The organism is Shewanella marinintestina (assembly GCF_023283845.1).
Lineage (GTDB): Bacteria > Pseudomonadota > Gammaproteobacteria > Enterobacterales > Shewanellaceae > Shewanella > Shewanella marinintestina.
Map to the genome: position 1 here is coordinate 1 of NZ_JAKILC010000026.1, position 43,598 is coordinate 43,598.

A 43,598-nucleotide genomic window follows, 5' to 3' on the forward strand; every position below is an offset into this window, starting at 1 on the left:
GGAACACCAAGTCCGGTAAGTAAAAAAGTTTTATGCGACATTAGCTCAGTTGGTAGAGCGATACCTTGCCAAGGTATAGGTCATCGGTTCGAACCCGATATGTCGCTCCAAATTTAAAAGATTGTGCGACATTAGCTCAGTTGACTCTTAATTTAGAGCAAAAGGGCGATACCTTACCAAGGTATAAGTCATCGGTTATTTGTTTCGAACCCGATATGTCGCTCCAATTTAACGCTTATGGGAACACCAAGTCCGGTAAGTAAAAAAGTTTTATGCGACATTAGCTCAGTTGGTAGAGCGATACCTTGCCAAGGTATAGGTCATCGGTTCGAACCCGATATGTCGCTCCAATTTAAAGATTCATGCGACATTAGCTCAGTTGACTCTTTATGAGACAAAAGGGCGATACCTTACCAAGGTATAAGTCATCGGTTGTTTGTTTCGAACCCGATGTGTCGTTTCAATCAAAAAGGTTATGCGACATTAGCTCAGTTGGTAGAGCGATACCTTGCCAAGGTATAGGTCATCGGTTCGAACCCGATATGTCGCTCCAATCTTCCTCCTTGTTATTTCAAACTAAATCTCTGCTATAACTCCTAATAAAGCCCCTAAATGTTTATGCGGCATTAGCTCAGTTGCGCTCGCAGAAATGTCGATACCTTTTTTTGCCAAGGTATAGACCTGCTTGTATAAACGGTCGGTTTCAACTCACGCTCTCGATAAAATTAACCGCTCTTTGCAATCTGCGCTCACTATGTAAATCTCTAAAAAAATCTAAATGAATTAAATCAAAGCTTATATTTCTATTTAGTAATTAGCTGCAGCTGCAGAAAATGTTGAAATCACTTCTTAGCCAAGCCTATACAACTTTAATTACAGAGCTTTTGTGGATGGACTCTGTATGGCTAAAAGCGGAAGTTAATTTCAACTTAACTCTTTATAAAATATATGGGGTTCTATCCTAAGGTTATACCTTTTGTACCGCAGTCGATAAAACAACGTGATCGAGCGCGTGTTTCTTTAATAATATCTAAACTAATCCGTTTTATGCAGTCTAAACTTTGACTGCGCTCAAGTATTCAGTCCAGTTTTCATCACATAATTATTACAGACTTAAATTTAGGTGCAGCAGATTGATGTAGCTGACTTAGGAGAATGGATAAATGCGTATTCAACAACTTAGTGAACTTTTAGATTATGTTGCAACATGCCGCATAGAAATGGCCCAACTCTATAGCCGTTTACACACTCAGGCTGACTCTTCACGCGTGAAGTTGATGTTAGAGTATTTTCAACAGCATGAGCGTCATACTACTGAAAAGTTAGAAAATTATATCGATGAAGCACCAAAAAAAGTGCTTGATACTTGGTATAAAGATGTGGTTTTTGAAGACTTTATTGCTATTTGTCAAAAGACCTCAATGCCTGCCAACATGAGTGAAGACGATGTATTAGAACTTCACCTAAATCTTGATAATCGTTTAATTGGATTATTAGAGAAAACTGCAAGCTCTTCGGCGACGACAGAGACTAAAGGCGCACTTGAAGATCTTGTTCGAGTTGAGAAGATCCAACAGCAGCGACTAGTTCACAGTAGTATTCGCATGGACGATATCTAATCGCTACAGCGTTATTTTTTGTAAGGCACCTATTGGTGCCTTTTTTATCACCTATAACACTGAACATATTAACTATAATGTTGGAAGATCGTACCTAGATCACCTTTTGATTGCGTGGCTTCATTTGCACTTAAGTCAGTAGTTATAAGCTGTCAAATTAAGCCTTACTATTTTCGGACCTAAATTATGAGTGATCCAAACTTACTGTCGACACCACTATTTTCAGTTCAGCAAATAAAGGCTGCTGAGGTAAATGCAGTGAAAAGTGGCTGTGTAAGCTTATACGAATTAGTTGAGCGAGCAGGGCATGCTGCCTTTGAATTGTTATCTGAGCGACAAGCCAATACAAGTAAAGTGTTAGTGCTAGCAGGGCATGGGAATAATGCCGCAGATGCATATATTACTGCTTCTCTATTATTAAAGTCAGGTTTTGATGTAGAGCTGCAAGCAAGCTTAGCAAGTCACCCAAGTGATGAACTCACTCAAGCTATAAATTGCTTCCAAGTGTCAGGTGGTGAAACTAAACCCTTCGATGTTACCAAGATTGCCATTGCAACGATTATTGTCGACGGATTATTAGGCACAGGTATAAAAGGTGAGCTTAGTTCTGAACTCACAAAAGTCATAAACACAGTTAATGGTAGCAATGCTTGGATCTTAAGTTTAGATGTCCCCTCAGGGATTAATCCAAACACTGGTAGCTATCAACAAACTGCAATTGAAGCGAATATGACCCTAGTTTTTGGTGGGTTTAAAAAAGGTTTACTCACTGGTAAAGCACGTCATTGTTGTGGTGAGATTAAGCTTGCCAATATAGGGCTAAATGAGTTTCTTCCTGAATCGAGTACGGCGCAGATAAATAGTTTTACACTTGAAAATACATTTTTGCCTCGTCGAAGAGATGCTCATAAAGGCAATAACGGTAAGGTGTCAATTATTGGTGGTGATTACGGTATGGCAGGAGCGGTGCGCTTAGCTGCTGAAGGTTGCTTAAGAAGTGGCGCGGGCTTAGTCACTGTGATTTCTAGACCTGAACATCAGTTTATTGTTAGCGCAACACGCCCTGAGTTGATGTTTTGGGGGTGTGAATTAGTCGACATGGAGGTTTACCTTAAATTGGGCTGGGCTTCAGTACTAGTGATTGGACCGGGGCTGGGTAATGATGATTGGGGTTACAATCTTCTTAAGGCGGTCGATTTGACTGACAAACCTTGTGTGATTGACGCCGATGGCTTAACCCAGCTAATTGGTATGCCAATGGCTGATAAAGATTGGGTGCTAACACCACATCCTGGTGAGGCTGCAAAGCTGTTGGGTCTGAGCATTGCCGAGGTTGAAAAAGATAGGTTTGCTGCTGCAAAGCGATTACATCAAAAGTATAAAGGTGTGATTGTGCTAAAAGGTGCAGGAACTATAATTTTTGATGGAAACCAATATTATGTGGCACCAGTTGGTAACCCAGGGCTAGCTAGCGGAGGCTGCGGAGATGTACTTGCAGGGGTTATTGGTGGCTTAATCGCTCAAGGATATAAGTCTATAGAAGCTGCTTGTTTAGGTGTCGTTATACATGGCAGTGCAGCCGACTTAGCTGCTCAAGAAGGAGAGCGCGGTATGCTAGCAAGCGACCTCATGCCTTACATTCGTCAGTTAGTTAATTAAATCTAGTTTAGAAAGCTAGGTGATTAGGTTAAAGTAATGCATTCTACCCGCCCTTTTATTAAGGCGTTTTTTTATTCGGAATGAATACGCAAGAAATGATATTAAATTTAAATGACGAGCAAGATACCGTAAAACTAGGCACTCAGTTGGCAAGTCTTATTAGCCCACCTTTAACTATCTATTTAAGCGGTGATCTTGGTGCTGGTAAAACGACCTTTAGCCGTGGCCTTATTCAAAGCCTGGGTCATCAAGGTGCGGTAAAGAGCCCGACATATACGTTAGTTGAGCCATACGAATTAGATGCATTAGATGTGTATCATTTTGATTTATATCGCCTGTATGATCCTGAAGAGTTAGAGTTTATGGGGATCCGCGATTACTTTACTAAGCGTAGTCTGTGTATCGTCGAGTGGCCTGATCGCGGTCATGGTTTATTACCTGCTGCTGATATACATATCCATATTAAGTATGTTAATACTGGACGAGAAGTTGAGTTAAAAGCGCTTTCGGTTGAGGGTGAAAAGATATTGGCGGCTCTAAACAATAATGATAATAAACAGTAATATATTTAGGCTATTTATACTCCTAATTGGTTTCAGTGTTTCATTTGTTGCGCACAGTGCTAATAAGCTCGATAGCGTAAGGATTTGGGCTGCGCCAGAATCAACGCGTATTGTATTTGATCTAAGCCAATCACCTGATTACAGCTATTTCACCTTATCTAGTCCTGCAAGATTGGTTGTCGATCTAAAAAAGTCGTCTAATAAAGTTGAGCTTAATAAGATCAAAAACAATAGTAAGTTGGTTAAAAAAGTACGTACGAGTAAGCCTCCAGAAAAAGGGACTTTGCGTATTGTTATTGATTTGGTGAAACCAGTTAAAGCCAATTTATTTGCATTGCCAGCTACTGCGCCATACGGCAATCGTTTAGTGGTTGATTTAGATAGTGAAGGCTCGACAGCAAAGAAACCTCCTGTTACTCAACCCAAAACGCAATTAAGAGATGTTGTTATTGCTATTGACGCTGGCCATGGCGGTGAAGATCCGGGTTCTATTGGCCCAAGTGGCATCTATGAAAAGAAACTCGTCTTAGAGATCTCCAAGAAAGTGGCGCAGAAAATTAACGCAACGCCAGGTATGCGTGCAGTGATGACGCGAACAGGGGATTACTTTGTTAATTTAAATAGACGTTCTGATATTGCCCGTAATAGCAAAGCCGATTTATTGATCTCTATTCATGCTGACGCCTTTACCTCGCCTCAGCCACAAGGGGCATCGGTTTGGGTGTTGTCAATGCGACGTGCAAACAGTGAAATTGGTCGTTGGTTAGAGCAAAAAGAAAAGCACTCAGAGTTACTTGGCGGTGCAGGTGAGATTATTCAAAATACTGATAATGAGCAGTATCTTGCCATGACTCTTTTAGACATGTCTATGGACCGTTCTATGGCGATTAGTCATAATATTGCTGGCGATGTGCTTTCTAATTTAGGGAGAGTAACCAAGCTACATAAACATAAGCCTGAGTCGGCTAGTTTTGCTGTGCTAAAGTCGCCTGATATTCCGTCGATTTTGGTCGAGACTGGATTTATCTCAAACCCAAGAGAAGAGCGTTTATTATCACAACGTGACCACCAAAATAATGTTGCTAAGGCTATTCATAAAGGTGTCGTTAAGTACTTTGAAGCTAACCCTCCGGTAAACTCATTACTTGCGAGCAAGAGTAGTGTTGAACATAAAGTTCGCAGTGGTGAATCTTTATCTGTTATTGCGCAGCGCTATCAAATTTCTGTTAGTCGTTTGAAAAAGGCCAATAATCTTAAATCAAACAGTATTCGTATCGGTCAAAAGCTGATTATCCCTAGAGCTTAGGTTGTAGAAGAGTATCCCATGGCCATTGAAAAGTTACCTCCACAATTAGCAAACCAGATCGCTGCCGGTGAAGTGGTAGAGCGTCCTGCATCTGTCATTAAAGAGCTAGTTGAAAACAGTCTTGATGCTGGTGCAACGAGAGTTGATATTGAGATTGAAAAAGGTGGCGCTAAGGTTATTCGTATCCGCGATAATGGCTCGGGGATACCAAAAGAGGATCTTAGCTTAGCCTTGTCTCGACATGCCACTTCTAAGCTTAAGTCCCTTGATGATCTAGAAGCTATTTTAAGTTTTGGCTTTCGCGGTGAGGCTTTAGCTAGTATTAGCTCGGTTTCAAGGTTAACACTCACCTCACGAACTGCTGAGCAAACCGAGGCATGGCAAGCTCAGGCTGAAGGCACTGAGATGGCGGTAAAGGTATTGCCAGCAGCTCATCCGGTCGGGTCAACTGTGGAAGCCGTAGATCTATTTTTTAATACACCAGCTAGAAGACGTTTTCTAAAAAGCGACAAGACAGAGTTTACCCATATTGATGAGTGGCTTAAGCGTATTGCTGTGGCTCGAAGGGATATTCATTTTACTCTTAAGCATAACGATAAAACCGTACGTAATTACCGTCCGGCAAATACTGAAATCCAGTATATTCAACGACTAGGGCAAATTAGTGGTAAGGCATTTGCCGAAACTTGTCTACGTATTGAATGTGAACATAACGACTTAAAGTTAAGTGGTTACTTACAATCACCGAGTGCGGCTAACGGTTACAGTGAAACTCAATATTTTTATGTAAATGGTCGCTTAGTGAAAGATCGGTTGGTTAATCATGCTGTGCGACAGGCTTTTGCGCAATACGCTGAAGGAGTGTCGCCTGGCTATGTGTTAATGCTTGATCTCGATCCACATCAAGTTGACGTGAATGTGCACCCAGCAAAGCATGAAGTGCGTTTTCATCAAAGCCGCTATGTGCACGATTTTATTTTGCAGGCACTGCAATCTGCAATTTCACAGTCACTAGAAGTTGGTGGCGACTTGATAGGCTCGCAAAATGCACAAGTGCAAATTGCGAACACTCGCGGAGCGGTAAATTCAAGCCATTATGGTGATAATCAGCAGCCTGAAGCTAGAGACTCTTCAGTACGTGATAGCCAAGCAGTAGGAAGTTCAAGAGACTATTCCAATGCTAGTCCAAACTTTCGTACACCATTGAAAAGTACAGCTCAACAGGCTGAGACTAACCGACCATCTCAAAGTAGTATTAGGGCTTATGGTGAATTACTTAGTACACATAATGCAGGCTCTAATAGCCAAAGAGGTGTGGGCTATACGCAAAGTTCACCAACCAATCACGCGCCAAGAGTTGAGCTGGTTACAGAGCAAACTGGCTTAGTTGACAATCATCGCCATGTTGGACCAATGCCGGCCGTCATTGGTGGTGAATATTGGTTACTGGCAAAAGAGAATCAAATTTCACTATTGAGTATTGCCTTGGTTGCTAAGGCGGCGCAAAAAGTTGAAATCGCCGCTAAGCTTGCTCAAGGGCTCGTCGGTCAGCCGCTATTGATGCCTGTAGCTATTGCTGTTGATAGTGATTGGGCGACAATTATAGAAGAACGAGAACAGTTACTACGAAAGTTAGGAATTGAGTTATCTATTCGCTTAGGGCAGTTGATAATTAAGAAAGTGCCCCCATATCTAAGAGATAGCCAATTGGCAATGTTAGTACCAGAGCTACTGGAGTGGATTCGATTAGAGTTACCTAGTGATGAAGCTCTAACTAAGTGGCTTACAGACCAAGCTGCTAACCGTTTTACTTCAGCCAATGAAACATGGTTCGCTCTAAATACGCTGCCCGATGATGAGCAACAAGAGCTCTATAATCAATCTCAAGCTTTACCTTGGGAACAATGGATAAAAGAAAATCAGAGTGACCGATAATAAATCACAAAAAGTAATTACCTTAATGGGTCCTACAGCGTCAGGTAAAACCGCATTAGCGATTGAGCTTGTTAAGCAGTATGACTGTGAGATTATCTCTGTAGATTCAGCGTTGATCTATAAAGATATGGATATCGGCACGGCTAAGCCAGATGCTGCAGAACAAGCTGCAGCTCCACATAAACTTATCAATATTATTGATCCTGCACAGAGTTACTCTGCGGCAGATTTTAGACGTGACGCATTAGCCCAGATTGAAGACATATTGAGTCGTGGTAAAACACCATTATTGGTTGGCGGTACTATGATGTACTTCAAGGCATTACTTGAAGGCTTGTCTCCACTGCCTGGTGCTGACGAAGCGATAAGAGAGCAGATTGCCGCAGAAGCTGAAGCACTGGGCTGGCAAGCTTTACATGATCAGTTACGCGAAATTGACCCCGTTTCTGCTGACAGAATTCACCCTAATGATCCCCAGAGACTTGGAAGAGCGCTAGAGGTTTATCGCATAAGTGGGCAGTCTTTAACTGAGCTAACGAAAACTAAGGCAGATGCATTCCCTTACCAAGCAGTGCAATTTGCGATTGCGCCAAGTGATAGAAAGGTGTTACATAAGGCTATAGAAACTCGATTTAAAACCATGCTAACACAAGGGTTTACTGAAGAAGTCGAGCGTTTAAGGTCTCGTGGAGATTTAGATTTAGACCTGCCATCTATGCGTTGCGTAGGATATCGGCAGTGCTGGCAGTATCTCGATGGTGAAATTGACTATGATACTATGGTCGAAAAAGCTATTGTTGCTACTAGGCAATTAGCTAAACGTCAATTAACATGGTTACGCGGTTGGCCAGATCTTATTTGGTTAGAAAGCGGCGCTGATAATAATCTTGCTACAGTAATGCGATATAGTCGCTAGCTTATTGGCTGTAGCTGTATAATACTAAAACCAAAGATAAAGTTTTATTGTATTAGAATAACTATTAATTTTAATTAAAAAGGAAATTAGAAAATGGCAAAGGGGCAATCTTTACAAGACCCGTTTTTGAACGCATTGCGTCGTGAACGCGTTCCAGTATCTATTTATCTTGTTAACGGCATTAAGTTACAAGGGCAAGTTGAGTCTTTCGATCAGTTTGTTATTTTGCTTAAAAACACTGTGAGCCAAATGGTTTACAAGCATGCCATTTCAACAGTGGTGCCTTCACGTCCATTTAACGTGAGCAACCACCAAGCGACAAACGCTCAAGCTGGCTATAACGCTCAGCATGACGATGGCGACGAAAAATAACTTGCTACTAAGGAGATTGCTTTTTGTTTGATCGTTATGAGGCGGGAGAGAAAGCGGTACTTGTCCATATCGACTTTACTGATGAAAACAACCGAGAAGATCTAGACGAATTAAAGCTTCTAGTTGACTCGGCTGGAGCTCAGTCTATCGGAGTGATCTCGGCAAGTCGTCGTTCACCAGACCGCAAGTTTTTTGTCGGTTCAGGCAAGGCAGAAGAATTAGCTGCGATGGTTGCGGCAACTGACGCCAATGTGGTGATTTTTAATCACGCACTAAGTCCAGCTCAAGAGCGAAATCTTGAGCAGTTATGCGAGTGCAGAGTACTCGATAGAACAACTTTGATTTTAGATATTTTCGCTCAGAGAGCGCGAACATTTGAAGGTAAGTTACAGGTGGAGCTAGCGCAATTGCGCCACATGTCAACGCGCCTGATCAGAGGTTGGACACACTTAGAGCGTCAAAAGGGCGGTATTGGTCTGCGTGGACCGGGTGAAACTCAGCTAGAGACCGATAGGCGTCTGCTGAGGGGAAGGATCAGCACCATTAATCGTCGTTTAGCAAAGGTTGATAAGCAACGCGATCAGAGTCGTCGAGCACGTCAGCGCAGTGAGATGTCTACTGTTTCTTTGGTTGGTTATACCAATGCGGGGAAATCTACACTGTTCAACGGCTTAACTACATCTGACGTATATGCGGCGGATCAACTCTTTGCTACATTGGATCCTACGTTACGTAAATTAGATTTACCAGACGGTGATGTGATTCTTGCTGATACAGTTGGGTTTATTCGGCATTTGCCCCACGATTTAGTTGCTGCATTTAAGGCAACACTGCAAGAAACACGACAAGCAGATCTATTACTGCATGTTGTCGATAGTGCAGATGAGAAAATGGCCGATAACTTTGAGCAAGTACAGAAGGTGCTTAAAGAGATTGATGCCGTAGATATTCCACAGTTGATCGTTTGCAATAAAATCGATCTATTGGATGAGGTGAACCCTCGCATCGACTACGATGATGAGGGAACGCCAATTAGAGTCTGGGTTTCTGCTCAGCAGCAAAAAGGCTTGGAACTAGTTGAGGAAGCGATTAACCAAATTGTTGGTAAAGCAATCCAAGAGCTAACCTTGCAAATCCCAGCTTCGGCAGGGCATTATCTCGGCCAGTTTTATAAACTGGATGTAATACAGCAGAAAGCGTATGACGATCTGGGGAACTGTATGATCTCTGTTCGCTTATTGGATGCCGATTGGCGCCGATTAGTAAAACAGAGCCAAGGTGAAATAGAGACTTTTGTGGTCGACCCAGTCGTCGCATAATTAAGTATTTTAGTAATCTCGTTTATTTCATACACTTATGGAGTACTAAATGGCTTGGAACGAGCCCGGTAACAAGGGTCAAGACCCTTGGGGAAATGGCAACAAAGGTGGTAATGATAAAGGACCACCTGATTTAGATGAAGTTTTTCGTAACCTTTCAAAGCGCTTTGGCGGCAAAGGCAATGGTTCAGGTGGCAGCGTCAGCGGTGCTAGCTTAGTCATCGTTTTGGTCATTGCTGTAGTTGTATGGGGTCTTTCTGGATTCTATACAGTTAAAGAAGCAGAGAAAGGTGTAGAGCTTCGCTTTGGTGAATACGTGGGTGAAGTTGATCCTGGTCTTCAGTGGAAAGCGACCTTCATTGATGAAGTTACGCCAGTTAACGTACAGACTGTTCGCTCGATCCCAGCTTCAGGCAGTATGCTAACAGCCGATGAGAACGTGGTTTTAGTTCAGCTTGACGTTCAGTATCGCGTAAGTAACGCAAAGAATTACCTGTATAGCGTTGTGGATGCGGATGCCAGCTTGCGTGAAGCAACTGACAGTGCGCTTCGTTACGTTATTGGTCACAACACTATGGACGATATCTTGACAACTGGTCGAGATAAGATCCGTCGTGACACATGGGATGAAATCGAACGTATTATCAAGCCATACAAGCTTGGTATTACTGTTGTAGATGTTAACTTCTTGCCAGCTCGTCCGCCAGAAGAGGTGAAAGATGCCTTTGATGACGCGATTGCGGCACAAGAGGATGAGCAGCGTTTCATTCGTGAAGCTGAAGCATATTCGCGCCAGTTAGAGCCTAAGGTTCGTGGTACCGTGCAACGTATGGATCAGCAAGCGATAGCTTATAAGCAAAGAGTCACTTTGGAAGCGAAAGGTAAAGTTGCACGTTTTGAGCAGTTATTACCTGAGTATAAAGCTGCACCTGAAGTTACTCGAGAGCGTATGTATTTCGATACAATGCAAGAAGTACTAAGTGGTACTAGCAAAGTGCTTATTGACGCTAAGAATAATGGCAACTTGATGTATCTTCCTTTAGATAAGTTGATGCAGAACAGTCAAGCTAATCATTCAGCTAAGTCTCAGAGTAAACCGGCAACACCTGTTATGTCAGTTAATAGTACAACTCATAATAACAGCAGCATGCCGCTTGATGGTCGTCCATCACGTGGTGAACGCTCGTCGGGGAGGAACTAAGAGATGGGTAGATTTACAGCGATAATCGTAGCAATACTTATTGCAATCTCTTTGTCTTCACTGCTTGTAGTGAATGAAGGTGAGCGCGCTATTGTGTCTCGATTTGGTAAAGTCCTTAAGGATGACGGCGTAACTCGCGTTTATGCTCCAGGTCTCCACTTAAAGATCCCTATGCTTGATAAAATCAAGTTTATGGATTCAAGAGTGCAAACACTTGATGGTGCCGCGGATCGTTTCGTTACCTCTGAGAAAAAAGATTTGATGGTTGATTCATACGTTAAGTGGCGTATTAAAGACTTTGAACGTTACTACCTTTCTACCAATGGCGGTATTAAGGCTAACGCAGAGACTTTGCTACAACGTAAAATTAACAACGATCTTCGTACCGAGTTTGGTCGTCGTACCATTAAAGAGATTGTTTCTGGTAGCCGTGATGAACTGCAATCTGATGCACTTAAAAATGCAGCAGAAAGTGCTCAAGATCTAGGTGTTGAAGTGGTTGATGTGCGAGTTAAGCAAATTAACTTGCCAGCAAACGTTAGTACTAGTATCTACCAGCGTATGCGTGCAGAACGCCAAGCTGTGGCTAAAGAGCACCGCGCTCAAGGTCAAGAGCAAGCAGAAATTATTCGTGCTAAAACAGATGCTAGCGTGACTATTCAAACAGCGGAAGCTGAGCGTAAAGCTTTGACTACTCGTGGTGAAGGTGATGCTGAAGCTGCTAAAATTTATGCGGATGCATATACTAAAGATCCTGAATTCTTTAGTTTTATGCGTAGCTTAGATGCTTACAAAGCAAGTTTCTCTGGCGAAAATGATGTTATGGTACTAGAGCCTAATAGCGAGTTCTTTAGATATATGAACAGCTCAACGGGTAAATAGTCTCCAGAAAAAATTACTAAAAAGGCCTAACATCAGTTAGGCCTTTTTTATGGGTTCTATAAAGCATTTTAAACTTTAGCTCTTTTATTCCAAGCCCATTTTTGATGGTTTATGTAAGTTCGTTGCTTATCTTGGATACCTCCGCAACATTGTTATCTACCTACTCATGTCTGTGCTTAAACATGTTTGTCAAAATCCATAGCATTGTGGATTATTTTATGTAGCTAGACATAATGTTAACTACTAGCGTTAATTCCTACCTATTAAGTCAACTATTCTATTGTAGCCAGTAAAAAAAGGATTAATATCAGCTAAGTTGCTAATTTAGTGGGCAATGAATGAAAGTATTTAGAATGTTGTGCTAATAAAAATTAGCTATATTGTTGGTTCGAATGCGTTATTTTTATGCAGAAACGGCACTAAAAGTAACATAGTTAACTAAGTTGAGTGTTTTAACTATGATCTGGTTCTAATTTTTGGCTATAATGAGCCGCGCTTCAAGTTTAGAATCGGAATTCAGTCCGGTTCAGCTTAGAAGAAGACAGATAAAACAAAAAAATTCCAACACTCTCTGGAGACAAGTGGATGAGCAATGCGCCAGTCGATACCGGACGTCGCAGATTTCTGACCGCAGCCACCGCCGTAGTTGGTGGTGCAGGTGCCGCAGCTGTAGCGGTTCCGTTTATAAAGTCATGGAATCCGAGTGCCAAAGCGAAAGCAGCAGGTGCGCCGGTTGAAGTAAACATAAGTAAAGTAGAGCCAGGTCAACTTATTCGAGTTGAATGGCGTGGTAAGCCTGTATGGGTTGTTCGCCGTACGCAGGAGATCTTAGATGGTCTGCCAGCTATCGATGCTCAACTTCGCGATCCAGACTCTGTAGAACCACAGCAGCCTGCATATGCACAAAATACTGGCCGTTCAATTAAGGCTGAGTATTTTATAGCTGTCGGCTTATGTACTCACTTGGGTTGTTCACCAACTTACCTACCAGACACATTCGGTGAGCAAGTAGAAGGCGTTGCTTCTGGCTTCTTCTGTCCTTGTCACGGTTCTAAGTTTGATATGGCTGGTCGTGTATTCCAAGGTGTACCAGCACCATTAAACCTAGTTATCCCTCCACATCAATATATTGATGATAGCACTGTGCTTATCGGTGTTGATAAAGGAGCTGCGTAATGGTTAAGAACATTATCAATTGGATTGATGAACGCATTCCTATGACTGCGACGTATAATCGTCATGTCGGCCAATATGCGACACCAACCAACTTCAACTTCTGGTACTTTTTTGGCTCACTAGCCATGTTAGTACTGGTTAACCAGCTACTAACAGGTATCTGGTTAACAATGAACTACGTGCCAACCGCAGAAGGTGCGTTTGCTTCAATCGAATATATCATGCGTGATGTAGAGTACGGTTGGTTGCTGAGGTATATGCATTCCACGGGGGCCTCCGCCTTCTTTGTGGTGATCTACCTGCACATGTTCCGTGGTCTAATCTACGGTTCATACCAAAAGCCAAGAGAGCTGTTGTGGCTATTCGGTATGTTGATCTTCCTTGTGTTGATGGCTGAAGCATTCATGGGTTACTTGTTACCTTGGGGACAAATGTCTTACTGGGGCGCACAGGTAATTATCTCATTGTTTGGTGCGATTCCAGTTATTGGTGACGACCTAACATTGTGGATCCGTGGTGACTTCGTTGTTTCTGGTGCAACTCTAAACCGTTTCTTTGCGCTACACGTTATTGCGTTGCCATTAGTGCTTGTTGTGTTGGTGTTTTTACACCTTATCGCGTTGCATGAAGTGGGTTCTAATAACCCAGATGGTATCGAGATTAAGAAGAACAAAGATGAGAATGGCTGGCCAAAAGATGGTATTCCATTCCACCCGTACTACACAGTTAAAGACATCATGGGCGTCGCTGGCTTCCTCATCGTCTTCTGTTATGTATTGTTCTTTATGCCTGAAGGTGGTGGTTACTTCCTTGAAAAGCCGAACTTTGAAGCGGCTAACCCAATGAAGACGCCTGAGCATATCGCACCAGTTTGGTACTTTACGCCGTTCTATGCAATTTTACGTGCAATCCCAGATAAGCTGATGGGTGTTATCGGCATGGGCTTAGCAATTGCAGTACTGTTTGTCTTACCATGGTTAGATCGTTGTAACGTTAAGTCAATTCGCTACCGTAGTATGATTCACAAACTGAACATTGGTCAGTTTGCAGTATCGTTCCTAGTACTTGGTTACTTAGGTGCTGTACCAGCTACCCCTGCTCTGACAATCGCTGCACGTATCTTTACTCTGACTTACTTTGGTTTCTTCTTATTCCTATGGATTTACAGTAAGAATGAAAAGACTAAGCCTGTACCAGAGAGGTTGACACACTAATGAAAAAATTATTAATCGCATTAGTTGCATTGGTCCCAACACTGGCTATCGCAGCCGGTGGTGGCGCACCACTAGATAAAGCCAATATTGATCTAAATGACACTGAATCATTGCAGCGTGGATTGGAATTGTTCCAAGAAAACTGTGCTGGTTGTCATAGTACTCAGTACCAGCGTTATGACCGAGTAGCCACTGACTTAGGCATCCCATTAGATGAGATGCGTGCTAAGTATCTGCCAGAAGGTGCTAAAATTGGTGAGTTAATGGAGAATGCTATTCCAGATGCAGATGCTGCAAAATGGTTTGGTGCCTCTCCTCCAGACTTAACTTTGGTTGCCCGAGTACGTGGAGAAGATTGGATTTATTCATACCTTCACGGTTTTTATAAAGATGAAAGCCGTCCATTTGGTGTGAACAATACTATTTTCCCATTGGTTGGTATGCCGCATGTACTTGAAGGCCTTCAAGGTCTTCCAGTAAAACAGGAAGATGGAACATTGGTTGCGACCGGTGGGGCATTATCAGCTGAAGAGTATGATCAAGTGGTTCGTGATATCACTGGATACTTGGTTTACTCTGGCGACCCAGTCAAACTTGAGCGTGAAAGGTTAGGTTGGTGGGTGTTAGGCTTCCTATTTATTTTCTTTATTGTGGCCTACCTCTTAAAGAAAGAGTACTGGAAAGATGTACACTAACCGTAAATAAAGGTTAGAATGTATTATCCGCAAATTCTAAACGAGGAGCCTTGCTCCTCGTTTGTGTTTGCATTTTTTGCTTTTGATTTGTGAATCCCGGAGGGTATCAATGGCTGTTGCTGCCAACAAACGCTCAATCATGACCCTGTATTCAGGTGCAGACGACCTTTATAGCCATCAAGTACGTATCGTACTGGCTGAAAAAGGTGTAACAGTTGATGTTCTACAGGTTGATCCTAATGAGATCCCTGAAGACTTGATCGAGCTTAACCCGTACAACACAGTGCCAACTTTGGTAGACAGAGAGCTAGTACTTTATAATTCTCGTATCATTATGGAATACTTAGATGAGCGTTTCCCTCATCCTCCATTAATGCCTGTTTATCCGGTTTCACGTGGTCAAACTCGTCTTTGGATGCACCGCATCGAAGAAGACTGGTACGCTCTTGTAGAACGTATTCGCAAAGGTGACCGTGCTGATGCGGCTCGTAAAGAGCTTCAAGAAGGTCTTACTGCTATCGCGCCAATCTTTGGTGAAGTGCCTTACTTCATGAGTGAAGAGTTTGGTCTAGCTGATTGCTACTTAGGTCCATTATTGTGGCGTCTACCTGTTCTAGGTATCGAGCTTGATAGCCGTACAGCGAAAGATATCAAAGCTTATATGACACGTCTTTTTGATCGTGAATCATTTAAAGCTTCTTTGACTGAGACTGAGCGCGAAATGCGCATGGGTATCTAATGAAAGAGCTAACCCCGAACCGTCCATACTTGCTGCGGGCTTATTATGACTGGTTGATGGATAACCAGCTAACGCCCCATGTTGTTGTAGATGCCTATGTGCCAGGCACACAAGTGCCACAACAATATGTTAAAGATGGTCAAATTGTGCTTAATATTACCGAGAGTGCTGTAGGTGGACTACAGATCACAAACGAATTTATTGAGTTCAGCGCGCGTTTTGGCGGAGTTCCTCAGCAAGTACTATTGCCGATGGCTTCTATTGTTGCTATCTATGCCAGAGAGAATGGCGCTGGTACAGTCTTCGAAGTTGAAGAAGCATACCAATTAGATGATGAAGTAGAAGACGAAGCCGGCCTTTCAGTTGTCCAAGAGCCAGCTATCAAAGAATCAGATGTTGAAACTAGCGGGTCAGAGACCGAAGTTGTTGAGGCTAAAGAGCCAAAACGCCGTGGTCATTTAACCTTGGTTAAATAAATCTGCAGAATTTAGTTTTAAACAGTTTAAAAGCCAGTCTAACGACTGGCTTTTTTGTGGGCGCTATTTGTCAAAATAATCAAAGGTGACTTCTTGGTATTAGGTCTTAACTCTGAACGAGTGCTTTTTACATGGTTAATTTAAGTGTAGACAAATTAGACTAGCCAACTTGTCCTTGTGTGACTAATTGTCCTTTTGTGTGTGTAAGTATATGTCGTTACGTCGTAATTGGTTTTTTATTGGGTGATGTCGGTCTAGAGTTCAGGTTTGCGAATAGTTGAAGCAGGTTATAAAGAATAAGATGTGCGCGAATTTACGGTGAGGCAGACTTTTAACGATGTTGAAGATTTGCAAGCCATTATCACGAGCAGATCGGAGTCTTCGGTGATCAAAACTAGAAATACTAAAATCGCTATTGTCATCAGCACCCTACTATCAAGCCAAGCTGTATTGGCTAATGAAGTTAATGACGTTTTTTCACTTGGTGAAATTGTCGTATCAGAACAAACAGGTGTTAAAGATATTGCTATCAATAACACTATGACAGCAGAGCAAATCGAACTAATCGGTGCCAAAACGGCTGCGGATGCCTTGGACTATGTGCCAGGTGTACATGTTGCTCAGTCGAGCAAAGGTGAGAAGTTTTTAACCATTCAGGGCTTTGAGCAAGATAAAGTACTTATCTTGCTCGATGGTGTGCCATATTACGAAACTAATTACGGTCAGTTAGATCTTAACCAAATTCCTGCCAATATCATTGCCAAAATTGATGTAGTGAAAGGTGCCTCTTCAGTGCTTTATGGCCCAAATGGTATGGGTGGTGTGGTTAATATTATTACGAAGAAAGGCCAAGAAGGTGTCAGTGGTGATCTTAATGCATCATTTGGACAAATGGGACAAAACTATCAAACAGGGTCTATCAGCTTAGGTAAAGATGGTTTTAGCTTATTTGCATCAGTAGATCACCGTGGTCGTGACGCTATGCGCATGTCTAATGACTTTGAGCCTGTGTTATCTGATATCAAAGATAAGTTTGGTGATTTACCAAAGCAGATGGTTGTTGAAGACGGCGGTAAGCGCGAAAACTCTGCTTATGAATCGACTAACATCTGGGTTCGTGGTGGTTACGCCAATGAAAGCACTGAGCTTTTTGCTAGTGTATTCAGCCTAGACTCTGATCGTGAGCTTCCATATAACACCCGTTATAACAAAGTATTTAGTGATTTTAGTAGCTTTGCAGATATCTCTGAATATAAAGATACCGGTATGGATTTAAGCGGCTTGCACCGCGTTAATGATTGGCTAACGGTGCGAGCATTAGGTTATTACCATGTGCATAACGACAGCTATGATTCATACGATAATCCAGATAAAGACCTTAAGTTAGCGACAAGTAGTTACAGTGATTACACTGCAGGTGGTGCTCTGTTTACCGATATGGCACTAGCGGGTTGGAATAGCTTAAGCCTGTCAGTTAACTATAAAAATGATGTACATAAAAAGAAGAATGTCGCTTACGTTGACGTTGATCGCTCTCACGGATACGAGCGTTCTCAATTAGATACTATTAGTGTAGCAGCTGAAGATACGATGACATTCGGCGCACTAAATGTGGTCGCTGGTATTGCTTGGCATAAACAAACAATTGTAGAAGACCGTGGTCATGATGCGACGCCTGGTGAAGATGGTTCAGATACCTTAGATCCAATGCTTGGTATGAGTTACACCTTTGATAATGCGGGTCTAGTTTATGGTTCTATCGCGCAAAAAACCCGCTTTGCTACTTTCACTGAAATGTTTGACGATACAGGTGCCCGTCATGATCTTAAGCCTGAACGCAACACGAGTTACACCTTAGGCTGGAAAAATGACTTTAGCCATCAGTTGTTAAATAGCGTTGATGTGGGTCTGTTCTATCACGATATCAGTGACAAGATTGTTGAAACTTACCTGCCGGATCCTAATGATCCGGGTTGGGATCTTGAAGTTTACCAAAACATCGGTAAGTCAGAGTTTTACGGTATTGAGATCACGACGCTAAGTCAGTTAACTGAAAATATTAGCCTGTCATTGGATTATACCTATACCCACGCACGTAATAAGAGTGAAAACCGCGACTCAGACTACTTCCGTGATATTCCAAAAGACTCTGTTACAGCGATAGTTAATTGGTATCAGCCTTGGTTAGATATCGATAGTAATCTGCGTGTACGCTACCGTACAGATATCCTGATCGATGAACGCTCACAAGAGTGGGAGTCAGACACCTTAACTATCGATATGGGTATTAAGAAGGCGATTACACCGCAGCTTTCTGCTTACGTGAATCTTAATAACTTACTCGATGAGTCACACTACGAAGGATACGGCCAGCCAAACGAAGGCCGCTCTTATGAAGTTGGCGTAAAGTACCGCTTCTAAGGAATAGGAATGTTAAACAGACTATTTAGTGCTGTTGTCATTCTCCTTTGTGGTCTTTCAAGTGTATCGGCAACGCCGATACACTTGGTCGATCAACAAGGCCGTGAGGTCGTGCTTGAAAAGCCTGCCTCACGCATTGTGACGACGTTTACACCTGCAAACCTGTTTGCTCTCAGTCTTGGTCTTGAAGACCAACTAGTAGGAATTGGTGGTAGCACCAAGCACTCGCCATTTATTAATCGTATTTTAGGTGAACGAGATCCTTTAGTGATCGGTAGTCGCTCGGCCGGAACCAGTTTAGAAACCATAGTCGCATTAAAGCCGGATCTCGTTTTAGTCTTTGGTAAAAAAGATGGCTACCGATTGGCAGACCGTCTTACCTCATTAGGTATTGCTAGCTTAGTTATTCAGCCTGAAAGCTTTAAAGACAGTGAGGTTGTGCTTTCGTTATTGGCAAAAGCTACAGGCACTGAGGACAAAGCGGCTAAGATCGCGGCTGAGAACCAGCGATTGGCTGAGATTATTCAAACTGGTTTGAAAGGACTTACTGATGATCAACGCCTACGTGCATATTACGCCAACAGTTCAGATCTATACCGCACCGCCAGTGAGCAGATGTTTCAACATCAGCTAATGGCTGTTGCTGGTCTTAAAAACGTCGCTACTGGCGTGCCAGGCTTCTACCCTAAAGTGAATGCAGAGCAGTTACTACTTTGGCAACCACAACTGCTAGTGCGCGAATCCAATGACTCAACCAAAGTGGATGAGCAACTTAAAAAGTCATTGATGACACAAATTGCTGAGCTACCGCAGATAAAAATACCTAAGGGCAGCTTCTGGGATATGCCGTCTCCTATGGCAATGGCAGGAGCACTGTATCTTGCTGCTAATGCTTATCCTGAACAATTTAAAAATATCGATTTAGACGCCGAAATGGCCCACTACTATCAAGTGGCTTTTGGCGATGCTTGCCTGTCTCCGCTACAAGAGACTAGTCAATGTTTGTAGCCAAAGGACGCACGTTTCAGCCAGTTCAATGGCTGGGCATTGCCATTGTGGTTGGATTGGTGGGCCTTTGCGCTGGACGTTTTTCGATTAACCTAAGCGACTTATTCAGCGCAATTCAAAAACTGCCGTCAGTATTGAGTAGCTTAATACTTACAGGGCAAGTGCCAAATGACTTAACCCAAGAAGAGCGTGTCATTTTGCTGATCCGTTTTCCGCGTTTATTAACCGCTCTGATTGTAGGTGCAGGACTAGCTGTATCTGGAGCCGTGTATCAAGGGGTGTTTCGTAACCCTTTGGTGTCGCCCGATATTCTTGGCGTCGCATCTGGCTGTATGTTTGGTGCGGCTATGGGGTTGATTTTACCGGGCAGTAGTTGGTTGATGGTGCAGTTACTGGCATTTGTTTGCGGACTCGCAGCAGCATGTGCGGCGATGTTTATGGCCAAGCGCTTTGGTAGTAACAGTCTGCTATTGATGATTATGACCGGCATCATTGTTGGCTCTATATTTGGGGCAGGACTAACCATGTTAAAAGCCTTAGCCGATCCTTATGGTGAGTTACCAGCGATTGTATTTTGGCTAATGGGTTCACTCTCGGTTAGTAGCTGGAGCACTGTCGCGCAACTTATTGTGCCTGTGGCTTTAGGTTATGGGTTAATCCATACACTGCGCTACCGCCTCAATGTATTGTGCTTAGGAGATCACCAGTGTCGCAGTCTTGGGGTCGAGCCAGCAAGACTGCGTATGGTGCTGATTGTGATTAGCTCGTTTATTGTGGCTTCATGTGTCGCAACAGTAGGTTCAGTGGCTTGGATCGGCTTAGTGGTACCACATATGGTGCGAACCTTCACTGGCGCTAACAATATGCGACTTATTCCTCTATCAACTGCAGTTGGCGCCATGTTTTTACTGCTAGCAGATAGCGTCGCAAGGGCAAGCTTTAGCATGGAGATCCCCATTGGCATTGTGACCTCGCTAGTTGGTGCACCTCTGTTTGCTTTCTTGCTGTTTCGTTTTCGTCAGGGAGGCGCGTATTAATGCTAGCTGTTGAAAATATCAGTTATCGAGTTGCTGACAAAGTCCTGTTGCAAGACGTGAGTTTTGAGTTAGCTGCTGGCGAGTTTTTGGCTGTTTTAGGCGCTAACGGCGCTGGCAAAACGACGCTTATGAACTGCCTTTGTGGTTTGAATCCGCCGAGTCAAGGTCAAGTTAGTCTTAACTCTCGCCCTTTGAATCAAATGAGTCGCGCAGAGATCGCGCAGCAGATGGCTTTGGTACCTCAGCAACAAGAAACCGCCTTTGCATTTACTGCACTTGAGATGGTGGTGATGGGGCGCACGCCGTTTTTGTCAACTTTTGAGTCCCCGTCAGAGCAAGATATCCAAGATGCTAAAAGAGTTATGCAGTTACTCGATGTTGGCGGCTTAGCTAAGGCGGATTATAACCGTTTATCAGGTGGCGAGCGTCAGCTTGTACTGTTAGCCAGAGCGCTGTTTCAAAGTGAGCAATTGTTGCTACTCGATGAGCCGACTAACCATCTTGATTATCGTAATAAATTTCAAATCCTTTCTCAGGTCAAACGCAGCTGCGTTGAATCCAACACCGCAGTGATTGCCATTTTACACGACCCCAATTTAGCGCAGCTTTACGCAGATAAAGTGATGTTATTAGAGCATGGCAAGGTATTGGATTACGGCGAACGTAGTGCCGTTATGACCAGTAAAAATATTAGTCGACTGTATGGCTTGGCTACGGCCAGTTATCAAGTCGCCTCGCAGGAGTTTTTTATGCCGCAAAATGTATTGGGGTTGAGTTTAAGCAAAGTGCTAATTGTTACCGGTGAAAGTGGTAGTGGTAAAACCACCGCTTTAACTGCACTTATTGAGCAGTGTCAACAAAAACAGCTGCCATTAAAAGGCATGCTATGCCCTGGTGTGATGAAAGATGGTCGTCGTTTTAGTAGCGATATTGTCGATATAGCGACAGGAGAACGCTGTCTATTTGGTCATCGTACTGGTGTGCTAGATAAAAAAACGGGTACTCGATTTAGTTTCACTGAAGCCGGATTAGCCCTAGGTTTGCAGGCCCTTGAGCATAATAACTTTAATCAAGGTGATATCTGTATTGTCGATGAAATTGGGCCGATGGAGCTTGGTGCTCAAGGTTTTGGTAAGCAAATCGCGCCATTACTTGCAGTGGCAAATAGCCGTCATATTTGGGTGGTGCGTCCAAACTTGATTGAGCAAGTTTGTCGCCATTGGTCGCTGCTTAATCCTGAGGTGATTGATATTGAAGATAGCGATTTATCACAAAAGCTAATGCAGTTTATCACTGCTGATAATGCAGCCTCATTAAGTGGGCAAAGCTAATGAACGATCTCAGTTTGAATCAAACGAGTTCACTTGAACAGAGCTTTATCGCTGCGCGTCTCGCAGGGTTAGTATTGCTAGCTTTGTCGGTAATGACGCTTATCTTAGTCAATGCCAATAGCCTATTATTCCCCGGAAGTAGTGTAACGACTTATCTTGTGGTGACTGCTCTTGTTAGCTCATTGGCAGTTTGTATCTTGCCGATCCGCAGTCGCTTGCAAGCTCGATATGCCTGGATAGTAAGTAGCTTAGCGTTACTACTACTTATTTACAGTAAAACCCTGGAGCCGCCAATGGGTGACAGCGCCATGCTGACATCTTTATGGGCGCAGCTGTTCTTTCTTTCTCGGCCTATTGCACTTGGCTTGGCTATCGCAGCTGGTGTTGGTTACTTATTGCATGCATTTGGTCGTGATGCGCGATTAGAGAGTCATAGTCATCTATTGAGTCTGCTTGCTGGCACAGCGTTTCTTGGCGGTGAAATCGCGGGTAGCTACTGGGCGTTTATTGGTTGGGGGCGCAGCTGGAGTTGGAGTGGTCACTTCTTTTTCTCTGCGCTGACATATCTGTTATTTATCTTAGTGTTTCACTTACCAAAAGCTTGGTTTGCTAATGGTAAAGCGCTGGCGTTAGGTAAGGCCGCAGTGCTTGGCTTTATTTGTGTATTGATGTTGGGGTATCGCTTGTCATGACTATGAACTGGTTGTTTTCAATGCGCTTAGCTTTTGTATTGCTACTGCTGCTGTCAGTGTGGTTTGCGCTTGGCGTTGCGATGAGTGAACAAGATGTTTACCGCCAAGTACTGCGCTCACTGAATGATTTACCTATGTCGCAGTGGATACAAAGCTTAGCGACGGCGCCTATTGTGGCTAGTTGGCTGGCAGGGCTATTTGGGTTGATGTTTCTACTTGGATTAAACACTGCACTTTGCTCTTGGCGTGATCTGCTACCAACTTGGCGGCATAAGCGCTGGCGTAGCCCACGGATCATGATGCTACCGATCCACATCCTAACCCTGTTGGTGTTTATCTTCCACGGTGTCGACTTAGTGTTTATTCATGGCCACGACAGTGTTGTGCTGCATCAAGGTGAGCGTTTTAACAGTGGTCGATACCAAATTGAGTTAGTCAAAGTCGATTATCGCAATGATGTTAGCCAAATCATCGAAGATGAAGCAGGTTTTAGCCCAGCAGGACGTATCACTCGTCGTAGCGTAGATGTATTCGAACCGCGTATTAATAACGCTTACTTTGAGATAAGTAATGGCGAGCAAAAAGTCAGTGGTCATGCAGGTTTCCTGCGTCCATTTAACTGGGGAGATCTGTATATCACGGTGACGGACTTTCGTGTGCCTTATCAACAAGAGGCAAAAGGTGTTCAAGTTAAGATGTTAGCGGTACATAACCCGCTGATTAACTATTTCTTTATCTGTTATTGCCTATTACTGGTGAGTCTATTGTTGCAAGGACTGGTGTTTTGGCGTCGCTCAATTAAAAAAGGGGGCCGCAAATGCTAGCTCGAATTTATATCAGTTTACTCGCCGCTTTTAGTGTATTGCCGCTGGTGGTAAATGCGACTTCGGTTGTAAGTGATGACTCTACCAGCCAGTTAGCTGAGCGCTGGCGCGAGCAAATACTGCAACCTGTGGCGCAATCGGTGCTGCTGGGCGAAGAGGCGGCTGCATGGCAACAGGAAAAAGCGCAGTCGCTATCACAGCAACAACAAGACTTAGGTGAGCTTTATTGGACTGAGTATCAGTTGCAAAAGCAGCAAAGGTACTTAGCATCATTGCAAGCTGAGGTTTCACAGTTGCAGCAAGACATTGCCACGATAAGCGCATTAAAGCAGGAGCTCGAGCCACAGCTTGAGATCTGGTATGCCATGTTGGAGCGTCAAGTGAGCAGCGATCTTCCGTTTGACTTTGATGAGCGTAAGCGTCGCTTAGCATTTTTACGTACTGCAATGGATAGCCATGATCTGCCATTAGCCGAGCGTTTTAGACGGCTCCTTGATGTGATGACCATCGAGGTTGTTTATGGCTATGGACAGCAGTTGACTCAAGAGATTATCGCAATCGATGAGCAACCAGTGCAGGTTAACTTATTGCGACTAGGACGTTTATCTTGGTTTTATATTACCCCTGATGAGCAACATTTAGGTTGGTTTGATAATCAGTCTCGCCAGTGGCGGCCGTTAGCTGTTGAGCTACAAGGTGACATTAAATTAGCCATGGCAATTACTGCTAATAGGCAGGTGGCGCAGATTGTGAACCTTCCACTAGGAGGGCAAGAACAATGAGAACTATGATTGCAATTTTACTATTTAGCGCCTCTATTCAAGCTTTTGCCCAAGCTCAAGTTGTTGCAGATATTACAGCGACTAAGCAGGCTGCTAATTATCAGCAGCAAAAGGCACAAATTGATAAGCGAGCGGCTGATATCCGTCAGCAAAATAGCGCTTGGGATCATCAATTAAAACAAGAGATCGATGAGGTCAAATCCAACCAACAAGCGTTAAGTGCAAGGTTAGCCAGTAAACGCGCACAGCTCACAGCATTAAATGAGCAACTCGTCGTGCTTAATCAGCAAAAGCTGCAATTAACCAGCAGTTATCAACTTGCTGTTGACGATATGCAACTGGTTCAAGGGGCATACCAAAAAGCGTTGAGTAGCTTATCGCAGCAATGGCTGCAAAGTCCTACCAGCTTAACTGAAGTGCAGCGAGGGCAAAGTTTAGCTGTCGCTAAGGCAAGTTCCGGTTTTCCAAGCTTGTCACAGCTCAATGAGCTTATCAGTTACGCCGTTGATGATATGCAGATGACAGCACAAGTTGGCCGTGCTTCAACAGCAATAAGCCAAGCTGATGGCAGTGTTAGCACACAAGAGCTACGAGTATTTGGCGGTTTAATGGCCGTAACCGATACGGATTTACCTAGCTTTATTGCCTTTACAGACAAACTACCTACCGCAATTACGCCTGTTGATACCGATGTTAGCAAGCAGCTAAGAGCATGGTTAGATGGTCAAACTCAACTATTGGCGATGGACTTAAGCCAAGGCCGGATGTTGCCAAGCTTGGCGAAAAAGCAAAGCCTTGTCCAATGGATAAAAGATGGTGGCGAAGTGTTGTGGCCAATTCTTATTTTAGCTGCGCTTGGCTTACAGATAGCCCTCTGGCGTGCGGTTGTCTTACTGTATTGGCGACCTTTAGCTCAGCTTCAAGACGATGATGGCGCTAAAGTGGATTTGCTAACGGTTAAGCAGCAGCTTCAGAGTGTGTCTCGAGTACCCGCAGCGAAAGTGCTAGCGAGTGCCATTGTTGAAGGTAGCGGTGTTGACGCAATGGATCAGCGGCTTAAGCAGTTGATGCTGAAACAGATGGCGCAGTTTGAACGAGGTCTTGGCTTTATTGCGCTGCTTGCTGCCATGGCGCCAATGCTAGGTTTGTTAGGAACGGTTTCCGGCATGATTGAAACTTTCCAATCACTCACAGAGTTTGGCAATAGCGACCCTAAGTTGTTATCGCAAGGGATCAGTAAAGCACTGATTACCACTCAAGCAGGTTTGCTGGTGGCACTGCCTCTGTTATTGCTGCATTACCCGTTAAAGCGCCGCGCTCAAGCTTTAAGTTTGAATATGGAGCAGCAATCTGCCTTGCTACTGGCGCTCAACCTTGAACAAGGGGAAGGTCATGGCTCAAAGTAGTTCGATGCAGTCATTAGAGCAATTTGTTCATGCTGTTTTAGGCTTTATTGAGCTAGGCGGCATAGTGATGTGGCCGCTATTTATCTGTTGTTTATGGATGTTGTGGTTAGTCAGTCGTGCCTTATTTAAAGAGCCTCGCCTTGGTGTGGAGCAAAGTGGCCAAACAACCGAGTGTGACTGGCTTAATCAACGCTTGCGCTTGTTAGCACTAAGACAGGCACAGGCTCAGCAGTATGGCGATCTCCAAGGGGTTAAGTTACTTGCTATGGTGGCACCGTTATTAGGTTTGCTTGGTACTGTGAGCGGAATGATCGCCATGTTTGATGCGGGAGCTAATTATGGTTTTCACGATCCAGCGGTGATCTCTGCCGGGATCTCTATGGCGATGGTGACCACGCAAACCGGTTTGTTTGTCGGCTTAACTGGCGCCATATTAGCCTTTTTGTGGCAGCGAAAGCTAAATCGGGTTGATATTCATTTATTAGCAGGAGGCGCTAATGCTTAGCGATCGATTTAGACAAGATAAAGATCCTGAAATTAACATGACGCCTATGCTCGATGTGGTGTTTATTTTGTTGATCTTCTTTATTGTATCGACCAACTTTGTGCAGCAAGCATCAGTTGAGATCAAACGCCCTCAAGCCAGCACGGCAACCAGTGTTGATGGCAGTCCTATTGTGGTCACGCTCGATACTACTGGTCGAGTCTACTTTGAGTCGAAAGAGATCGATATTTACTATCTGCCGGGAAAGCTGCAACAAATTGCGACTCAAACGCCGAAAGCAAAGCTGCTGGTGGTCGCTGATACTAACTGCCCAACCGGGGTAACTATTAAGGTACTCGATATCGCTAAGCAAGCTGGCATTAGTTTTAGCTCTGTCGCGTCAGAGATCCACTAATGGGCGCAGTGCATTTAAAAGCTATTGGGGTTAAGTCTGTAAGGCTTATCTTATCGGTAATGGTAACAATTTTACTTTGTTACTATTTACCCAATAGTTTAAATCAAAGCCAAGCAGTAGGGCTGTTGAGTCAGCAGATTGAGCCACAACCATTACCTTTGCTGCCGCCAGATAAGCCGCGACAAACTGAGCCAGAAAAAGCGCAGTCAAAACCAGTAACGGCGAGCGCTATAACACCGGTATCAAGCAGTATGCCGATTATGCCTACGGTTGCCGATATGCCGTTGCAAGTGCCAGTAATGGCAACCCCTGCATTAAATGGTTTGAGTTTACCTAGCATTGCACCAGTAATTGCTGGGATTGAAGATGTTGATAAAGCGCCTGAATTACTACGCTTTATTCAGCCAAAAATGCCAGTCGCTGGTCGCAAATTTAAGCAAGGCGGCAAAGTGTTATTAAGGTTAATCGTCGAAGCTGATGGTGTAGTGAGTCAGGCTGAGGTGTTAGAGGCAGAGCCCAAACAAGTATTTGATCAATCTGCTATAGATGCAGCGCGTAAATGGCGCTTTAAGCCTGCGGTATTAGCAGGAGAAGCAGTTAAGGTGTTTGTTGATGTACCGATTAATTTCAAGGTGAGTTAGTGATGACGCGTATTCAGCACCTCGCATTTGCGCTTTTATTCAGTGGGTCTTTAGTGAGTTTTTACAGCCATTCTCAACAAGGGGAAAAGGCAGACCAAGGGCGCTCACTGAATCGATTTGAGTCTAACTTGCTTAATAAAGCGAGTGTATTGCTAGAGCGCAGCGACTTCGATGCCGCGCTAATTATGATGGAGCCATTACTTGATCAAGAAACCCCGCACCCGACGGTATTTCAATATGCCTGTAAAACCATGGTCGATACAGGCGCAGAAGCTAAGGCGTTAACTTGTTGGCTGCGCGGCTATAAGCTATATCCTCAGGAGGCGAATATTGCGATTAACTTAGCTCATGCTCAGTTCGAGCTTGAGCATTATAAGGTGGCGCTTGCCAGTTTAAGCGACTTGGATCTATCAACTTTAGATGAGCCTATTTCTGCTCAAGTGCGTTATATGCGTGGCTACGCGTACTACCAACTAGCGCAATATCAAGCGGTGTTAATCGAGTTACAAAATCGTGATATCAAGCTGCATTGGTGGCCGCTGATTAGCTATAGCCAACTGGCGCAGGAGCAATGGCAAGCAGCAAAAGAGAGTGCCCAGCAATGGTTAACGTTAGAGCCTGCTAATCGTAGTGCATGGCAAGTCTTAATGCGCAGTGAGCTGGGGTTAAATCACCCTGTTGAAGCTGCTGTTGCTAATGATATCGCTGCAAACTTGCAGGAACATAATCATAGCGGGTCTACACTAGACAGTATCGGGCTGCTGGCTCAGATTAAAGCCTATAATTTAGCCGCAAGATGCACCAAATTTGCTCATCCAAAAGCTAATCGTGAAGAGTTTGACGCAACAGATTTAGGCTGTGCACAATATGCTTGGTTATCAGGGCGCTACCAGCAGTCGTTAGACATGTTGATGCAGTTTGATATGAGCAAACAAAACCAGCAGCATGATAACTTTTATATGCTACAAGGCCAGCTATTTGCGGGGCTAAAACAAGGTGATAAGGCGCGCAGTGCATGGGCTAAAGTCGGTTTGCAATCATTGCCATTAGGTAGTGCGGCTGAAATAAAGCATGCCCGTCAGCGCCGCAATGAACTACAAGGACAGGCTTTGTTATTAATAGGGCAAAGTTATTGGTTAGAAGGGCTGTGGCCAGAGGCACAGGCGAGCTACAGGAAGCTTGCGCAAACACCGGGGTTTGCAACGTTAGCGGCAGCTTTTAGCCAAAGGTTAACAGCCTTAGTGTTGTTTGAATAGAAACTCAGATGATCAAAGCGGGTGGCTGTGATAGCATCTGCGCCCAAATCATCCATATTTAGTTTTATTGCTCTGCCATGGCAATTGGCCTTTTAGGTGGAAACAAATAAAACCAGCAACATAGGTTCTTGGATCTTTATGATCTTAATGATCGACAATTACGACTCATTCACCTTTAATTTGGTGCAGTATTTTCAGCAGCTTGGACAAGATATTCTAGTTAAGCGCAATGATGAAATTACCATTGATGAGATAGAGTCTCTCGCGCCCAGCCATATTGTTATTTCCCCTGGCCCATGTACGCCTAACGAGGCCGGATTATCGCTGTCTATCATTAAACACTTTGCTGGCGAGCTACCAATTTTAGGTGTTTGCCTTGGACATCAAGCGCTTGCGCAAGTTTTTGGTGCTAACGTGGTTCGAGCCAAGCGAGTAATGCATGGTAAAACCAGCGCCATAACCCACAAGAATAGTGGCTTATTTAGTGGCTTAGCTAATCCGCTAACTGTTACCCGTTATCACTCCTTACTGGTCGATGCTATTCCACATGGCTTTGTGCTGGATGCATGGTTTGATGATGAAGTGCATGGCCGTGAGATCATGGCGATGAGCATGCCTGTCAAAAAGATCTATGGCGTACAGTTTCATCCTGAATCTATTCTTACCCAGCAGGGTCATGAACTCTTAGCGAATTTTATTAAGATTCGCTAAGCCGCTTTTGTGCCTCACTCTTAAACTCTGGCTAGCTTTCTATACTGAATGTACTGTTAGCAAATTTTAGCTAAATTCATTAAAACGCTACCATCTGTTACAAATTTTACAGCCTTTTCGAGTAATCCCGTTGCTAAAGTGTGGTATAAAAGTCCGAAAAAATACCAATAATAAAGGGATGGATATGAAAAGCGTCATTCGTCATGTCGGCTTTAGTGCACTATCACTAGCTGTATTAGCGGGTTGCGGGGCAACGGCTTCCGTTTCACCTGAGCAAGCGACTAACCAAACTACCAACCAAATAGCCTTATCGGCACCGCCTCAAGTAGACCAAGCGTTAACTCTAAACCAAATCATGGCTAACCCAGATTGGATGGGCTTATTTGCTAAAGGCGCTTATTGGAGTGATGACGGTCAGTCAATTTACTTTGCAAGACAAGCACACGGTGCACCAACTAAAACCTATTATCAGCAAAGTATTGATGGTACCGCGGCAAGCGAGCTGGCGTTAAATCAACTACATAGCGCAGATCAACGTCGTGGTGTATTAAACAATGACAAGACGCGTAAAGCCTATATTTATCAAGGTAACTTGTTCGCTAAAGATCTCAACAGCGGTAAAGTGGTTCAACTTACGCGTCAAAATACCGCTATTGATGGTGTGCGCTTTCTAAATAATGGTGATATCGCATACTGGCAAGGCGATAATATTTTCAAGATCCACCAAGACTCAGGTTTGTTAGAAGAGATCGCCAACATCAAGATGGCTGCAGAGCCTAAAGGTGTGCAAGAGCCATCAAGCTACATTGCCAAGCAGCAGCATAGACTGATCCAATACGTAGCCATGCAGCAAGATAACGCCAAAGCAAAACAAGACTATAGAGCAGAGCTTGCTAAAGCTGATCCGACTATGTCGGCTAAGACTTGGTATTTGGGTGATGCCGAGGTTGTGACTAATTTGAGCCTGTCACCAGATGGCCGCTATGTGATTGTGGCACTAAAGGATAAGAATTACAGCTGGCGCAGCGATCACGACATTATGCCTAACTACTTAGGTAGAGACGGTTATGTTGATGCTGTGCCTGCACGTGCTCGTGTCGCTGAAGACAAAAATCCAGGTGAACGTTTGGTATTGTTAGATTTAGATACTCACACTAAAAAAGACATTACCATCGAAGGCTTAACAGGTTTTGATGAAGATGTTCTCGCAGAAGTAAAAGCCGAGAATGCCAAAGCGAAAGGTGAGATATACGACAGTGAAAAAGCGCCACGTAATCTACAATTGATGCAAGATTGGGGTTGGACTCAAAGTGCTATTCAGTGGTCTGACTCTGGTGAAAAAGTCGCGGTAATGCTTGAAGCGGTAGATAATAAAGACCGTTGGATAGCTACTGTTAATTTCGATAAAGCGAGCTTAACCACCCAGCATCGCCTGCACGATGATGCTTGGGTGAACTATAACTTTAACCAGTATGGTTGGTTGCCAAATAGCGATAGTTTGTATTACCTATCGGAAGAAACAGGCTTTTCACATATTTACCTTAAAGAGCAAGGTGAAAAACCACAAGCACTGACTAAAGGTAAGTTTGTGGTGAGTGATATCACCTTAGGCCCTAAAGCGCAGTATATTTACTACAAGGCAAACAAGACTCACCCTGGCATTGATAACGTTTACCGCGTTGAAATTGCTACCGGTAAGGATGAGCAGTTAACCCAGTGGCAAGGTCAGCTAAATTACACTTTAAGCCCTGATGGTAGCGCACTGCTATTAAATGCATCGACTCGTATTCAGCCTGCAGAATTGTTTGTACAGCCAATTGGTGGTGAGCTTAAGCAGCTAACAAACTACACCAGTGAAGCGTTTAAGGATTATGCATGGCAAGCGCCGGAAGTCGTCGCTGTACCTTCAAGTCATGGTGCGGGTGAGGTTTATGCGCGAGTCTATGTGCCGCAAGGTTACAGTAAAGACAACGCTGATAAATATCCTGCGGTTATCTTTAACCATGGTGCAGGTTATCTACAAAATGCGCATTACGGATTCTCGGGATACTTCAGAGAGTTTATGTTCCATAACCTATTAGCACAGCAAGGCTATGTGGTAATGGATATGGATTTTAGAGGCTCAAAAGGCTATGGTCGCGATTGGCGCACAGCTGTATATCGTCAAATGGGCACGCCAGAAGTTGAAGATCTAAAAGATGGCGTTAATTGGATGGCGGCTAACGTTAATGTTGATGCCGGCAAAGTAGGCACTTATGGTGGCTCTTACGGTGGCTTCTTGACCTTTATGGCGCTGTTTAATGAGCCAGAGTTATTCCAAGCGGGCGCAGCGTTGCGTCCTGTGACTGACTGGGCCCATTACAATGCACCATATACCTCGAATATCTTGAATACACCTGATGTTGACCCAATCGCCTATGAGCGTAGCTCGCCGATTGAACATGCTGACGGCTTACAAAAGCCACTGTTGATTATGAGTGGTGTATTGGACGACAACGTATTTTTCCAAGATAGTGTGCGTTTGGTGCAGCGTTTAATTGAGCTTGAAAAGCCAATGTTTGAAACTGCGATTTATCCGGTTGAGCCACATGGCTTCCGTCAACCATCAAGCTGGTTAGATGAATACCGTCGCATTCATAAGCTATTTGAACAAGAATTAAAAAAATAGCGATTTAATGTTTGAATACAAAAGGCTCCCAATGGAGCCTTTTTATTTGGCTACTAAATGGCTTAGCGTTAGAAATAAGTGAATGCCTGCTTAATGCAGAAGTTTAGCCAAATTGTTGATTAATAGGTAAACTGAACTCAAGGGATAGATGGAGTAAGTAATTCAGTGGCAATTTCGGTCGCGGGCGGAGTAAAGCCTGCACAAATAATAGATATAGAGCAACGTTTGCTAAAGCGCTTAATCATAGGTAAAGATAAAGCCGCTGCTATGGCTGATGATATCAACGCGGAGCTTGAAGACGATGCGAATAAGCTTGAGATTGAGCGCGAAGCGATTCGTGAGCGTTTAGCTAAGCAAAATCAAGCTACAGCAGTATTTGAAGCTGTATCTAAGCAGCTAATATCCAGCGTGAATACCAACATTGAACACCAACTATCATCACCTGAACAAGTATTGACACAGTCTAAACTTGAGCAAAAGCAGTTAGCATTGCTAGAGCAGCTATATCTAGAGCCAGTTGACTTGGGTAGGGTAAGACAACTGGTTTCGGCACTACCATGGTTAGAACGTGACTTAATCAATATTATTAATAGTTCGACATTTAGGCATCGTAGACCCAAGTCATCCGATGTACAGGTTACAGATATTAAGTTAGCGCTGAACTATATTGGTATTGAAAACCTGCAAGCGCTGATACCTTATTTTTGTTTGCGTAATTTAATGCCAAGTGGTCAAGCGCAAATGTTGTGGTTAAGCCGTAAATTATGGCGCTATGCCATTGTTACTGCTTTAGCTGCGCAGGCACTGGCTAAGTTACACGATAAGCCTTCTGCTTTTATTTATAGCTGTAGCCTCATGAGCCAATTGGGAACCACTTGTGTCATAAGTCAGTGTGCAAAAGTATTTGATGATATGTGGAGAGCTTGGTTGAAGGAGGCGAGCGCAAGTCGTGATAAGGCGCTTTTTGATGCCGTTATGGCGACAGAATTTCCCGCTGCCGATGTCTATCAACAAGTATTAATCCACAGTCAGACACTCAATTGGCAATTACTTAGCTTGCTCGATTTTGAACAAAGCCGTCTAGCCAATACGTTTAAGGCGATTGATACCAGTTTAAAATATGCTGATCTTGATGAGGATTCAGCGTTGATTGAGCGAGCAAACTGCTACGCGAAAGTATATTTGCTCAAAGAGGTAGGTTGTATTACCACTGCCGAGTCTAGGCTTATGTTTGACTACTACCAAATAACTGAGCAAGAACAGATACGTTTGAGTGGCCAAAACTTCCGTAAGCTTACATTGTTCTAACGCTAGCATTTTATTAACTTGGAGCTGAATAAGTCGTCAATGGAGTCTTGTAAAAGGCTTTAATACATTATTATGGCGGATTATATGTAGGGATATTGTTTCAAATCTTGATGATTTTTTCTCGCGATGCTGATTTTGTCAGCGAATATTTAATGTTTGTTGCTTGAGTTTATTGAAGCATTTTAGACGCTTTATGCAATATAGCTGTACCTAAAAATTATTAACTATTAGAACGACAAAATGATATACAAATTTACTTTCCTTTAGATGCTTATGTTTACAGTATTTATAAGCTGAATTTTAGTTTTAAAGAACATTAAACTTTAAAAAAAACGTCATAAAAAAGCTAGTTAGTTATTCATTATGTTTGAATAACTAATGTAATTGACGGCTAGGTAACTTTTTTATGACTATTTATGCTCTAAGCCCCGCTATATCTGCTTTGTTAATTCTAAAACTCAAATCTTTATGCAGTGTTTACGCTTTATGCTTGCTTAAACCTTGTTAAAAACTGGTATTTTGATCACATTTTAGCTAATAATGTCCTCCTAGTTAGACAAACAATCGCCATGTCACCTATACAAAAACAAGACATAGAGCGAAATGCGACCAGCAAAAAAGTCGATTAAAGACAAAGGATGAGAAGGAATGAGCGTAAATATGAATCTTACACGTGCCCAATTTGATGAAGTTATGGTGCCTAACTATGCGCCTTCTGCAGTGATCCCTGTTCGTGGTGAAGGTAGTCGAGTTTGGGATCAAGAAGGTAAAGAGTACATCGACTTTGCAGGTGGTATTGCGGTTAACTGTTTAGGTCATTGTCATCCAGCTCTCGTTGGCGCACTTAAGACACAAGGTGAGAAGCTTTGGCATCTTGCTAACGTTATGACTAATGAGCCAGCACTAGAGCTTGCGACTAAATTAGTTGATGCGACATTTGCAGACCGTGTTTATTTTGCAAACTCAGGTGCTGAAGCAAACGAAGCGGCACTAAAGCTCGTTCGTCGTTATGCTATGGATAAGTTTGGTGCTGAAAAAGACCAAATTATTGCATTCGATAAAGCCTTTCACGGCCGTACATTCTTTACTGTTAGCGTAGGTGGTCAAGCCGCTTATTCTGACGGTTTTGGCCCTAAGCCACAGAGCATCACTCATGTTCCTTTCAATGATATCGCGGCACTAGAAGCTGTCTTTTCTGATAAAACTTGTGCAGTAATGATGGAACCACTGCAAGGTGAAGGCGGCATTATCGATGCAGACCCTGAATTCTTAAAAGCGGTACGTGCACTTTGTGATAAGCACAATGCACTATTGGTATTTGATGAAGTGCAAACTGGTGTAGGCCGTCTAGGCGAGCTTTATGCTTACATGCGTGGCGATGTAGTACCTGATGTACTTACTACAGCTAAAGCATTGGGAGGTGGATTCCCTATTGCTGCAATGCTTACCACTAAAGAGATTGCTGATCATCTTAAGATTGGTACTCATGGCTCTACCTACGGTGGTAACCCATTGGCTTGTGCTATCGGTAATGCGGTACTTGACGTTGTTAATACACCAGAAGTATTGAATGGTGTTAAGCATCGCGAGCAGCTGCTACGTGATGGACTCACTAAGATCAATGATAAGTACGACGTATTCTCTGAAATTCGTGGTCAAGGTCTATTGATTGGTGCCGTGGTTAATGAAAAATTCCAAGGACGTGCAAAAGAGTTTTTAGTTGCAGGCATTAACGAAGGCGTAATGAGCCTAGTTGCTGGCGCAAACGTTGTACGCTTTACACCTTCCCTAGTGATCCCTGAAGCCGATATCGCTGAAGGCCTAGCGCGTTTTGAACGTGCTGTTGCTAAAGTGGTTGCAGCCTAATAGGCAAACTGAGTGTTATCAGAGATAGCACTGCTTTTTTGTCTTTAGGATAGCTTGGCACATAGGTTGGTTTAATAATTCAACGAGTCAATGTGCCAGGTGATAGTGAGGAGACTCCTAGATGTTAGTTATACGTCCAATCCGATCGACCGACTTCGAAGCGCTGTACCAAATAGCGCAAGAGTCAGGCCACGGATTCACATCTCTACCAGTGAATGAAGAGCTACTTAGAAGCAAGATTGCTCGAGTAGAAGAATCGTTTACCAAGCAAGTTGATAAGCCGTTTGATGAAGGCTATTTGATGGTACTAGAAGATACCGAAACCGGTGAGGTTGTCGGCACTTGTGGTATTGAAGCTGCCGTTGGCATGGTTGACGCTTTTTATCATTATCGACTCGGTACTGAGGTTTATCATTCAGAGCAAATTGATGTTCGCAATGAGGTTGAAACCTTAACGCTATGTCATGACTACACTGGCGCTGCAGAACTTTGCACTCTGTTCTTACGTAGTAGTTACCGAAAAAATAATAATGGCCGCATGCTTTCGCGTAGCCGCTTCCTGTTTTTAGCCCAGCATGCACAGCGCTTTGGCGAAACAGTGATAGCTGAAATGCGAGGTGAAAGTGATGAGGAAGGTAATTCACCTTTCTATGGTTGGTTACAAGAGCACTTTTTAGGTATCGACTTTGTTAGAGCTGATTACTTATCGGGATTAAGCCAAAAAGCCTTTATGGCCGAGATGATGCCAAAAAATGCAGTTTATGTTTGTCTATTACCTAAAGAAGCGCAGAAGGTCATCGGTGAAGTACACGCCAATACCCGCCCAGCACTAAATCTATTGCAAGCAGAAGGCTTTAGATGCCGCGGCTATGTCGATATTTTTGATGCCGGTCCAACGGTTGAATGTCATCTAAACGATATCCGCTCTGTACGCGAAAGTCGTTTATTGACGGTGACCATAGGTGAAACACCAAGCGATGCCACAAGCTATATCGTTTCAAATACTCAACTTGCTAATTACCGTGCTACAGCTACAAATTTAGCTGTATTAGACGACAGTGATGACGTGATCTTAGATGCAGAAACCGCTGCAGGCCTGATGGTTGCAAATGGTGAGCAGATCCGCGTTTTGCCAATGTAGGAACAGAAAATGACACAATTTATTGAAGGAAAGTGGGTTGCCGGTTTAGGTCACGATGTGACATCAATTAACCCTGCTAACCAAGAAGTGATTTGGAATAGTAAGACTGCGACTCCTGAGCAAGTCTCTACAGCTGTTGATGCAGCGCGTAATGCACAGTTTGATTGGTTTATGTTGGGCTTTGAAGCTCGCTTAGCGATTGTTGAAGCTTATCGTGATCAACTTGAAGCAAATAAAGCTGAAATGGCTGAAGTGATTGCGCAAGAAACGGGTAAGCCACAATGGGAAACCGCTACTGAAGCGGGTGCGATGATCGGCAAAATTGGTTTGTCAGTAGCGGCTTATAATAAGCGTACTGGCACGACAGAGAACGATACGCCTGCTGGGCGCGCAGTACTGCGTCATAAGCCACACGGTGTGGTTGCTGTTTTTGGTCCGTATAACTTCCCTGGTCACTTGCCTAATGGTCACATCGTCCCAGCTCTGCTTGCGGGTAACACAGTGGTATTTAAGCCATCAGAGTTGACGCCAAAAGTTGCCGAGCTAATGCTTAAACTTTGGGAAAAAGCGGGATTGCCTGCGGGTGTGATTAACCTAGTGCAAGGTGAAGTCGAAACAGGTAAGGCACTTGCTGCTCATCCTCAAATTGATGGTTTATTCTTTACTGGTAGCTCACGTACCGGTCATATCTTGCATCAGCAATATGCGGGCGATCCAGGTAAGATTTTAGCGCTAGAAATGGGCGGTAATAACCCTCTCATCATTAAAGATGTTGCTGATACTAAAGCTGCTGTACATGACATTATTCAATCTGCTTACATCTCAGCCGGCCAGCGTTGTACGTGTGCCCGCCGCCTCTATGTAGAAAAAGGTGCAGCAGGTGATGCATTAATTGAGCAATTAGTTGCTGCTGTAAAGCAAATTCAAGTGGGTCCATGGAACGCGCAGCCACAGCCATTTATGGGATCAATGATTTCAGAGACTGCCGCTAAAGGCATGGTTGCAGCGCAGCGTAACTTAGTTAACCTAGGCGGCAATGTGTTAGTTGAGTTAACTCACATGGAAGCGGGGACAGGTTTGGTTTCTCCTGGTCTAGTCGATGTCACTGATGTGATTGAATTGCCAGATGAAGAATACTTTGGTCCATTACTGCAAGTCGTGCGTTACAGCGATTTTGATCAAGCTATTAAGCTTGCTAACGCAACGCGCTACGGTTTATCTGCAGGTATTTTGGCCGATAGTCGCGAAGACTATGATTATTTCTTAGCACGTATTCGTGCGGGTATCGTTAACTGGAACAAGCAGATCACAGGCGCTTCTGGCGCGGCACCATTTGGTGGTGTAGGTGCATCGGGCAACCACAGAGCTAGTGCGTTTTATGCTGCTGATTACTGTGCTTACCCTGTTGCATCAGTGGAAGCTGACGCAGTAAGCCTACCAGCAACACTGAGCCCTGGTTTGAGCCTGTAAGCTTAGTGACAAATTCAAAAGGGAAGCGCTCGGGGCGCTTCCCTTTTGTTTATTATGACAAACCAAGCAAGCACTATCCCTATAACGTGTACAGCCACGTGCGCTAAACCAAACTAATAAATAAACAGGTCAGCATGTCGGCGTAAAGGAGTTAACAATGCACACGAATGTAAACGCGCTATTTGAAGCACTTTGGCAAGACTATATTGAAATGACTCCATCGGCAGCGAAGGTCCACCAATTATTGTCTAAAGGCGATACGATAATTAATGATCATATTGCACTACGTACCTTTAATATCGCCAAAGTAAACCTTGAAGTACTGGCAGCGCATTTCGAGTCAATTGGTTATGTAGCATGTGGTGACTATAAGTTTGAGGCTAAAAAGCTCAACGCTAAGCATTTTGAACATCCTGATAGTACACAACCTAAAGTGTTTATCTCTGAGCTGTTAGTTGAAGAGTTCAGCGATGAGCTACAAGCAACCGTTAAGGGCTTGATTGAACAAATCGATACAGCAGCAACTACTGCAGATAATTTCCTATATTCAGGTCGTCACTGGCAGTTGGATAGCAAAACCTATGAGGCATTATTAGCTGAAAGCGAATATGCTGCTTGGGTTGCTGCATTTGGTTATCGTGCTAATCACTTTACCGTTTCAATTAATCACTTGCCAGGCTATGACACCATTTTTGAAGTGAACGATGCGTTGAAAGCGGCAGGCTTTGTATTGAATGCGTCAGGTGGTGAAGTTAAAGGCACACCTGAAGTATTACTTGAGCAGTCATCAACTATGGCAGACAAGATTGAAGTGAGCTTCTCAGACGCTGTGGTTAGCATTCCAAGCTGTTTTTATGAGTTTGCTCTGCGTTATGCCAAAGCCGATGGTGAGCTTTATACAGGCTTTGTAGCAGCCTCTGCGGATAAGATTTTTGAAAGTACCAATGTGAACTAGGCATTAGTTCACCGTGGGCATAAAAAAACCGGAAGTGATTCCGGTTTTTTTATGGATGATGAACTTTAAAATTAGAACAATAGGGTTACTTTAAGTCCCGACAAGCTTTGGCTATGTTCAAACTTAAGCTCAATTTTGTACTGCTCAGCAATATCTTTAACAATCGACAAGCCTAAACCGTGGCCCATGGTTGCTTCATCGAGGCGTTTACCTCGGTGAGTCAATAAGGCTAGCTCCTCGGTTTGCACGCCTGGACCATCATCTTCAATGCTTAGCTTAATTTGCTGATTTTGGTTGCTAATACACACTCTAATTTCAGTATTAGCCCACTTATAGGCGTTATCGAGTAGGTTTCCCAGTAACTCCATACCGTCTTCTCGATGCATTGGTAACCTAGTGACTGCAGGAGGGATATCAAAGCGGCAATGAATCGATTTTGTGCGGTGTACCTTATTTAGGGTTTGCGCTAAGTCTTCAAGATCCTTAGGTAACTGCATTTGCGCCGCTGGCAGCATATCACCAGTAATTCGCGCTGCAGCTAATTTTCGCTCAATCATCTTGTGAACTAAATCAAGCTGCTTTTGCAGTGCCTCCGCTGAATCAGGATCTTTTAAGTACAGGGCTTCGACTTGCTGTTGCATTACTGCTAGCGGCGTTTTAAGACCATGGCTCAAGTTACCTAGATTATTGCGACTACGTTCGATTTGTTTGCTTGAGTATGTGAGTAATTCATTGTAATTTTTAGCTAACGGCTGAAGTTCAAGTGGAATGGAGTTCAAATCGAATGATGAAATCTCGCCTTCACGTAGTTTAGCTAAGGTATCTTTCATTTGGTTAACGGGCTTAAATGATTGGCGCAGCACCAAGAAAATCCCCATGATCATTGCCAATAGCATAGCTAAATTTACAATCAACTTGGTGCCATAAACTTCGCTGAAAACTTTGCGACCAATACTTAAATCCTGCGCTACCGTTAGGGTGGCACTCAGTCCTGAAGTTTCAGATTTTAAGCCAATAGACAGTAATTGAATATCGTGGTTTTGTGGACCTTTAGTTTGCCATGCGCTAGTTTCGCCTTTTTCTAGATCAGCGACTTCTAAACGTTGATCCCATAACGAGCGTGAGCGTAACTCTTGTTCAGGTAGATCGAGTTGGTAATAACGGCCTGAGTAGACCGGGCGATAAAAGCTGGAGAGTTGGCTTTCATCAATTCTAAAGGTGCCATCCTCTAAATGAGTAGCAAGCAGTACTTGCTGCAGATCTTCCTGCAAGCGCGCAATGATAGAGTCGTGAAAAGCTTGCCGCAGCATCGATTCGAAAAAAATGATGCCAACGGCGGTAGAGATGACCACTAAGCCTGTTAACCACAGGCTTAGCTTGGTGCGGATGGATATCATTGTTGCAGACCGTGGAAAATGTACCCTTGTCCGCGTCGTGTTTCAATGGCTGTTTTGCCAAGCTTTTTACGTAGATGAGTGACATAGACTTCAACTACGTTACTCTCTTTTTCATCATCAAATTGGTACAGCTTGTCTGTTAGTTGAGCTTTAGATAATAGTTTTTTCGGCGACATAAGGAAGATTTTTAATAATCTGAATTCCATCGCGGTAAGCTCAAATGTTTGCTCGCCAACGGTCACTGATTGCTGGCTTTCATCGAGGGCTACACCAGCATAAGTTAATTGCTTGTTTGGGGTGTTGGCTTTGCCATGAGCGCGCTGGATAAGCGCTTGAATACGTACTAACAGCTCTTGGGTATGAAATGGCTTACCTAGGTAGTCGTCGGCGCCAGAGTTAAAGCCTTCTACCTTTTCATGCCACTGGCTACGTGCAGTAAGCATAATCACTGGAGTATGAATACCTTGTTCGCGCCAAGTTTCTAATAGCTCTAAGCCATTACCATCAGGTAAACCAATATCCAAAATAACGCAATCATAATTGGTTTCTTTGATTAGGTAATCGGCCTCACTGACTTTGTCTGTTGTATCTGTAACATAACCGGCTTGTTTAAGTTGCTTAACCAGCTCTTCAACTAATAGGGTGTTGTCTTCAACAAGAAGTAATTTCATAGAGTGCTCTCAATGGTGCCCTGTATGGTAACAGGCGATTTACAGCATAAATTCATGTTAACTCAAAAATACTATTTCAGTGAAATTAGATTTGATTTTAAAGCCATTATTATACTTTTTCAGGAGTACAGCTGGCGGGAAGTCTGGTCGGCTGAGCCAGTTGGCCGGTCCTAGCGTCAAGCAATAGCTCGACTAGCTGATCTTTATTGGTACGTATTTGGATTTCGTAACGCCAATTGCCTTGATCTTGATAAAGGTGGGCGTCGATAAGTTTGCCATGGCACATGGCTTGAATACTGGTGAGCGTGACATCGAGTGACAGAATTTGGCCACTATTAACTAAAGTCTGAGCTTCGTAATGCTGAATTTCAATTTTTTGATTAGCTAACGCTGCAGGCAGGTGTAGCATCGCAGCCCATAGGCATAAAGATAATGCTATTTTCACGCTGAACTCCTAATAAAAAAATGGCCTGAGATAATCTCAGGCCACTTTATAGAAGCTGTCTTAAACCGAGCTTAATACTGGCTTAGCGCGTTCCGTAAACTACGATAGTTTTACCGTGAGCTTGAATAAGGTTTTGTTCTTCAAGCATTTTCAAGATACGACCTACAGTCTCACGAGAACAACCAACAATTTGGCCAATCTCTTGACGAGTGATCTTGATTTGCATGCCATCTGGATGCGTCATAGCATCTGGCTGCTTTGCAAGGTGAAGTAATGTTTGTGCAATTCTTCCAGCGACGTCAAGGAAAGCAAGATCGCCTACTTTTTGACTTGTGCTGTGCAGACGGTATGCCATCTGAGAAGAAAGCTTCATTAAGATTTCTGGGTTAACCTGAATCAATTGCTTGAACTTTTTGTAAGAAATTTCAGCAATTTCACAAGCTTGCTTAGCACGAACCCATGCAGTACGTTCAGCTTGCTCTTCAAACAAACCAAGCTCACCAATAAAGTCGCCTTGGTTAAGGTAAGAAAGAATCATTTCTTTACCTTCTTCATCTTTAATTAAAACGGCTACAGAGCCTTTAACGATGTAGTAAAGCGTATCTGAATCTTCACCAGCGTGGATCAAAGTACTTTTGGCTGGATATTTATGAATGTGACAGTGTGATAAAAACCATTCCAAAGTCGGATCTGGTTTTGGCTTTCCAATCAGAGCCATGCCTATGTTCCTCGGCTGATTTACATTAAAAGTAAGAATATGCTAATTAAGCATCTTACGTCAATTAAGTGATTAAAACCTTGATAGAAGTCTTATTTTAGACTGAGTTTATCAAAGCGGAATAACCATTTAGATATAGTGTATTCTGATACATTAGTGATATATGTCAACTGAATCCGCAACTAAGCCTATTTGCAGCGTTAACAATTAGGCTTACATCACATCTTGTTACAAATACGCAGGGTCGCTAAGTCAGAGTGAGTCGTAGCTGTGGTGTACAAAATGCGCACTCGAAATGCAAAAAGCACAAGAAGTTTGAACTTTATCAATAATAATGATTCTCATTAAGGTGGGCAAGTGATTTGTCCTCGACATTTTGGCTATTTTCTGGCTAACTTGATTGAAAATAAAATATAAAGTTACGAGTGCTCTACTCGGTATAAAGTTACTTTTTGAGTTGTTGGAGGCAGTTTTGAGTCATAGACCTTGGATTTTCAATGCAGTAATGGTCTTTTGCTTAGCATTAAGCAATAGCGCTAATGCGTTCTCGCTCCCACAACCTAAAGGCGCCGAAGAAGCTAGCCGTTCTGCTCATATTCAGTTAAAAGCAACTCAAGGTGATGCTGATGCACAGTATCTTCTGGGACTAATGTATTTATCTGGCCGCTATATTGCTCAAGACCGAGCTTTAGGGGCTAAATGGGTTACAGCTGCCGCAACTTCAGGCCATGTTAAAGCGCAGCAAACGATGGCTGATTTATCGTTTGAAGGCAGTTTAATAGCACGAGATTTATCCACTGCAGAGCAGTGGTATAGTGAGCTCAGTAAGCAGGGACATAAATGGGCTAATTTTAGACTTGGTTTTATCTATGCTGCTGGTGGTGAAGGGGTTAAGCGTAACTGTGGTAAGGCTGTTGAGCAGTTTAATGCAGTCGGTGATGAAGTGTCTTTAGGTAATATTGCATGGATTTTGGCTACCTGCCCTGAGGCGCAATACCGTAACGGAGACAAAGCGCTTGAACTGTCATTAGCGCTACTTGAAGCCAATAAACAAGACCCAACGAATTTAGATAACCTTGCCGCCGCCTATGCAGAAATAGGCGATTTTGATGCGGCTATTTCAACGCAACAAAAAGCGATTAAAGCGCTCAATCTAAGTGCTGATCACAGTAAAACCGCTGAGTTTAAGCTGCGCTTGAAAAATTATCAGAACGATAAGCCATATCGTGAAGTGTTGCCGTTAATTGCAGAGTAAGTCCCATTAAACACTTACGGATTAATCTTGTTTTTGGATAAACAGTTCTAAAAAAGTAGCGTTAAATAGATAAGCTCCTAAGTGATTAGGGGCTTTTTTTGTACCTGAATTTAGCCATGAGAGACTTTTGGGTCGCATGAGTAAAAATGAATGATGGACTTAGTAAGCGTGAAAGTAGAATTTAATTTCATTAGGTGGTTCTCAGAGATAAGAACAGCTAGCAATCCTAAATTAATGCAGCGTCTTATAGTATTTTCAATCTTGATTCACGTAGGGTGACTAAGTACTGAAATCCTTTAAGTAACTGTTCTTCATCCGTGTTTATGTCTAGATTAACACCTGTGACCTTTTCTGCTTTCAGTATTAATTCGGAGCGAGTTAAGCCTGTAAAGTTAGCAACCTTATTGAGGCAGGATCGGGCGTGTGAGTAGCGATGGGCAATATCATTGCTACTGTCTAAGACTTCTTTTCTATGTACATTAAAGCTACTCATACGAGTGAAATATAACAAGAATGAAGCTGGAATACATTTTTTAAGGGAAGTTTTACAAGGTAAGGTCAGCTAGCAATCTCAAGGAGATGAGCGGATCAAGCATGAAGGTGAAATTCATTTTTTAAGGGAAG

At 43.4% G+C, this 43,598-nt stretch carries 39 protein-coding genes and 5 tRNA genes; 40 read left to right on the forward strand and 4 right to left on the reverse strand.

The genetic code is table 11. The features are described 5' to 3' along the window. The first annotated feature begins 34 nt into the window (after positions 1-34). From L2747_RS20000 to L2747_RS20190, 39 genes are all read left to right on the forward strand, one after another. Positions 35-110 (forward strand) — tRNA-Gly (locus L2747_RS20000). A gap of 15 nt (positions 111-125) precedes the next feature. Beyond that, positions 126-226 (forward strand) — tRNA-Gly (locus L2747_RS20005). Between the two features lie 48 nt (positions 227-274). Then, positions 275-350 (forward strand) — tRNA-Gly (locus tag L2747_RS20010). Between the two features lie 14 nt (positions 351-364). Next, a tRNA-Gly gene (locus L2747_RS20015) sits at positions 365-460 on the forward strand. Between the two features lie 17 nt (positions 461-477). Further along, positions 478-553 (forward strand) — tRNA-Gly (locus tag L2747_RS20020). A gap of 610 nt (positions 554-1,163) precedes the next feature. After that, positions 1,164-1,619: a hypothetical protein gene (locus L2747_RS20025; RefSeq protein WP_249000735.1), complete on the forward strand. Its 456-nt coding sequence runs from the start codon at positions 1,164-1,166 to the stop codon at positions 1,617-1,619. A gap of 183 nt (positions 1,620-1,802) precedes the next feature. Further along, positions 1,803-3,278, forward strand: a complete 1,476-nt coding sequence (locus L2747_RS20030) for an NAD(P)H-hydrate dehydratase (RefSeq protein ID WP_428848552.1) — start codon at positions 1,803-1,805, stop codon at positions 3,276-3,278. 80 nt (positions 3,279-3,358) lie between these two features. After that, the gene (gene tsaE, locus L2747_RS20035) at positions 3,359-3,841 is read left to right on the forward strand and encodes a tRNA (adenosine(37)-N6)-threonylcarbamoyltransferase complex ATPase subunit type 1 TsaE (RefSeq protein ID WP_249000737.1); all 483 of its coding nucleotides are present in this window, start codon (positions 3,359-3,361) and stop codon (positions 3,839-3,841) included. Then, complete coding sequence (locus tag L2747_RS20040; protein WP_249000738.1) at positions 3,825-5,147, forward strand: N-acetylmuramoyl-L-alanine amidase; 1,323 nt, start codon at positions 3,825-3,827, stop codon at positions 5,145-5,147. The genes tsaE and L2747_RS20040 overlap by 17 nt, the downstream gene beginning before the upstream one ends. 18 nt (positions 5,148-5,165) lie before the next feature. Then, positions 5,166-7,082, forward strand: a complete 1,917-nt coding sequence (gene mutL, locus L2747_RS20045) for a DNA mismatch repair endonuclease MutL (protein ID WP_249000739.1) — start codon at positions 5,166-5,168, stop codon at positions 7,080-7,082. Next, positions 7,072-7,998, forward strand: coding sequence for a tRNA (adenosine(37)-N6)-dimethylallyltransferase MiaA (miaA, locus tag L2747_RS20050; protein ID WP_346347792.1), 927 nt, complete (start codon positions 7,072-7,074; stop codon positions 7,996-7,998). Before mutL ends, miaA begins: the two co-directional genes overlap by 11 nt. A 93-nt stretch (positions 7,999-8,091) precedes the next feature. Next, on the forward strand, positions 8,092-8,370 hold the full coding sequence (gene hfq / locus L2747_RS20055) for an RNA chaperone Hfq (RefSeq protein WP_012156738.1): 279 nt from the start codon (positions 8,092-8,094) through the stop codon (positions 8,368-8,370). A gap of 23 nt (positions 8,371-8,393) precedes the next feature. Beyond that, positions 8,394-9,689, forward strand: coding sequence for a ribosome rescue GTPase HflX (gene hflX, locus L2747_RS20060; protein ID WP_249000740.1), 1,296 nt, complete (start codon positions 8,394-8,396; stop codon positions 9,687-9,689). 49 nt (positions 9,690-9,738) lie between these two features. Next, positions 9,739-10,890: an FtsH protease activity modulator HflK gene (hflK, locus tag L2747_RS20065; RefSeq protein WP_249000741.1), complete on the forward strand. Its 1,152-nt coding sequence runs from the start codon at positions 9,739-9,741 to the stop codon at positions 10,888-10,890. Between the two features lie 3 nt (positions 10,891-10,893). Continuing rightward, on the forward strand, positions 10,894-11,772 hold the full coding sequence (gene hflC, locus L2747_RS20070; RefSeq protein WP_220779884.1) for a protease modulator HflC: 879 nt from the start codon (positions 10,894-10,896) through the stop codon (positions 11,770-11,772). 585 nt (positions 11,773-12,357) lie between these two features. Beyond that, positions 12,358-12,948, forward strand: coding sequence for a ubiquinol-cytochrome c reductase iron-sulfur subunit (gene petA / locus L2747_RS20075; protein WP_220779886.1), 591 nt, complete (start codon positions 12,358-12,360; stop codon positions 12,946-12,948). Then, a complete protein-coding gene (locus L2747_RS20080) occupies positions 12,948-14,162 on the forward strand; it encodes a cytochrome b (RefSeq protein ID WP_249000742.1) in 1,215 nt (404 codons plus the stop codon). Before petA ends, L2747_RS20080 begins: the two co-directional genes overlap by 1 nt. Then, complete coding sequence (locus L2747_RS20085) at positions 14,162-14,857, forward strand: cytochrome c1 (RefSeq protein ID WP_249000743.1); 696 nt, start codon at positions 14,162-14,164, stop codon at positions 14,855-14,857. Before L2747_RS20080 ends, L2747_RS20085 begins: the two co-directional genes overlap by 1 nt. Positions 14,858-14,966: 109 nt before the next feature. Then, complete coding sequence (gene sspA, locus L2747_RS20090; protein WP_012156731.1) at positions 14,967-15,596, forward strand: stringent starvation protein SspA; 630 nt, start codon at positions 14,967-14,969, stop codon at positions 15,594-15,596. After that, entirely contained in the window at positions 15,596-16,072 is a 477-nt protein-coding gene (locus L2747_RS20095; protein ID WP_249000744.1) for a ClpXP protease specificity-enhancing factor, read from the forward strand. Before sspA ends, L2747_RS20095 begins: the two co-directional genes overlap by 1 nt. A 384-nt stretch (positions 16,073-16,456) precedes the next feature. Continuing rightward, complete coding sequence (locus L2747_RS20100) at positions 16,457-18,493, forward strand: TonB-dependent receptor plug domain-containing protein (RefSeq protein WP_249000745.1); 2,037 nt, start codon at positions 16,457-16,459, stop codon at positions 18,491-18,493. Between the two features lie 9 nt (positions 18,494-18,502). After that, the gene (locus L2747_RS20105; protein ID WP_249000746.1) at positions 18,503-19,501 is read left to right on the forward strand and encodes an ABC transporter substrate-binding protein; all 999 of its coding nucleotides are present in this window, start codon (positions 18,503-18,505) and stop codon (positions 19,499-19,501) included. Beyond that, positions 19,492-20,538, forward strand: coding sequence for a FecCD family ABC transporter permease (locus tag L2747_RS20110; protein WP_249000747.1), 1,047 nt, complete (start codon positions 19,492-19,494; stop codon positions 20,536-20,538). Before L2747_RS20105 ends, L2747_RS20110 begins: the two co-directional genes overlap by 10 nt. Further along, positions 20,538-21,869, forward strand: coding sequence for an ATP-binding cassette domain-containing protein (locus tag L2747_RS20115; protein WP_249000748.1), 1,332 nt, complete (start codon positions 20,538-20,540; stop codon positions 21,867-21,869). Before L2747_RS20110 ends, L2747_RS20115 begins: the two co-directional genes overlap by 1 nt. Further along, a complete protein-coding gene (locus L2747_RS20120) occupies positions 21,869-22,561 on the forward strand; it encodes a hypothetical protein (RefSeq protein ID WP_249000749.1) in 693 nt (230 codons plus the stop codon). The genes L2747_RS20115 and L2747_RS20120 overlap by 1 nt, the downstream gene beginning before the upstream one ends. After that, the gene (locus L2747_RS20125) at positions 22,558-23,385 is read left to right on the forward strand and encodes a hypothetical protein (protein WP_249000750.1); all 828 of its coding nucleotides are present in this window, start codon (positions 22,558-22,560) and stop codon (positions 23,383-23,385) included. Before L2747_RS20120 ends, L2747_RS20125 begins: the two co-directional genes overlap by 4 nt. Continuing rightward, positions 23,379-24,167 carry a DUF3450 domain-containing protein gene (locus L2747_RS20130; protein WP_249000751.1) on the forward strand — a complete coding sequence of 263 codons (789 nt, stop codon included), beginning with the start codon at positions 23,379-23,381 and terminating at the stop codon, positions 24,165-24,167. Before L2747_RS20125 ends, L2747_RS20130 begins: the two co-directional genes overlap by 7 nt. Further along, a complete protein-coding gene (locus L2747_RS20135) occupies positions 24,164-25,573 on the forward strand; it encodes a MotA/TolQ/ExbB proton channel family protein (RefSeq protein WP_249000752.1) in 1,410 nt (469 codons plus the stop codon). The genes L2747_RS20130 and L2747_RS20135 overlap by 4 nt, the downstream gene beginning before the upstream one ends. Then, positions 25,560-26,078, forward strand: coding sequence for a MotA/TolQ/ExbB proton channel family protein (locus L2747_RS20140; RefSeq protein ID WP_249000753.1), 519 nt, complete (start codon positions 25,560-25,562; stop codon positions 26,076-26,078). The genes L2747_RS20135 and L2747_RS20140 overlap by 14 nt, the downstream gene beginning before the upstream one ends. Then, positions 26,071-26,472 (forward strand): ExbD/TolR family protein, encoded by a 402-nt coding sequence (locus tag L2747_RS20145; RefSeq protein WP_249000754.1) that lies wholly within the window; start codon positions 26,071-26,073, stop codon positions 26,470-26,472. The genes L2747_RS20140 and L2747_RS20145 overlap by 8 nt, the downstream gene beginning before the upstream one ends. Beyond that, positions 26,472-27,113: an energy transducer TonB gene (locus L2747_RS20150; RefSeq protein ID WP_249000755.1), complete on the forward strand. Its 642-nt coding sequence runs from the start codon at positions 26,472-26,474 to the stop codon at positions 27,111-27,113. Before L2747_RS20145 ends, L2747_RS20150 begins: the two co-directional genes overlap by 1 nt. A gap of 2 nt (positions 27,114-27,115) precedes the next feature. Then, positions 27,116-28,369, forward strand: coding sequence for a tetratricopeptide repeat protein (locus tag L2747_RS20155; RefSeq protein WP_249000756.1), 1,254 nt, complete (start codon positions 27,116-27,118; stop codon positions 28,367-28,369). Between the two features lie 138 nt (positions 28,370-28,507). Then, positions 28,508-29,080, forward strand: coding sequence for an anthranilate synthase component II (locus tag L2747_RS20160; protein ID WP_249000767.1), 573 nt, complete (start codon positions 28,508-28,510; stop codon positions 29,078-29,080). A gap of 184 nt (positions 29,081-29,264) precedes the next feature. After that, positions 29,265-31,748 carry a S9 family peptidase gene (locus L2747_RS20165; RefSeq protein ID WP_249000757.1) on the forward strand — a complete coding sequence of 828 codons (2,484 nt, stop codon included), beginning with the start codon at positions 29,265-29,267 and terminating at the stop codon, positions 31,746-31,748. A gap of 165 nt (positions 31,749-31,913) precedes the next feature. After that, positions 31,914-33,056, forward strand: a complete 1,143-nt coding sequence (locus tag L2747_RS20170; RefSeq protein WP_249000758.1) for an HDOD domain-containing protein — start codon at positions 31,914-31,916, stop codon at positions 33,054-33,056. A 648-nt stretch (positions 33,057-33,704) separates the two neighbouring features. Continuing rightward, on the forward strand, positions 33,705-34,922 hold the full coding sequence (locus L2747_RS20175; RefSeq protein WP_249000759.1) for an aspartate aminotransferase family protein: 1,218 nt from the start codon (positions 33,705-33,707) through the stop codon (positions 34,920-34,922). A 121-nt stretch (positions 34,923-35,043) separates the two neighbouring features. After that, positions 35,044-36,063 (forward strand): arginine N-succinyltransferase, encoded by a 1,020-nt coding sequence (astA, locus tag L2747_RS20180; protein ID WP_249000760.1) that lies wholly within the window; start codon positions 35,044-35,046, stop codon positions 36,061-36,063. 9 nt (positions 36,064-36,072) lie between these two features. Then, positions 36,073-37,533, forward strand: coding sequence for a succinylglutamate-semialdehyde dehydrogenase (astD, locus tag L2747_RS20185; RefSeq protein ID WP_249000761.1), 1,461 nt, complete (start codon positions 36,073-36,075; stop codon positions 37,531-37,533). Between the two features lie 157 nt (positions 37,534-37,690). Then, the gene (locus tag L2747_RS20190; protein ID WP_249000762.1) at positions 37,691-38,488 is read left to right on the forward strand and encodes a DUF1338 domain-containing protein; all 798 of its coding nucleotides are present in this window, start codon (positions 37,691-37,693) and stop codon (positions 38,486-38,488) included. 71 nt (positions 38,489-38,559) lie between these two features. Here L2747_RS20190 and L2747_RS20195 read toward each other — a convergent pair whose 3' ends face one another. The 4 genes from L2747_RS20195 to crp form a co-directional block, all read right to left on the reverse strand. Continuing rightward, positions 38,560-39,885, reverse strand: coding sequence for an ATP-binding protein (locus L2747_RS20195; RefSeq protein ID WP_249000763.1), 1,326 nt, complete (start codon positions 39,883-39,885; stop codon positions 38,560-38,562). Then, positions 39,882-40,556 (reverse strand): response regulator transcription factor, encoded by a 675-nt coding sequence (locus L2747_RS20200; protein ID WP_249000764.1) that lies wholly within the window; start codon positions 40,554-40,556, stop codon positions 39,882-39,884. The genes L2747_RS20195 and L2747_RS20200 overlap by 4 nt, the downstream gene beginning before the upstream one ends. A 109-nt stretch (positions 40,557-40,665) precedes the next feature. Beyond that, positions 40,666-41,001 (reverse strand): PepSY domain-containing protein, encoded by a 336-nt coding sequence (locus L2747_RS20205; protein WP_249000765.1) that lies wholly within the window; start codon positions 40,999-41,001, stop codon positions 40,666-40,668. Positions 41,002-41,083: 82 nt separating this feature from the next. After that, positions 41,084-41,719, reverse strand: a complete 636-nt coding sequence (crp, locus tag L2747_RS20210) for a cAMP-activated global transcriptional regulator CRP (RefSeq protein ID WP_012156707.1) — start codon at positions 41,717-41,719, stop codon at positions 41,084-41,086. Positions 41,720-42,191: 472 nt separating this feature from the next. On the opposite strand from crp, the gene L2747_RS20215 reads away from it, so the two are divergent. Next, a complete protein-coding gene (locus L2747_RS20215) occupies positions 42,192-42,974 on the forward strand; it encodes a tetratricopeptide repeat protein (protein ID WP_371988175.1) in 783 nt (260 codons plus the stop codon). The last annotated feature ends 624 nt before the right edge of the window (positions 42,975-43,598 follow it).

Excerpts from the sequence above, each read along its gene's own strand:
- L2747_RS20110 (WP_249000747.1), top strand. The coding sequence starts at position 19,492 with ATGTTTGTAGCCAAAGGACGCACGTTTCAGCCAGTTCAATGGCTGGGC.
- sspA (WP_012156731.1), top strand. The coding sequence starts at position 14,967 with ATGGCTGTTGCTGCCAACAAACGCTCAATCATGACCCTGTATTCAGGT.
- L2747_RS20160 (WP_249000767.1), top strand. The coding sequence starts at position 28,508 with ATGATCTTAATGATCGACAATTACGACTCATTCACCTTTAATTTGGTG.
- L2747_RS20120 (WP_249000749.1), top strand. The coding sequence starts at position 21,869 with ATGAACGATCTCAGTTTGAATCAAACGAGTTCACTTGAACAGAGCTTT.
- L2747_RS20025 (WP_249000735.1), top strand. The coding sequence starts at position 1,164 with ATGCGTATTCAACAACTTAGTGAACTTTTAGATTATGTTGCAACATGC.
- L2747_RS20155 (WP_249000756.1), top strand. The coding sequence starts at position 27,116 with ATGACGCGTATTCAGCACCTCGCATTTGCGCTTTTATTCAGTGGGTCT.
- L2747_RS20140 (WP_249000753.1), top strand. The coding sequence starts at position 25,560 with ATGGCTCAAAGTAGTTCGATGCAGTCATTAGAGCAATTTGTTCATGCT.
- L2747_RS20125 (WP_249000750.1), top strand. The coding sequence starts at position 22,558 with ATGACTATGAACTGGTTGTTTTCAATGCGCTTAGCTTTTGTATTGCTA.
- astA (WP_249000760.1), top strand. The coding sequence starts at position 35,044 with ATGTTAGTTATACGTCCAATCCGATCGACCGACTTCGAAGCGCTGTAC.
- L2747_RS20080 (WP_249000742.1), top strand. The coding sequence starts at position 12,948 with ATGGTTAAGAACATTATCAATTGGATTGATGAACGCATTCCTATGACT.
- hflK (WP_249000741.1), top strand. The coding sequence starts at position 9,739 with ATGGCTTGGAACGAGCCCGGTAACAAGGGTCAAGACCCTTGGGGAAAT.
- L2747_RS20200 (WP_249000764.1), bottom strand. The coding sequence starts at position 40,556 with ATGAAATTACTTCTTGTTGAAGACAACACCCTATTAGTTGAAGAGCTG.
- L2747_RS20135 (WP_249000752.1), top strand. The coding sequence starts at position 24,164 with ATGAGAACTATGATTGCAATTTTACTATTTAGCGCCTCTATTCAAGCT.
- L2747_RS20175 (WP_249000759.1), top strand. The coding sequence starts at position 33,705 with ATGAGCGTAAATATGAATCTTACACGTGCCCAATTTGATGAAGTTATG.
- hfq (WP_012156738.1), top strand. The coding sequence starts at position 8,092 with ATGGCAAAGGGGCAATCTTTACAAGACCCGTTTTTGAACGCATTGCGT.
- hflC (WP_220779884.1), top strand. The coding sequence starts at position 10,894 with ATGGGTAGATTTACAGCGATAATCGTAGCAATACTTATTGCAATCTCT.
- astD (WP_249000761.1), top strand. The coding sequence starts at position 36,073 with ATGACACAATTTATTGAAGGAAAGTGGGTTGCCGGTTTAGGTCACGAT.
- L2747_RS20195 (WP_249000763.1), bottom strand. The coding sequence starts at position 39,885 with ATGATATCCATCCGCACCAAGCTAAGCCTGTGGTTAACAGGCTTAGTG.
- L2747_RS20115 (WP_249000748.1), top strand. The coding sequence starts at position 20,538 with ATGCTAGCTGTTGAAAATATCAGTTATCGAGTTGCTGACAAAGTCCTG.
- L2747_RS20130 (WP_249000751.1), top strand. The coding sequence starts at position 23,379 with ATGCTAGCTCGAATTTATATCAGTTTACTCGCCGCTTTTAGTGTATTG.
- tsaE (WP_249000737.1), top strand. The coding sequence starts at position 3,359 with ATGAATACGCAAGAAATGATATTAAATTTAAATGACGAGCAAGATACC.
- L2747_RS20095 (WP_249000744.1), top strand. The coding sequence starts at position 15,596 with ATGAAAGAGCTAACCCCGAACCGTCCATACTTGCTGCGGGCTTATTAT.
- L2747_RS20085 (WP_249000743.1), top strand. The coding sequence starts at position 14,162 with ATGAAAAAATTATTAATCGCATTAGTTGCATTGGTCCCAACACTGGCT.
- L2747_RS20165 (WP_249000757.1), top strand. The coding sequence starts at position 29,265 with ATGAAAAGCGTCATTCGTCATGTCGGCTTTAGTGCACTATCACTAGCT.
- L2747_RS20190 (WP_249000762.1), top strand. The coding sequence starts at position 37,691 with ATGCACACGAATGTAAACGCGCTATTTGAAGCACTTTGGCAAGACTAT.
- mutL (WP_249000739.1), top strand. The coding sequence starts at position 5,166 with ATGGCCATTGAAAAGTTACCTCCACAATTAGCAAACCAGATCGCTGCC.
- L2747_RS20040 (WP_249000738.1), top strand. The coding sequence starts at position 3,825 with ATGATAATAAACAGTAATATATTTAGGCTATTTATACTCCTAATTGGT.
- petA (WP_220779886.1), top strand. The coding sequence starts at position 12,358 with ATGAGCAATGCGCCAGTCGATACCGGACGTCGCAGATTTCTGACCGCA.
- L2747_RS20105 (WP_249000746.1), top strand. The coding sequence starts at position 18,503 with ATGTTAAACAGACTATTTAGTGCTGTTGTCATTCTCCTTTGTGGTCTT.
- L2747_RS20150 (WP_249000755.1), top strand. The coding sequence starts at position 26,472 with ATGGGCGCAGTGCATTTAAAAGCTATTGGGGTTAAGTCTGTAAGGCTT.
- crp (WP_012156707.1), bottom strand. The coding sequence starts at position 41,719 with ATGGCTCTGATTGGAAAGCCAAAACCAGATCCGACTTTGGAATGGTTT.
- L2747_RS20145 (WP_249000754.1), top strand. The coding sequence starts at position 26,071 with ATGCTTAGCGATCGATTTAGACAAGATAAAGATCCTGAAATTAACATG.